General features: G+C 68.8%; 44 protein-coding genes (1 of these 44 running past the window's edge). 20 read left to right on the plus strand and 24 right to left on the minus strand.

The genetic code is table 11. The features are described 5' to 3' along the window. Nucleotides 1–207: 207 nt before the first annotated feature. A complete protein-coding gene (gene ispG, locus CXY82_RS07175) occupies nucleotides 208–1,368 on the minus strand; it encodes a flavodoxin-dependent (E)-4-hydroxy-3-methylbut-2-enyl-diphosphate synthase (RefSeq protein WP_199180900.1) in 1,161 nt (386 codons plus the stop codon). Nucleotides 1,369–1,509: 141 nt separating this feature from the next. Here ispG and CXY82_RS07180 point away from each other — a divergent pair, with 141 nt between their 5' ends. Next, nucleotides 1,510–2,709 (plus strand): acetyl-CoA C-acetyltransferase, encoded by a 1,200-nt coding sequence (locus tag CXY82_RS07180; RefSeq protein WP_104170314.1) that lies wholly within the window; start codon nucleotides 1,510–1,512, stop codon nucleotides 2,707–2,709. 149 nt (nucleotides 2,710–2,858) lie between these two features. Here the strand turns inward: CXY82_RS07180 and CXY82_RS07185 are convergent, their stop codons facing one another. Then, nucleotides 2,859–4,238, minus strand: coding sequence for an RIP metalloprotease (locus tag CXY82_RS07185; protein ID WP_199180901.1), 1,380 nt, complete (start codon nucleotides 4,236–4,238; stop codon nucleotides 2,859–2,861). Between the two features lie 153 nt (nucleotides 4,239–4,391). On the opposite strand from CXY82_RS07185, the gene CXY82_RS07190 reads away from it, so the two are divergent. From CXY82_RS07190 to CXY82_RS07200, 3 genes are read left to right on the plus strand one after another with little or no spacing between them, the layout of a single operon-like run. After that, nucleotides 4,392–5,693: a serine/threonine-protein kinase gene (locus CXY82_RS07190; protein WP_369828312.1), complete on the plus strand. Its 1,302-nt coding sequence runs from the start codon at nucleotides 4,392–4,394 to the stop codon at nucleotides 5,691–5,693. Further along, entirely contained in the window at nucleotides 5,690–6,121 is a 432-nt protein-coding gene (locus tag CXY82_RS07195) for a hypothetical protein (protein ID WP_104170316.1), read from the plus strand. Before CXY82_RS07190 ends, CXY82_RS07195 begins: the two co-directional genes overlap by 4 nt. Nucleotides 6,122–6,146: 25 nt before the next feature. Then, nucleotides 6,147–7,076: an NAD(P)H-binding protein gene (locus CXY82_RS07200; RefSeq protein ID WP_104170317.1), complete on the plus strand. Its 930-nt coding sequence runs from the start codon at nucleotides 6,147–6,149 to the stop codon at nucleotides 7,074–7,076. An 18-nt stretch (nucleotides 7,077–7,094) separates the two neighbouring features. Here the strand turns inward: CXY82_RS07200 and dxr are convergent, their stop codons facing one another. Further along, nucleotides 7,095–8,177 carry a 1-deoxy-D-xylulose-5-phosphate reductoisomerase gene (dxr, locus tag CXY82_RS07205; protein WP_104170318.1) on the minus strand — a complete coding sequence of 361 codons (1,083 nt, stop codon included), beginning with the start codon at nucleotides 8,175–8,177 and terminating at the stop codon, nucleotides 7,095–7,097. A 65-nt stretch (nucleotides 8,178–8,242) separates the two neighbouring features. Here dxr and CXY82_RS07210 point away from each other — a divergent pair, with 65 nt between their 5' ends. Together CXY82_RS07210 and CXY82_RS07215 are read left to right on the plus strand one after the other, a co-directional pair. Then, nucleotides 8,243–9,037 carry a 1-acyl-sn-glycerol-3-phosphate acyltransferase gene (locus CXY82_RS07210; RefSeq protein WP_104170319.1) on the plus strand — a complete coding sequence of 265 codons (795 nt, stop codon included), beginning with the start codon at nucleotides 8,243–8,245 and terminating at the stop codon, nucleotides 9,035–9,037. A 76-nt stretch (nucleotides 9,038–9,113) separates the two neighbouring features. Next, on the plus strand, nucleotides 9,114–10,451 hold the full coding sequence (locus tag CXY82_RS07215; RefSeq protein ID WP_104170320.1) for an aminotransferase class III-fold pyridoxal phosphate-dependent enzyme: 1,338 nt from the start codon (nucleotides 9,114–9,116) through the stop codon (nucleotides 10,449–10,451). 111 nt (nucleotides 10,452–10,562) lie between these two features. On the opposite strand, the gene CXY82_RS07220 is transcribed toward CXY82_RS07215, so the two are convergent. Then, complete coding sequence (locus tag CXY82_RS07220; RefSeq protein ID WP_104170369.1) at nucleotides 10,563–11,048, minus strand: OsmC family protein; 486 nt, start codon at nucleotides 11,046–11,048, stop codon at nucleotides 10,563–10,565. A 136-nt stretch (nucleotides 11,049–11,184) separates the two neighbouring features. Here CXY82_RS07220 and gabT point away from each other — a divergent pair, with 136 nt between their 5' ends. Together gabT and CXY82_RS07230 are read left to right on the plus strand one after the other, a co-directional pair. Next, nucleotides 11,185–12,567 carry a 4-aminobutyrate--2-oxoglutarate transaminase gene (gene gabT, locus CXY82_RS07225; protein WP_104170321.1) on the plus strand — a complete coding sequence of 461 codons (1,383 nt, stop codon included), beginning with the start codon at nucleotides 11,185–11,187 and terminating at the stop codon, nucleotides 12,565–12,567. 16 nt (nucleotides 12,568–12,583) lie between these two features. Next, complete coding sequence (locus tag CXY82_RS07230) at nucleotides 12,584–13,606, plus strand: asparaginase (protein ID WP_233193910.1); 1,023 nt, start codon at nucleotides 12,584–12,586, stop codon at nucleotides 13,604–13,606. A gap of 15 nt (nucleotides 13,607–13,621) precedes the next feature. Here CXY82_RS07230 and CXY82_RS07235 read toward each other — a convergent pair whose 3' ends face one another. Genes CXY82_RS07235 through CXY82_RS07250 form a run of 4 tightly spaced genes read right to left on the minus strand, consistent with a single transcriptional unit; the run spans nucleotide 13,622 to nucleotide 17,754 of the window. After that, on the minus strand, nucleotides 13,622–14,428 hold the full coding sequence (locus CXY82_RS07235) for an ABC transporter permease (protein WP_174720187.1): 807 nt from the start codon (nucleotides 14,426–14,428) through the stop codon (nucleotides 13,622–13,624). After that, nucleotides 14,425–15,339, minus strand: coding sequence for an ABC transporter permease (locus CXY82_RS07240; protein ID WP_104100278.1), 915 nt, complete (start codon nucleotides 15,337–15,339; stop codon nucleotides 14,425–14,427). Before CXY82_RS07240 ends, CXY82_RS07235 begins: the two co-directional genes overlap by 4 nt. A gap of 1 nt (nucleotide 15,340) precedes the next feature. Beyond that, on the minus strand, nucleotides 15,341–16,540 hold the full coding sequence (locus CXY82_RS07245; RefSeq protein WP_104170323.1) for an ABC transporter ATP-binding protein: 1,200 nt from the start codon (nucleotides 16,538–16,540) through the stop codon (nucleotides 15,341–15,343). A 2-nt stretch (nucleotides 16,541–16,542) separates the two neighbouring features. Further along, entirely contained in the window at nucleotides 16,543–17,754 is a 1,212-nt protein-coding gene (locus CXY82_RS07250) for a spermidine/putrescine ABC transporter substrate-binding protein (RefSeq protein ID WP_104170324.1), read from the minus strand. A 345-nt stretch (nucleotides 17,755–18,099) separates the two neighbouring features. Between CXY82_RS07250 and ald the strand changes: the two genes are divergently transcribed. Then, nucleotides 18,100–19,215, plus strand: coding sequence for an alanine dehydrogenase (gene ald / locus CXY82_RS07255; protein WP_104170325.1), 1,116 nt, complete (start codon nucleotides 18,100–18,102; stop codon nucleotides 19,213–19,215). Nucleotides 19,216–19,293: 78 nt separating this feature from the next. Here the strand turns inward: ald and CXY82_RS07260 are convergent, their stop codons facing one another. The 9 genes from CXY82_RS07260 to CXY82_RS07300 all read right to left on the minus strand — a co-directional run bounded on the left by CXY82_RS07260 (nucleotide 19,294) and on the right by CXY82_RS07300 (nucleotide 37,541). Continuing rightward, entirely contained in the window at nucleotides 19,294–22,299 is a 3,006-nt protein-coding gene (locus CXY82_RS07260) for an FtsK/SpoIIIE domain-containing protein (RefSeq protein WP_104170326.1), read from the minus strand. Nucleotides 22,300–22,711: 412 nt separating this feature from the next. After that, nucleotides 22,712–23,359 (minus strand): FHA domain-containing protein, encoded by a 648-nt coding sequence (locus tag CXY82_RS07265; protein WP_104170327.1) that lies wholly within the window; start codon nucleotides 23,357–23,359, stop codon nucleotides 22,712–22,714. Continuing rightward, nucleotides 23,356–25,725 carry a transglutaminase-like domain-containing protein gene (locus tag CXY82_RS18365; protein WP_104170328.1) on the minus strand — a complete coding sequence of 790 codons (2,370 nt, stop codon included), beginning with the start codon at nucleotides 25,723–25,725 and terminating at the stop codon, nucleotides 23,356–23,358. The genes CXY82_RS07265 and CXY82_RS18365 overlap by 4 nt, the downstream gene beginning before the upstream one ends. A gap of 41 nt (nucleotides 25,726–25,766) precedes the next feature. Next, nucleotides 25,767–27,140, minus strand: coding sequence for a DUF58 domain-containing protein (locus tag CXY82_RS07275; protein WP_233199241.1), 1,374 nt, complete (start codon nucleotides 27,138–27,140; stop codon nucleotides 25,767–25,769). After that, the gene (locus tag CXY82_RS07280; RefSeq protein ID WP_104170329.1) at nucleotides 27,137–28,108 is read right to left on the minus strand and encodes a MoxR family ATPase; all 972 of its coding nucleotides are present in this window, start codon (nucleotides 28,106–28,108) and stop codon (nucleotides 27,137–27,139) included. Before CXY82_RS07280 ends, CXY82_RS07275 begins: the two co-directional genes overlap by 4 nt. A 21-nt stretch (nucleotides 28,109–28,129) precedes the next feature. Then, nucleotides 28,130–34,063 carry an Ig-like domain-containing protein gene (locus tag CXY82_RS07285; protein WP_146069064.1) on the minus strand — a complete coding sequence of 1,978 codons (5,934 nt, stop codon included), beginning with the start codon at nucleotides 34,061–34,063 and terminating at the stop codon, nucleotides 28,130–28,132. Continuing rightward, complete coding sequence (locus CXY82_RS07290) at nucleotides 34,060–35,514, minus strand: serine/threonine-protein kinase (protein WP_104170331.1); 1,455 nt, start codon at nucleotides 35,512–35,514, stop codon at nucleotides 34,060–34,062. The genes CXY82_RS07285 and CXY82_RS07290 overlap by 4 nt, the downstream gene beginning before the upstream one ends. Before the next feature lie 118 nt (nucleotides 35,515–35,632). After that, nucleotides 35,633–36,439 carry a PP2C family serine/threonine-protein phosphatase gene (locus CXY82_RS07295; RefSeq protein WP_104170332.1) on the minus strand — a complete coding sequence of 269 codons (807 nt, stop codon included), beginning with the start codon at nucleotides 36,437–36,439 and terminating at the stop codon, nucleotides 35,633–35,635. Between the two features lie 28 nt (nucleotides 36,440–36,467). Further along, nucleotides 36,468–37,541, minus strand: coding sequence for an FHA domain-containing protein (locus CXY82_RS07300; RefSeq protein WP_104170333.1), 1,074 nt, complete (start codon nucleotides 37,539–37,541; stop codon nucleotides 36,468–36,470). Nucleotides 37,542–38,136: 595 nt separating this feature from the next. Here CXY82_RS07300 and CXY82_RS07305 point away from each other — a divergent pair. Further along, nucleotides 38,137–38,616, plus strand: coding sequence for an Lrp/AsnC family transcriptional regulator (locus tag CXY82_RS07305; RefSeq protein WP_104170334.1), 480 nt, complete (start codon nucleotides 38,137–38,139; stop codon nucleotides 38,614–38,616). Nucleotides 38,617–38,622: 6 nt separating this feature from the next. Next, nucleotides 38,623–40,128 carry an aspartate aminotransferase family protein gene (locus tag CXY82_RS07310; RefSeq protein WP_104170335.1) on the plus strand — a complete coding sequence of 502 codons (1,506 nt, stop codon included), beginning with the start codon at nucleotides 38,623–38,625 and terminating at the stop codon, nucleotides 40,126–40,128. A gap of 67 nt (nucleotides 40,129–40,195) precedes the next feature. Here CXY82_RS07310 and CXY82_RS07315 read toward each other — a convergent pair whose 3' ends face one another. Beyond that, a complete protein-coding gene (locus CXY82_RS07315) occupies nucleotides 40,196–41,392 on the minus strand; it encodes a DUF4192 domain-containing protein (RefSeq protein WP_104170336.1) in 1,197 nt (398 codons plus the stop codon). A gap of 162 nt (nucleotides 41,393–41,554) precedes the next feature. On the opposite strand from CXY82_RS07315, the gene CXY82_RS07320 reads away from it, so the two are divergent. Together CXY82_RS07320 and CXY82_RS18550 are read left to right on the plus strand one after the other, a co-directional pair. Further along, on the plus strand, nucleotides 41,555–42,736 hold the full coding sequence (locus CXY82_RS07320) for a MarP family serine protease (RefSeq protein WP_104170337.1): 1,182 nt from the start codon (nucleotides 41,555–41,557) through the stop codon (nucleotides 42,734–42,736). 327 nt (nucleotides 42,737–43,063) lie between these two features. Beyond that, nucleotides 43,064–43,774: an RNase H family protein gene (locus CXY82_RS18550; protein ID WP_104170338.1), complete on the plus strand. Its 711-nt coding sequence runs from the start codon at nucleotides 43,064–43,066 to the stop codon at nucleotides 43,772–43,774. Here CXY82_RS18550 and CXY82_RS07330 read toward each other — a convergent pair. Further along, nucleotides 43,767–45,239 (minus strand): sugar porter family MFS transporter, encoded by a 1,473-nt coding sequence (locus CXY82_RS07330; RefSeq protein WP_104170339.1) that lies wholly within the window; start codon nucleotides 45,237–45,239, stop codon nucleotides 43,767–43,769. The genes CXY82_RS18550 and CXY82_RS07330 overlap by 8 nt on opposite strands. A gap of 107 nt (nucleotides 45,240–45,346) precedes the next feature. Here CXY82_RS07330 and CXY82_RS07335 point away from each other — a divergent pair, with 107 nt between their 5' ends. Continuing rightward, on the plus strand, nucleotides 45,347–46,210 hold the full coding sequence (locus CXY82_RS07335) for a DUF429 domain-containing protein (protein ID WP_104170340.1): 864 nt from the start codon (nucleotides 45,347–45,349) through the stop codon (nucleotides 46,208–46,210). On the opposite strand, the gene CXY82_RS07340 is transcribed toward CXY82_RS07335, so the two are convergent. Beyond that, nucleotides 46,182–46,472, minus strand: coding sequence for a hypothetical protein (locus CXY82_RS07340; protein WP_134544339.1), 291 nt, complete (start codon nucleotides 46,470–46,472; stop codon nucleotides 46,182–46,184). The two genes, CXY82_RS07335 and CXY82_RS07340, sit on opposite strands and share 29 nt — an antisense overlap. A 194-nt stretch (nucleotides 46,473–46,666) precedes the next feature. Next, nucleotides 46,667–47,716 (minus strand): Pvc16 family protein, encoded by a 1,050-nt coding sequence (locus CXY82_RS17015; protein WP_146069065.1) that lies wholly within the window; start codon nucleotides 47,714–47,716, stop codon nucleotides 46,667–46,669. Nucleotides 47,717–47,852: 136 nt separating this feature from the next. Between CXY82_RS17015 and CXY82_RS07355 the strand changes: the two genes are divergently transcribed. Continuing rightward, complete coding sequence (locus tag CXY82_RS07355) at nucleotides 47,853–48,143, plus strand: hypothetical protein (protein ID WP_104170344.1); 291 nt, start codon at nucleotides 47,853–47,855, stop codon at nucleotides 48,141–48,143. Between the two features lie 412 nt (nucleotides 48,144–48,555). Here CXY82_RS07355 and CXY82_RS07360 read toward each other — a convergent pair whose 3' ends face one another. Next, a complete protein-coding gene (locus CXY82_RS07360; protein WP_104170345.1) occupies nucleotides 48,556–50,019 on the minus strand; it encodes a cryptochrome/photolyase family protein in 1,464 nt (487 codons plus the stop codon). Nucleotides 50,020–50,094: 75 nt separating this feature from the next. On the opposite strand from CXY82_RS07360, the gene CXY82_RS07365 reads away from it, so the two are divergent. From CXY82_RS07365 to CXY82_RS07375, 3 genes are all read left to right on the plus strand, one after another. Continuing rightward, nucleotides 50,095–50,997, plus strand: a complete 903-nt coding sequence (locus CXY82_RS07365) for an oxygenase MpaB family protein (RefSeq protein ID WP_104170346.1) — start codon at nucleotides 50,095–50,097, stop codon at nucleotides 50,995–50,997. A 9-nt stretch (nucleotides 50,998–51,006) separates the two neighbouring features. Next, nucleotides 51,007–51,738 (plus strand): SGNH/GDSL hydrolase family protein, encoded by a 732-nt coding sequence (locus CXY82_RS07370; RefSeq protein WP_104170347.1) that lies wholly within the window; start codon nucleotides 51,007–51,009, stop codon nucleotides 51,736–51,738. Between the two features lie 71 nt (nucleotides 51,739–51,809). Then, the gene (locus tag CXY82_RS07375) at nucleotides 51,810–52,013 is read left to right on the plus strand and encodes a hypothetical protein (RefSeq protein WP_104099648.1); all 204 of its coding nucleotides are present in this window, start codon (nucleotides 51,810–51,812) and stop codon (nucleotides 52,011–52,013) included. Between the two features lie 55 nt (nucleotides 52,014–52,068). On the opposite strand, the gene CXY82_RS07380 is transcribed toward CXY82_RS07375, so the two are convergent. Continuing rightward, nucleotides 52,069–53,343, minus strand: coding sequence for a M18 family aminopeptidase (locus tag CXY82_RS07380; RefSeq protein WP_104170348.1), 1,275 nt, complete (start codon nucleotides 53,341–53,343; stop codon nucleotides 52,069–52,071). A gap of 86 nt (nucleotides 53,344–53,429) precedes the next feature. Here CXY82_RS07380 and CXY82_RS07385 point away from each other — a divergent pair, with 86 nt between their 5' ends. Beyond that, nucleotides 53,430–56,609, plus strand: a complete 3,180-nt coding sequence (locus tag CXY82_RS07385; protein WP_104170349.1) for a beta-phosphoglucomutase family hydrolase — start codon at nucleotides 53,430–53,432, stop codon at nucleotides 56,607–56,609. A gap of 28 nt (nucleotides 56,610–56,637) precedes the next feature. On the opposite strand, the gene CXY82_RS07390 is transcribed toward CXY82_RS07385, so the two are convergent. After that, nucleotides 56,638–56,946 carry a winged helix-turn-helix domain-containing protein gene (locus tag CXY82_RS07390; protein ID WP_104170350.1) on the minus strand — a complete coding sequence of 103 codons (309 nt, stop codon included), beginning with the start codon at nucleotides 56,944–56,946 and terminating at the stop codon, nucleotides 56,638–56,640. 106 nt (nucleotides 56,947–57,052) lie between these two features. On the opposite strand from CXY82_RS07390, the gene CXY82_RS07395 reads away from it, so the two are divergent. Continuing rightward, nucleotides 57,053–57,671, plus strand: partial view of a proton-conducting transporter membrane subunit gene (locus CXY82_RS07395; protein WP_146069066.1) — the beginning only. 908 nt of this gene lie beyond the right edge of the window; only the first 619 of its 1,527 coding nucleotides appear in the window; it begins with the start codon at nucleotides 57,053–57,055; its stop codon lies off the right edge, out of view.

The raw sequence follows: 57,671 nt of genomic DNA on the forward strand, positions 1-57,671 counted from the left end.
AGACAGGAAGCGGCGTGCGGCCGTTAAGGCGCTCCGCAACACCCACGGATGAAGCAGGAGAGCCAAAATCTCCGTCGAATTGGTTCAACGCTGGAACGGTGCTCCACCTGTGATGAACGTCATGCACGCGGCGCCTGAGATCTGATCTTCCGGACGCGACGCGACGCGACCCAGCGAATGGGACTCGCTGGACTCGTTGGATCTCGACTAGTTGGAGCCGACCGTCACGACGGGGGCGCCGAGGGAGTCTTCGCTCGGCGGCATCTCGGCGGCCATCCGGTTGGCCTCCTCGATCAGGGTCGCGACAATCTCCGACTCCGGCACGGTCTTGATGACCTCGCCGCGCACGAAGATCTGGCCCTTGCCGTTACCCGACGCCACGCCGAGGTCGGCGTCGCGGGCCTCGCCCGGTCCGTTAACCACACAACCCATCACGGCAACCCGGAGCGGCACGGTCATGCCCTCGAGGCCGTCGGTGACGTCGTTGGCGAGCTTGTACACGTCGACCTGGGCGCGACCGCAACTCGGGCAGGACACGATCTCGAGCTTGCGCTCGCGCAGGTTCAGCGACTGCAGGATCTGCAGGCCCACCTTGATCTCCTCGGCCGGGGGCGCGCTCAGCGACACCCGGATGGTGTCACCGATGCCTTCGCCGAGCAGGATACCGAACGCCGTGGCGCTCTTGATGGTGCCCTGGAACGACGGTCCGGCCTCGGTGACGCCGAGGTGCAGGGGCCAATCGCCGCGTTCGGCGAGCAGCCGGTAGGCCTTGACCATGATCACCGGGTCGTTGTGCTTGACGGAGATCTTGAAGTCGTGGAAGTCGTGTTCCTCGAACAGGCTGGCTTCCCAGACGGCGCTCTCGACGAGCGCCTCCGGGGTGGCCTTGCCGTACTTCTGCATGAGGCTCGGCTCGAGCGAGCCGGCGTTGACGCCGATGCGGAGCGAGACGCCGGCTGCTTTGGCCGCGGCGGCGATCTTGCCGACCTGGTCGTCGAACTTGCGGATGTTTCCCGGGTTGACGCGCACGGCGGCACAGCCGGCGTCGATCGCGGCGAACACGTAGCTCGGCTGGAAGTGGATGTCGGCGATGACCGGGATCTGGCTCTTCATCGCGATGATCGGCAGCACCTCGGCGTCGTCGCGGCTGGGCACGGCGACGCGCACGATGTCGCAGCCGGATGCCGTCAGCTCGGCAATCTGCTGCAGGGTCGCGTTGATGTTCGTGGTCGGCGTCGTCGTCATCGACTGCACGCTCACGCGCGCGTCACCGCCGACGAGTACCTTGCCGACCTTGATCTGACGCGTCTTGCGACGCGGAGCGAGTACTTCAGGTACTTTGGGCATTCCCAGGTTGATTGCAGCCACGGCGACAGCATACGCGGCGAGACCGGGCGAAATCTGAACGGATGCAGGATGACTCCCGACGGTCGGGGCCACCGCCGGAACGCATCGCCACACCTACCCGATCGGCCCTCGGCCCGATCGGTCTTCTGAAGGAGATCCGCTATGAACCACAGTGCCGTGAACAGCAGCGACGTCGTCATCCTCGCGGGCTCGCGCACACCGCAGGGTCGGGTGAACGGGCAGCTCTCAGGCCTCACCGCCGTGCAGCTGGGAACCGCTGCCATCACCGGGGCGCTCGCCCGCGCCGGCGTGACACCCGACCAGGTGCAGTTCGTGCTGATGGGCCAGGTCCTGCAGGCCGGCTCCGGCCAGAACCCGGCCCGGCAGAGCGCGATCGGCGCCGGCATCCCGTGGAACGTTCCGGCGATGACTCTGAACAAGGTGTGCCTCTCGGGGTTGGCCGCCGTGATCGACGCGGCCCGGATCATCCGTCTCGGTGAAGCGGATGTCGTCGTGGCCGGCGGCCAGGAATCGATGTCGAACGCCCCGCACCTGCTGCCCGGCTCGCGCACGGGCTGGGCCTACGGCAGCGTCACCATGCTTGACCACGCCGCCAGCGACGGGCTGACGGATGCTTTCGACGGCCTCTCTATGGGCCTTTCCACCGAGCATGTCAACGGGCGGCTCGGCCTGCTTCGGGCGGACCAGGATGCCATCGCGGCCGCCTCGCACCAGCGCGCCGCCGCCGCCGTCGAGAACGGCGTCTTCGACGACGAGATCACCCCGATCAGCGTTCCGCAGCGGAAGGGCGAGCCGCTCCTGGTCGCCACGGACGAGGGTGTGCGCGGCGACAGCACCACGCAGACGCTGGGCCGGCTGCGCCCGGCCTTCACCGAGGACGGCACCGTCACGGCCGGCAACTCGTCGCCGCTGAGCGACGGTGCCAGCGCCCTCGTGCTGTGCAGCCGCCGATTCGCCGACGACAATGAGCTCAGCTGGCTGGCGGTGGTGGAGTCCTCCGGCCAGGTCGCCGGACCCGACAACTCGCTGCACTCACAGCCGGCGAACGCGATCCACCGCGCGTTGGAGCGCCAGGGGTGGGCGGCCGACGAGCTCGACCTGGTCGAGATCAATGAGGCCTTCGCCGCGGTGTCGCTCGAATCGACCCGGGAGCTCGGCCTCTCCCCCGAGCAGGTCAACATCCACGGCGGCGCGATCGCCCTCGGGCATCCGATCGGGGCCTCGGGCGGCCGCCTCGCGCTGCACGCGGCGCTTGAGCTGGCCCGGCGCGGCACCGGTAAGGCCGCCGTCGCCCTCTGCGGCGGCGGCGGCCAGGGTGAGGCGCTGCTGCTCTCGCGCTAACGCCCGTACCGGACGCCGCTCGCAGACGCCGAGAGTCGCCGTTTTTGCCCAGTTGACCTGGCGGAACGGCGACTCTCGGCATTTTCGGCGAATCTCGGCGAATCTCGCCGGGCAGAGCCGCGGGGAGCTGCGCCGGGACGCGCCGCGGGTCAGCCGAAGATGTTGATCGGTTTGACGATGTCCGCGTAGATCAGTAGCAGGCTCATGGCGCCGAGCACCACCACGACGGCGAAGGTGAGCGGCATCAGTTTCGCCGTGTCGACGGGGCCCGGGTCGGGGCGTCTGAACAGCTTGGCGATCTGACGCCGCAACCCTTCCCAGAGCGCGCCGGCGACGTGTCCGCCGTCGAGCGGCATCAGCGGCACCAGGTTGAACACGAACAGGGCCACGTTGAGCGAGGCCAGGAGCCCCAGCATGCTCGCGATCTTGCTGTTCACCGGGATGGCGTCGATGCTGGCGATCTCGCCGGCGACGCGGCCGACCCCGACCACACTGATCGGGCCGTTGGCGTCGCGCTCCCCCGGTCCGAAGGCCGCGTTGGCGATATCGATCATGCGCTGCGGCAGGTTCGCGATCATGTGCACGACCGCGCCGATGTTCTCGCCCACCGCGGGCAGCACGGCGGTCGCCGGCTGCGGCACGAGCTCGCCAGCCGGGCCGATTCCGACGAAGCCGACCTCCTGGGTCCTCGGCTCGCCGGCGGCATCCTCTTCGATCTCGCCGTCGGCATCGCTCACGTAGCGTTCGGTGAGTTTCGGGGTGATGGTCAGGGTCTGCTGGGTGCCGTTGCGTTCGACGACGGTGGCAAGCGGGATGCCCGGCGACTCGCGAATGATCTCGGTGGACTGGTCCCAGCTGTCGATCGGGGTGCCGTTCATGCTGACCAGGCGGTCGCCCGGCTGCAGGCCGGCCGCGGCACCGGGCGCCTTCTCGTCGGTCGGTTCGCAGGTCTGCCGGGTGCTCGTGGCCGGCAGCACGCACTCGGACACGCTGCCGACGCTGGTGCTGGCCTGGGCCGTTCCGAAGCCCATCAGGAGCACGGCGAAGAGCACGACCGCGATGAGGAGATTCATCGTGGGCCCGCCGAGCATGATGATGACACGCTTGAAGACGGGCAGGCGGTAGAACGCGCGGTGCTCCTCGCCCTCACCGATGGTGTCGGCGCTGGACTGGCGGGCGTCGTCGACCATGGTGGCCATGGCGCTGGGCTTCTTCTCCGGTTCGCCCTCCTGCACCAGCTGGTTGAAGAAGCCAGTGCTGGATGCCTGCACTCTGCCGCCCTTTTTGGCGGGCGGGAACATTCCGATCATGGCGATGTAGCCGCCGAGCGGGATGGCCTTCACGCCGTACTCGGTCTCGCCCTTGCGACGGGACCATACGGTGGGCCCGAAACCGATCATGTACTGGGTGACCTTGACGCCGAAGAGCTTGGCGGGAAGCAGGTGCCCGATCTCGTGCAGGCCGATGGACAGGGCAAGGCCGACCACGACGATCAGAACGCCCAGAATATACAGCAGCACGGTTTCCACAGTCGTAGATTACCCACTCCACCCTGCGAGGGCGCTGGCTGTTCCCCCTGCAAGGTGTGGTTTGCTTGACTTTACGGATCCACGAGGAGGTTCCCTCTGTCCAAGCCACACGCCGTCGGTCCCATCGGCATCAGCCTGGCCGACCGTTTTCGTATCGACGCTCTGCTAGGAACGGGCGGGATGGCATCCGTTTACCGGGCCACCGACCTCTTTCTGGGGCGTACGGTCGCCGTGAAGCTGTTCCGTCTCGACACGGCCGACGACGCCGGGCCCGAGCGCCAGAGCGGCGAGGTCACGGTGCTCGCGAGCCTCAACCACTTCGCCCTGGTCACCCTGTTCGACGCCGGCACGGCCGTGATCGACGGAGTCTCGCGCACTTACATCGTGATGGAGCTCGTGGACGGCACGGACCTGCGCAGCAAGATCGCCGACGGGACCCTGCACCCCGACGAGGTGGCAGCCATGGGCGCCGACCTGGCGGAGGCGCTGCACTACGTGCACGCGCAGGGCATCATCCACCGCGACATCAAGCCCGCGAACGTGCTGCTCGCACCGTCGGGCTTCCCCGGCCGCGCCATGCATGCCAAACTCGCCGACTTCGGCATTGCCCGTCTCTTCGACGCGACCCGCCTCACGGCGACCGGGTCTCTGCTCGGCACGGCCGGCTACCTCAGCCCCGAACAGGCACTCGGCAGCACCATCGGCCCGCCCAGCGACGTCTACTCGCTCGGACTCGTGCTGCTCGAATGCCTCACCGGCGAGCGCGCCTTCACCGGAACGGCGATCGAATCGGCAATGGCCAGGCTGCAGCGGCAGCCGCACATCCCGGCCCATCTCGGCCAGCGATGGGCCGCTGTTCTGGGCGGCATGACCATCCGCGAGCCGGCCGACCGACTCAGCGCGGGCGACGCAGCCGTGCAGCTGCGACGCCTGGTCAGCCGGGAGAACGTCGCCGATGTCACCGCAGTCACCGTGGCAATGGGGGCTCCGGGGGCCACCGAGCTTCTGGAACCCACCGCCGATCTGGGCGCTAACGAGCTGTTGGAGCCCACTGCCGTCCTGGGCGCCACCGAAACCCTCGAGCCCACCGCGGTTCTTAGGGCCGCGACCCTCGAGCCGACTGCGGTTCTGGCCGTCACGAAGGTCATCGCTGCCCCGAAACCCGGCGCGGATGCCCCCACCGAGTTTCTGACGCCGGCCGGCGCTCCGGCCCGCTCACCGGGCCGCGCGGCGGAACGGTCCCCGGGTAGCGCCCGTGGCACCACCATCGCTCCCGCGTGGCGCCGGCCCCGAGTGCTCGCCTCGCTCGGAGTCCTGGCCGCGCTCATTGTTCTCGCCGTGGTGGTCTTCACCCCGCGGGTGGCTGAACCGGCCACGCCCGCCGCTACCTACCCGGCCGTCGACGGCTCCCTCGGCACCAATCTGAAGCGACTCCAGGAAAGCGTGACGCCATGATGCCTCGGGCCCGCCTAACACTCGCGCTGGCCGCGGTCACGCTCGTCGCGTCCACCCTGACCGGGTGCGGGAGCACGCCTCCCGACCTGCAGCAGAGCACCGCCACCGAGTTGCAGGCCGGTGTGCGGAACGTCACAGCGGCCGCCGCGGCCGGCGACTTGGAGGCCGCCCAGGCCTCGCTCGAGGCCGTCCAGGCCGACCTGCTGACCGCGGCCGCGGCGGACGGGGTGAGCGCCGCCCGTGCTGCCGACATCCAGTCAGCCCTCAACCTGGTGTCCGCGGACCTGACCGCCGCGATCGAGGCGAGCAAGCCGGAGCCGACCGTGGCCCCGGTTCCAGCCCCGAGCCCGACGTCCGTTGACAACGGCAACGACAAGGACGACGGTAAATGCAAGAAGAACGACGACGGCTGCGACGACGAGGACTAGCGTCGGCCTCACCTCAGGAGGATACATGCCCCAGCAACTGATCGTCGGCGCCGGCATGGTCGGGCGACCGCTCGCCGAGCGTCTGATGATTCGAGGAGACCAGGTGACCGTCGGAACACGCTCCGGCGCGGCGGCACCCGGGGTAGAATCTGTCGTGCTGAACGCGAGCGACGCCCAGACCTTCGCCCGGGCGGCAACCGGCATGTCGACGATCTTTCTGTGCATCAACCCGCGGTACACCGACTGGCCCACCCAGTGGCCGCCGGTCATCGACGCGGCGCTGACGGCGGCATCCGTCAGCGGCGCCCGCCTGGTGATGATGGGCAATCTCTACCCGTACGGGTCTCCGACCGGGCCGATGACCGAGCATTCGCCGGAAACGACCACCGAGACGAAGGGGCTCGTGCGCAAGGAGCTCTGGCACCGGGCGAGGGACGCGCACGACCGCGGCGAGATTCGGGCCGTCGAGGTGCGGGCGAGCGATTATTTCGGGCCGGGCGTCGTCGGCACTGCGCATCTCGACGACCGGTTCTTCAGAGCCATCCTGGAATCGAAGACCGCCCGGGTCGTGGGCCGGCCCGGGCGCGTGCACAGCTGGAGCTACCTGCCCGACATCGTGACAACTCTCGTGGCCGCCGCCGACTACCGGGGCGACTGGGGCCGGCTCTGGCATGTGCCGAGCACGGCCATCACCCGTGACGACATCGCCGCCCAGCTTAACCGCCGCTACGGCACGCACGGCACGGTGGCGGGCTACCCGCAGTGGCTGCTCAAATCGCTCGGCGCGCTGAACCCGATGATGCACGAGATCTGGGCCTCGAGCTATCAGCTCAGGGTGCCGTACATCATCGATTCCGCCGAAACCGAGCGCGAGCTCGGCGTCGGCAAGACCCCGTGGCCGGATGCCCTCGCCGCCACCGCGGACAGTTACCGCAGCTCAGGCGACACGGCCTGAGCCGCATGGCCGGCTTTCTCAGCGGGCGAGGAGCTTGTCCGCCGCGGCGCGGGCCCACGCCTCGGCGCCGGCGAGCGACTCGCGTGTGAGCGGGCCGTCCTGCTCGTGCCGTTCGACGACACGCTGGATGGTGTCGACGATGTCCAGAAACCCGATGGTGCCGGCGTGGAAAGCCGCCACGGCCTGCTCGTTCGCCGCGTTGAACACCGCGGGGTAGGTGCCGCCCGCGCGCCCGACCTGCTTGGCCAGGTCGACGGCCGGGAAAGCCGTCGTGTCGAGGGGCTCGAAGGTCCAGTTCTGCGGGATGGTCCAGTCGATCGGGGTGCCGACCGCCGCGACGCGGTTCGGCCAGTCCAGCCCGAGCGAGATCGGCAGACGCATATCCGGCGGGGACGCCTGGGCGATCGTCGATCCGTCGATGAATTCCACCATGGAGTGCACGACGGACTGCGGGTGCACGACCACATCGATGCGCTCGTATTCCACGTCGAAGAGCAGGTGCGCTTCGATCACCTCGAGGCCCTTGTTGACGAGGGTGGACGAGTTGGTCGTGACGACGAGCCCCATCTCCCAGGTAGGGTGCGCGAGCGCCTCGGCCGGCGTGACGTCGGCGAGCTGCCCGCGTCGTCGGCCACGGAACGGGCCCCCGGATGCCGTCAGCACCAGGCGTCGCACCTCGCCGGCCGTTCCCGAGCGGAGCGCCTGCGCGATGGCGGAGTGCTCGGAGTCGACGGGCACGATCTGTCCCGGCGCCGCCAGCGACTTCACCAGGTCGCCGCCGACGATGAGCGATTCCTTGTTGGCCAGGGCCAGCGTGCGACCGGCTCGCAGGGCGGCGAGAGTCGGCCCGAGGCCCACCGAGCCCGTGATGCCGTTGAGCACCACGTCGGCCTCGACGTCGCGCACGAGCTCTTCGGCCTCGTCCGCGCCGAGCGCCGTGTGCTCGACCTCGAACTCGGCGGCCTGCGCCTCGAGCATCGTCCTGTTGTTGCCGGCGGAGAGCCCGACCACCTCGAACCGGGTGGGGTTGGCCTTGATCACATCGAGGGCCTGGGTTCCGATCGAGCCGGTCGACCCGAGAATTACAACTCGTCTGCGCATCCTGCAATTTTAGGTGGCGCCGCCGCCTTTCGTGGCGGGGCGGGCCGTGGCGGTAGGGTCCAAGGATGACCGGTTCCAAAGAAGATTCCCAGGATGCAACTCCCGTCGACCTGTCGGCGGAGGAATCGGAGCGCACGAAGCGCCCCGGATTCGTCTACTTTCTCGGTTACGGCATCATGGCGCCGATCGCCCGGCTGGTCTTCCGCCCCACCATCACCGGCCGGGATAACATCCCGCGCAGCGGCCGCGTCATCCTGGCCAGCAACCACCTGTCGTTCATCGACAGCATCGTGATTCCGCTGGTCGCACCTCGGCGCGTGCAGTTCCTGGCCAAGTCCACCTACTTCACCGGCACCGGGTTCACGGGTTTCGTCTCGCGCACCTTCTTCACCTCGATCGGAGCGGTCGGGGTCGAACGCGGCGCGGGGCAGTCCGCCCAGGACGCTCTCGACGCGGGCCGCAACATCCTCGAATCCGACAGCGCGTTCGCGATCTACCCGGAGGGAACCCGTTCCCTCGACGGCCGCCTGTACAAGGGCCGCACGGGCGTGGCATGGCTCGCCCTCACCACGGGGGCTGTCGTGGTTCCGGTGGGGCTGATCGGCACACAGGAGATCCAGCCGGTGGGAGCGAAATTCCCGCGCATCCGCAAGGTCACGGTCACCTTCGGCGAGCCCCTCGACCTGAGCCGCCACGGTTCCGCTGAGTCCGGCAAGGCACGGCGCGGCGCGACCGACGAGATCATGGCCGCGATCCACGCCCTGTCCCGTCAGGAATTGGCCGGCCGGTACAACGAGTCGCCGCCCTCGGGCACCCTGCAAAAGATCGCCGACCGGGTCTTCCCGCGCGAACGCGTCTAGCCGTTTTCGGGCCGGCCGAGCCGAGCATCCGCCGCCCGGAAACACCGCGGAAACGGGCGCGACCTAAGCTGGAGTCATGTCTGACACGTATTCGGTACCCCAGGAGCGCAAGCTCGTCACCGCCCTTCCCGGCCCCAAGTCGGTCGAATTGCAGGAACGCCGCCTGCGCGCGGTTTCCCGCGGTGCGGGCACGCTGGCGAACATTTATATGGATCACGGAGCGGGAGCGATCCTCGTCGACGTCGACGGCAACCAGATCATCGACCTTGGCTGCGGCATCGGCGTGACCACCATCGGTCACGCGAACGACGAGGTGGCCGCGGCCGCCGCGGCGCAGGCCGCCAAGCTCACCCACACCCTGTTCACCGTCACCCCGTACGAGAACTACGTGGCCGTCGCGGAGAAGCTCGCCGAGATCACCCCCGGCGACTTCGAGAAGCGCTCCATCCTGGTGAACACCGGCGCGGAAGCCGTCGAGAACGCCGTGAAGATCGCCCGCAAGTTCACCGGCCGGCGCGCCATCGTTGCGCTCGACCACGCGTTCCACGGTCGCACCAACCTGACCATGGCGATGACTTACCGCCCCTGGCCCGAGCGTGCCGGAATGGGACCGTTCCCCGGCGAGATCTACAGCGTGCCGACCAGCTACCCCTACCGTGACGGCCTGACCGGCGAAGAAGCCGCCGAGAAGACCATCGACTACATCAACACCCACATCGGCGCCACCGAGATCGCGGCCTTCTTCATCGAGCCGATCCAGGGCGACGGCGGCATCGTCATCCCCGCCCCCGGATTCTTCAAGCGCCTGAGCGAATTCTGCACCGAGCACGGCATCGTCTTCGTCTCCGACGAGATCCAGGCCGGCATCGCCCGCACCGGCGCCTGGTACGGCATCGAGCACCACAACGTGGTGCCGGACCTCGTCACCACCGCCAAGGGCATCGCCGGCGGATTCCCGCTCGCCGCCGTCACCGGCCGCGCCGAAATCATGGACTCTGTGCAGCCCGGCGGCATCGGCGGAACCTTCGGCGGCAATCCGGTCTCGACCGCGGCCGCCCTCGCCGTCTTCGACCTGATCGAGCGGGACGACCTCCTCGGCGAGGCGCGGCGCGTCGAGAAGGCCCTTTGGGCGCGCATCGGCGACTGGCCGAAGCGGTTTTCGGTCGTGGGCGACGTGCGCGGCAAGGGTGCGATGTTCGGGGTGGAGCTCGTTCACCCGGGCACGACCACACCGTACCCCGAGGCTCTCACCGCGATCATCAAGCACGCGACCACCAACGGCGTCATCGTGCTGGATGCCGGCAGCTGGGACTCGGTGCTGCGCATCATGCCGTCGGTCGTCATCTCCGAGGCGCTGATCGACGATGCCGCCTCCGTGATCGAGGAAACCCTCGCCGCCTTGTCCGGCCTGTAGCACCGATAGAACCCCGGGTAGGTGGCGGTGAGCGTGCGGCGGAAGCCGTCTGATCGCCGCCGCCGCAGGGAGCACGGCCACCGACCGCACGTTGCGGTGACCGGGTCGGCGTCACACCTCAGTGTCGGCGAGCGCCACCGTCTGCGGCTGGTGAACGACGGGGAAGTTCACGGATGCGCCGATGAAACAGAGGCCGGCGGCCTCCGCGTGCAGGGACTGCGCGAGTTCGACCTGGCCGGGGTCGGCAACCGTGACGCGCGGTCGCAGGGTCACCTCGGTGAAGTGGCCGCCACCATCCGTCGTCTGGGCCATCGACCCGGTCGCGTCGTCGGTGTAGTCGACGACCTGCACGCCGTGCTTCACGGCGACGTGCAGGTAGCTCATCAGGTGGCATTCGCTGAGGGCGGCCAGCAGCAGTTCCTCCGGGTTCCAACGGTCGGCGTCCCCGTGGAAGGTCGGATCGGCCGATGCGCTGATCGGCTCCTTGCCGGGCGCGGTGATCAGGTGATCCCGGCCGTAGTCCCGGTAGCTGCTCGTGCCGGTGCCTCGGTTGCCTGTCCAGGCGATGTTCACGGCGTAGTGGTGGTGTGCACCGATCACGGCGCCTCCTTCGATTTGCGCGGCTCTGCGGGCCGATTCGCGGCCGACAACGGGCCGTAATGCGGCCAGGGAACCGATTGTCGCAGCAATTCGCCGCGCCTCCCGTCGCATCGATCGGTAAACTGGTCAGATCATGACTGACACGCTGACGCCTTTGACCTCCCCGTCCACCCCCGCCGCACCGGTTTACACCGTGCCGCAGGAACGCAAGATCGTGACCGCGATCCCGGGTCCGCGCTCGAAAGAACTCCAGCAGCGCAGGCTCGCCGTCGTCTCCGGCGGCGTCGCATCCGCTTTGCCCGTCTACATCGCCAAGGCGAACGGCGCCATCCTCGTCGACGTCGACGGCAACCAGTTCATCGACCTGGGCGCCGGCATCGGCGTTACCACGATCGGCCACACCGAGACCAGCGTGGTCGCGGCCGCCGTCGAACAGACCCAGGACTTCATCCACACCCTCTTCACCATCACGCCCTACGAGGAGTATGTGCGCGTCTGCGAGCTTCTCGCCGAGCACACCCCCGGCTCCTGGCCGAAGAAGTCGGTGCTGATCAACTCGGGCGCCGAGGCCGTCGAGAACGGTGTCAAGATCGCCCGCAAGCACACCGGCCGCCGCGCCGTCGCCGTGCTCGACCACGCCTACCACGGTCGCACGGTGCTGACCATGGCCATGAACTACAAGGCCATGCCCTACGCCACCGGCTACGGCCCCCTCGCCAGCGATGTCTACCACGCCCCCAGCTCCTACCCGTATCACGACGGTCTGAGCGGCGCGGATGCCGCGGCGCGCACGATCGCGTACCTCGAGAAGGTCGTCGGACCCACCGACCTGGCTTGCCTGGTCGTCGAGCCCATCCAGGGTGAGGGTGGCTTCATGGTTCCGGCCGAGGGCTACTTCAACGCCCTGCAGACCTGGTGCACCGCGAACGGCGTCGTCATGATCGCAGACGAGATCCAGAGCGGCATGGCCCGCACCGGCAAGTACTACGCCAGCGAGCACTTCGGCTGGACCCCCGACCTCGTGCTCACCGCCAAGGGCATCGCCGGCGGCATGCCGCTGGCCGCCGTCACCGGCCGCGCCGAGATCATGGATTCCTCGCAGCCCGGCGGCCTCGGCGGAACCTTCGGCGGTAACCCGGTCTCCTGCGCCGCGGCCATCGCGGTCTTCGAGTCGATTGAGCGAGGCGATCTGCTCGCCGAGGGTGTGCGTATCGAGAACACCCTGCGCGCCGGCCTCGGTTCTCTCAAGGAGAAGTACGACATCATCGGCGAGATCCGCGGTCGCGGCGCCATGATCGCCATCGAACTCGTGCAGCCGGGCACCGGTGACACGGAGAAGGCGCCGAACGCCGCCGCCGTGTCCTCCATCGCCGCCTACGCCGCCCAGCACGGCGTGTTGCTGCTCACCGCCGGAACCTACGGCAACGTGCTGCGCTTCCTCCCGAGCCTGGCCGTGAGTGATGCCCTCCTGAACGATGCCCTCTCGGTCATCGACGACGCCATCGCCGCGCTTTAGGCGCGAAGCACACACCGTGACAACGACATTCGAGGTGCCAATCCACGCCGGGCAGACGTTCTTCGTCCCCGATGCGGTCGAACTGGCCGTGGTCGAGCGCAGCGGCTTCATCGAATCGAGGCATGCCGGCAGCGCGGTCGTGCTCACCAGCGAGGGCGCGGTTTTGCGCGCCCTCGGCGATGTGACCACCCCGATCTTCCCGCGGTCGTCGATGAAGCCCTTCCAGGCCATCGCCGTGATGGCCAGTGGGGTCACCCTGCGCGGGGAAGACGCCGCCATCGCGACCGCCAGCCACACCGGAACGCAGCGCCACGCCGACCTCGTGCGCGGGCTCCTCGCCCGCGCCGGCATCCCCGAGACGGCGCTCGCCTGCCCGGCGGCCTGGCCGGACGACTCTCCCACCCGCGACGCCCTGGTGCGACTGGGGGCCGCCAAGGCCCCGATCTACATGAACTGCTCGGGCAAGCACGCCGCGATGCTCGTGGCCTGCCAGCAGAACGGCTGGGCGCTGTCTGGATACTTGGAGCCGGCGCATCCGTTGCAGAAGCGCATTCTCGACGTGGTGGAGCGCTTCACCGGCGAGCGGCCGTCGGCGTCGGGCATCGACGGATGCGGCGCGCCGGTTCACGCGCTGTCCCTCACCGCTCTGGCACGCGGCATCGCCCGCATCGCCACGTCCAAGTCAAACTCGCCGTTCGCGATCTACCGCGAGGCCGGCTTCCTCGGCGAGGCAATACGGCAGAACGGCTGGGTCATCGCCGGACCCGGCATGCCCGACACGGTCGTGATCGACCGCCTCGGACTGTTCGTGAAGACCGGCGCGGAGGGCATCTGCGTCGCCTCCGCCGCCAACGGCACGACGGTCGCCCTCAAGATTCTCGACGGCAGCCTGCGGGCAACCGCCATCGTGGCCCTGCGTCTGCTCGCGGACTCCGGTGCGATCGCACACAGCGACGTCGAGGCCATTCTGCCCGAGCTGCACCTGATGGTGCTGGGCGGCGGGCTCCCGGTCGGGGAGATCCGCGCCAGCTACGTGTAGGGCGCGGGCCGGGAGTCAGCCCAGTTTTGCCAGCCGCTTCTCCTTGGCCGCCCGGGATACCTGGGCGGTGACCACGATCACCAAGGCGAAAATGAACACCGCCGACGCGATCACGTTCGCCTCGGCCGGGATCCCCCGGGCGGCGGACACGTAGATGTACTTGGGGAACGTGGTGACGGCGCCGGAGTTGAAGTTGGTGATGATGAAGTCATCGAAGCTCAGCGCGAAGGAGAGCAGCGCGGCCGCCAGGATGCCGGGCAGCAGGAGCGGAAAGGTGATCCGCGCGAACACCTGGGTTGCCGAGCCGTAGAGGTCCCGGCCGGCCTCCTCGAGCGCGGGGTCGAGGCTCGCGACACGCGCCTTGACCGTCACCACCACGAAGCTGATGCAGAACATAGTGTGAGCCAGGATGATCGTGGACATGTCCTTCGGCACGCCGAGCGACAGGAACTGCGCGGCCAGGCCGGCGCCGAGCACGACTTCCGGCGTGGCCATCGGCAGGAACAGGAGCAGGCTCGTCTGCGACCGGAACCGGAACCGGTACCGCACGAGGGCGATCGCGATCATGGTGCCGAGCGTGGTCGCGGCCACCGTGGCCACTACGCCGATCAGGATGCTGTTGCCGAACGCCTCGCAGACGGCGCCGTTCTGAACTTGGCACACGTTCAGCCACTTGTCGAAGGTGAACCCGCGCCAGGTGATGTTGGACTTGAGCGAGTCGTTGAACGAGAACACGAACGTGTAGACGATCGGCACCATCAGGAAGATCAGCGCCAGCACCGTGTAAAGCGGCAGCAACCACTTGCCCAGGGAGATTTTCACAGCAGCTCCTCCGTGCCCGACCGTTTGACGTAGACGCTCACGATCACCAGGATCACCGACATCAGGATGATCGACAGCGCGGCCGCCGCCGGATAATTCTGCAGCACCAGGAAGTTGGCCTCGATCACGTTACCGATCATCTGGGTGTCCGGTCCGCCGAGGAAGTCCCGGCTCGCGTTGATGTAGTCGCCGGCCGCCGGGATGAAGGTCAGCAGGGTTCCGGCCACGATGCCGGGCATCGACAGCGGGATCGTGATCTTGCGGAACACGTCGAACGGATGCGCGTAGAGGTCGCTGCCGGCCTCGAGGTAACGCAGGTCGAGCCGTTCGAGCGTCGTGTAGAGCGGCAGGGTCATGAACGGGATGAAGTTGTAGGTGAGCCCGAAGATGACGGCGAAAGCAGTGCCCGTGAAATGGGCATCCGGTGCCAGCAACGACAGAGCCTTGAGCGAGGTGATCACGAACGACTCGTCGGACAGGAGCTGCTTCCAGGCCAGGGTGCGCAGCAGGAAGCTGATGAAGAACGGGGCGATCACCAGCACCAGCATGAGGCTCTGCAGCAACGGCCAGGGCCGCGCCTTCACGCCGATGAAGTACGCCAGCGGGTAGCTGAACACCAGGGCGAGCAGCGTGGCGATCAGCGCGTAGCCGAAGGAGCGCATGATGTGCGGCCAGTAGGCCGTGATCACGTCGACGTAGTTCTCCCAGCGGAAGGCGTAGGAGTACTGGCCGACGTCGCCGAATTCCGAGGGAGCCTGGAACGACGTCAGCAGCAGCGAGACGAGGGGGGCCAGAAAGAACAGCACCAGGTAGAGGATGCCCGGCAACAGCAGGAGCAGCGCGATCGGGCTCTTCCGGCGCGGCGCCGGTTCGGGCGCGGTGGTGCTGGTGGAGAATGCCGCGAACGCCACCCTAGGCTCCCTCAAGCTCCGTGAGCAGGGAGGAGCGTTTCTGGGTCGCGATGCTCCGGGTGCTGTCGTCCGCCTCGAAACGGGGCTCCGCCGAGGCGTCGTCCTCGAGCCCGAAGCCGTGTTCGATGTTCCAGTCCAGCCAGACCTCGGACCCCTCATGGGCGACGGGGCCGAACGCCATGTTCTGCGCGAAGACGATGAGGGTGCCGACGCCGGCGACCTCGACCAGGTACTGGGTGCTGACCCCACTGAACGAGACGTCGATCACCCGGCCGGGACCCATCAGGTTGCGGGCGACGTCGGCGACGGGTTCGGTCACGTGCAGGGTCAGCTTCTCCGGGCGGACGCCGATGGTGACCTCGCCGGTGTGCCGGTGCGCGCGCGCCGCCGGAACCACGACTTTCTGGCCGGCCACGGCCACGGAGATGGCCTCGCTCGTGCTACCGACCACGGGGCCGGTGAACAGGTTCGACTGGCCGAGGAAGTTAGCGACGAACGCCGTGCGCGGCAGCTCGTAGAGTTCCTCGGGGGCGCCCATCTGCTCGATCCGGCCCTTGTTCATGACCGCGACGGTATCGGCCATGGTCATGGCCTCCTCCTGGTCGTGGGTGACGTGCAGAAACGTGAGGCCGACCTCCTCCTGGATGGTCTTCAGCTCGAGCTGCATCTGGCGCCGCAGCTTCAGGTCGAGCGCGCCGAGGGGCTCGTCGAGCAGCAGCAGGGCCGGCCGGTTGACGATCGCGCGGGCGAGGGCCACGCGCTGCTGCTGTCCGCCGGAGAGCTGTTGCGGGCGGCGGGCGGCGAGGTGGTCCAGTTCCACCAGGCGGAGCGCCTCGTGAGCCTTGGCGACCGGGTCGTCGATCCGCCGGCGGCGCAGCCCGAAGGCGACGTTCTCCAACACCGTCATGTGCGGGAAGAGGGCATAACTCTGGAACACCGTGTTGACCGGACGCTGGAAGGATTTCTGGTTCGTCACATCCGTGCCCCCGATCAGGATGCGCCCGGCCGTCGGTTCCTCGAGGCCGGCCACCAAGCGCAGGGTCGTGGTCTTGCCGCAGCCGGACGGGCCGAGCAGCGCGAAGAACGACCCCGCGGGGATCTTCAGGTCGAGATGCTCAATAGCGGTGAAGCCCGGGAACCTCTTCTGGATGCCCACCAGCTCCAGGTCGGCCCCCGCGCTGGCGAACTCTCCGTTGGCCATCCCTACGAGCCCAGCAGGATGCCCTGGAAGGCGGCGTCGTACTTTTGCTCCTCCGCGCCGGTCAGGGTGCGGAAGACGCGAGCCTTGGCCAGGGTCGTGTCGTCCGGGAAGATCAGCTGGTTGTTCGCGAGCTCGGGGTCGATTGCCATCGCGGCTTCCTTGGCGCCGGCAACGGGGGTGATGTAGTTCACGTAGGCGGCGACCTCGGCGGCGACGGCCGGGTCGTAGTAGTAGTCGATGAGTTTCTCGACATTCTTCTTGTGCGTGGAGCCGATCGGCACCAGAAAGTTGTCGTTCCAGAGGGTGCCGCCCTTGTCGGGGACCACAAACTCCCATTTGTCCCCGTTCTCGGCGTTGAGCTGCACGATGTCGCCGGACCAGACGATGGCGGCGAGGGTGTCCTCGTTGATGAGGTCTTCCTTGTACGCATTGCCCTTGATGTTGCGAACCTGGCCGTCGCCGACCTGTTTCTCCAGCACGTCGATCGCGGCGAAGAACTCGTCGTCGCCCCAGTCGCCCGCGATGTCGACACCCATGTCGAGCATGATCAGTCCCATGGTGTCGCGCATCTCGGACAGAACGCCGACCCGGCCCTTGAGGTCGGAGCTCCACAGGTCCTCGACCGAGGCGATGCCGTTCGGAAGTTTCTCCTTGTTCCAGCAGATGCCGGCGAACCCGCCCTGCCACGGCAGGCTCATCTTGCGGCCGGGGTCGAACCCGACGTCTTTCAGGGACGGGAGCAAGTTTTTCAGGTTGGGGATGTTGGCCTGGTCGAGTTCCTGGGTGTAGCCGAACCGGATCCAGCGGCCGACCATCCAGTCGGTCAGGCAAACGGTGTCGGCGCCGATGTCCTGACCGAGGGCGAGCTGGTCCTTGACCTTGCCGTAGTAGGTGTTGTTGTCGTCGACGGCCTCGGTGTACTCGACCTTGATACCGGTTTCGGCCGTGAACGCATCCAGTGTGGGGTAGTCGCCGGCGTCATCGACGTCGATGTAGAGCGCCCAGTTGTCCCAGCGCACGAGCTTGCTGCTGTCGGACTCGTCGGGGGCGGCGGTGGGCTTCGTGGCCCCTCCGGTCGAGCATGCGGCGAGCGCCAGGGCTGCGGCCCCGCCACCGGCTCCGGCGAGCAGAGCGCGGCGCCCCATCGTGGTCGCCCGGGCCTGTCGGACCAGCTGAGCGATCATGGGATCTGCGGGCAACGGCCTGGGCTTCATGGTCGGGTCTCCTTGCACTTCTCAGCGGATGAGCTCTCACAGCTTTCATTGCGAGTTGCTAGATACTTGCACAGGAGCGCCTCCTGCGCACCCAAGAGTGACCGAATCGTTAATTTTTGGTCAGATCACGCACGAAATCAGCACTCTATGGCGACACTCTCAATCGAAATGAGCTGTTCGGCGGCGGTAGGATTTCGCTCAGGCCAGAGTGGTCCACCGCCCGGAGGTCCACCGCTGAGGGTTTGAACCAATTCGACGGAGATTTTCACCATGAGGGCCGTTTTTGGCCCCAAAAACGGTTTTTGAATCAAAATCTCCGTCGAATTCGTTAGACAAGGGAGCGCCATGAAGGTCGCAGTTCCGGCAGAAATCAAGAACAACGAGTTCCGGGTGGCGATCACCCCGGCCGGCGTACACGACCTCGTGGCGCACGGGCACGAGGTGTTGATCGAAACGGGGGCCGGGCTCGGCTCCGGGCTCAGCGACGAGAACTATGCGGCGGCGGGCGCGACGATCATGCCGGATGCCGCGTCAACCTGGGCCGCCGCCGACCTGCTGCTCAAGGTGAAGGAGCCCGTGGCGAGCGAGTACGGTTATTTTCGCCCCGATCTGCTGCTGTTCACCTACCTGCACCTGGCCGCGGAACCCGCCCTGACCCGTGCGCTGCTGGAGGGCGGTGTCACCTCGATCGCCTACGAGACCGTGCAGCTGCCGACGCGGGCGCTGCCGCTGCTCGCGCCGATGAGCGAGGTTGCGGGCCGCCTGGCACCCATCGTCGGCGCCAATGCGATGCTCAAGCCCAACGGCGGACCGGGCCTGCTCGTGCCCGGGGTGCCCGGAACGCATCCGGCTCGGGTCACCGTGCTCGGCGGGGGCGTGGCCGGCACGGCAGCCATGCAGGTCGCCCTCGGGCTCGGCGCCCAGGTGACCGTGCTCGACACCAACCTGTTCCGCCTGCGCGAAATCGACGCGCTGTACTACGGGCGGGTGCAGACCATCGCCTCGAACAGCTACGAGATCGACCGGGCGCTGGTGTTGTCCGACCTGGTGATCGGATCGGTCCTGATCCCCGGGGCCAGGGCCCCCAAGCTAGTCAGCAACGAGCTCGTGGCCCGGATGAAGCCGGGCAGCGTGCTCGTGGACATCGCTGTGGATCAGGGCGGCTGCTTCGCCGACTCCCACCCGACGACGCACGCCGATCCGACGTTCACTGTGCATCAGTCCCTGTTCTACTGCGTGGCGAACATGCCCGGGGCCGTGCCGAGCACCTCCACCTATGCGCTCACCAACGCCACGCTTCCCTATGTTCGGCTGATCGCGAACCGAGGCTGGAAGGACGCGCTCCGAACGGATGCCGCGCTCGCTTTCGGCCTGTCCACGGTCGGCGGCCTCATCACCAGCGGCCCGGTCGCGAGTGCGCACTCGCTGCCGCTCCGCGGTCTGGTGGACGCGCTGGCCTGATCCACGGCGGGACGGCGGCGGGGCCGGCACCGCTGAACTGTGCTGTGGGACTGTGCTGCGGGACTTCGCGGCCGGCGGCTACACGACCTGGGCCCGCAGCGTGGCCCGGTGCACGGCGCCGTCCGGGCGCAGTACCCACACCCGACCTCGGTTGGGTGCCAACGGCGGAGGCAGGTCCCGGCGTCGGCTGATGGCCCGGTAGTCGGCCAGGCTGCAGCCGTCGAAGACCAGGTCCGCGTGCGGGCGCAGGGCACCCAGCAGGGACCACTGCGCCTGCCACGCGTCCACGTCTCCGACGAAGGCGGTGCCTGATTGTGACTCACTCAGCCGGAGCGACGCGCCTGCTCGCGCGGCCTCCGCCAGCTCGCCGTGGGACACCGCGGCGAGGTCGACGACCCGCGCACCGGGAACCGTTCCCAGCACTGCGGCCGAGCAGGACGGCGAGTCCGACACGACGAGAAGGGTCTGCCCGGGCCGCCCCAGGAGTGCGGCGGCATCCGTGAGTGGCTCGATGTCCCGCTGCGCCGCGACATCCGGGATTGCACCGCTCTGCTCCGGCGCGAGGAGCTGGATGCGATGGTCCTGCCAGCTCCCGCCGCCGGGCGGAAGGCGGTCGTCGAACAGGGCAGCCACTCCTCCGGCCGCGACGTGCTCGGCGACATCGGGCAGGCGCAGCACCAGCCGTCTCTGGCACAGGGCAGGCAGGGACTGCAGCGATCCGGTGAGCCTTTGCGCGGCGATGACGATCCGCAGGCCGCCCTCCGCGCCGTCGCGGAGCAGCCCGACGAGCAGTTCGAGGGCCGCCGGACGGTGCTCCTGGTCCCAGCGGGCGTGCACGCTATCGAAGTCGTCGAGAAGCAGCAGCCGGGCAGCCGGACTCTCGCCGGCGTCGAGGCATTGGCGCGCCTTGACGAGGCAGTCCCACACCGCCTCGACGTCCGCTCCGAGCAACACGGCATCTCCAACGGGCGCGAACCCCGCCGCGACCGACGCCAGCGCCGTTGACTTGCCCGAGCGGGGACCGCCGATCACGAGCAGGCTGCCCTCGGCGATCGGCTCGTAGCGGGCCACCCGGTAGCGCTGCAGTTCCGGCTCGTCGAGCAAGCCCAGCAGACCGCCGGGCGCGGCACGAGCGTCGGGAACGGCACGGTCGTGCCCGGCCGCCACCGCGGCGCCGCCGAACGCACTCTCGTCGGCCGCCGTTCCGCCCGCGACGAGGGCGAGGAGGTCCTCGCGTCTTACCGTCTGAGGTAGCAGGTCGAGCCAGGGGCGCCGAGGGTTCGGCGCATCGGCGTCCGCGGCTGCGAGGGAGCGGATCTCGCGCGGCGAGGTCGTCGCCACCTGGCAGAGCACGGGCCCCGAGGAGTCCGCGCCGATCAGGCAGCGGCCGGCTTGGTCCGCGCCGAGGGCCGCGGCCGCATCCGTGCCCAGCACCGCCACGCTGTCGGCGCGGTTGTTCACCCGCAGCGACACCCGCAGCGTGCAGTTGGCGAGCAGGGCGTCACGCACCACACCGGTGGGCCGCTGGGTGCAGAGGATCAGGTGCACGCCCAGCGACCGGCCCCGCGCGGCTATGTCGACGAACAGAGCGTGCAGGTCGGGGAATGCGGTGAGCATGGTCGCGAATTCGTCGACCACGATCACGAGCCGCGGAAGCGCCCCGCCGGCATCCTGCCTCCGCAGGTCCACGATGTCACGCGCGCCGGCACGCCCGAGTACGCGTTCGCGGTACCGCAGCTCGGCGGCCAGGCTGTCCAGCGCCCGGGCGGCCTGGTGCACGTCCAGGTCGGTGATCAGACCCACGCAGTGTGGAAGGGCGCAGAGCGGGGCGAACGCGGCCCCACCCTTGAAATCGACCAGCAGGAACGTCACCTCGTCGGGGCCGGCCGCCGCCGCCATCGCCGCCACCCAGGTCACCAGCAGTTCGCTTTTGCCGCTGCCGGTCGTGCCGCCGACGACCGCGTGCGGCCCTGCCCCGACCAGGTCGAGCGACACCTCCCCCGCTTCTCCCACCCCGATGACGCAACGCAGGTTCGGCGATTGGGGCTGCCCATGCGGTGCCCGATTCCCGGGCTGGAAGCCGGAGAGCTCACCAAGGGCAACGGATGCGGGGACCCGCCGCGCATTCTGGACCAATCCAGCCGCCGCGGCCCGGGCGCTTAGCACGCGGGCGACCACGATCGCCTGTTCGACGGTAATCAGCTCGGGCCGGAAGCCACTTCCCCAGGCGTGCACGCTGGAGCGCAGCACCTCAGCCCGGCCGGGACCCTGCACCCGCACGATGGTGGCGCAGCCCCACGGCAATTCGGCGAGAGTCCCGGCCAGGGCGACGACCAACCCCGACCCCGGGGGTGCCCCGCCCAGGGGTGCCCCGCCCGACGGCGCCTGGCAGATCACGAGGCGGCGGGCGCAGGACTGCCCGGTGTCGTGCGGGAGGGCGACCGCCCATTCCCAACCGCGATCAGGCACGGTGAGTCCGACCTGGTCTGGAGCCAGGGAGCAGGCCAGCTGCACCAGCAGCCCGCGGGCCAGCGCCTGCCCGAGCGACAGCGGTCCGACGATGCCGATACCACCGCCGGCATCGGCGTCGATCGGTGCCTCGGTGAGCGCGGCAGCCCAGTCGCGCACGTCGCGATGCTCGTCGGGAGCGGCGCCGCCGTCGAGGCGTAGCCCGCTGGGCACCGCACCGGAGCCCAGGCTCACGTCTGCTCCCGAACCGGTCCAACGGATGGCGGCGTGCGGGGCGGCGACGATGCTGTTGGCCGAGGGCGTGCGCCGCCAGTGCGCGCGAAGCAGCTCCTCATGGCGCAGGGCCACCTCGGCCCGCAGTGTCGCCAGTGCCTGCTCCTGGTCGAGGGCGTTGGTGCGCCGGGCGCGGCGGCCCGTGCGCCGCGCGTCGAGCATGCCGGCCACGGCGATGACCGGGCCGAGCACCGCGAAGATCAGCACGAAGGCTGAGCCCGTGATCAGCCAGATCGCCCCGGCCGCGGCCAGCGGCGCCACGCTTGCGATGAGCGGGAAGCCAAGCGGCGGCAGGGCGGCAGGGCGGGTGGGGAGGGTCAGCGGGACATCGGCTCGGATCACCGCATCAGTCCATCACTCCGGAGGCAGGCGCGACCGCGCGCGCCGGCATCCGTCCCGGGATGACGGCCGGCCGGGTTGGGGAGGGGCCGGCTGAGTGAGTCCGGATCGATCGGTTGCATCGCTCACAGCGTCGAACGAATTCGACGGAGAATCTCGTTTGTAACTGCTTTTGCAAAGTATTTCGGGCTGTTTTAAGCAAAATCTCCGTCGAATTCGTTCGGGTCGACTGCGTCCGCGTTGGCGTCGGCTCGGCGGCGGCAGCGGCGTCGGCTCGGCGGCGGCAGCGGCGCGGCACCGGCACCGGCACCGGCACCGGGCATAACCGCCGCGGAACACTCCAATCCGCGGACCTTCAGCGCCCACGGTCATTGGGCACACTCATCTGGCCGGGGAGGGGTCAGTTGGTGAGGGACTATTTGAGGATGAAGAACTGGTCCGCGATCTCGACCCGGGAACCACGCGGCACCAGATAGCGCCGGCCGGGTTCGCAGCGCACCGCCACCGCATCCGGGCGACGGATGATGGTGCCATTGCCCGAGTACCGGTCACTGACCCAGAACTCGCCGTCGTGCTGGCCGAACTCGAGGTGGCTCTTCGACACCGAACGGCCGAGGTCGTTGATCTGCACCAGGATGTCGACGCGTTCGGTCGGCTGGGGCAGCGGCCGGCGACCGATCAGGCCGGTGCCGAGGGCCGAGATCGTCTCCCCCGTGCTGAACTGGAGCACGAACAGGGACGCGGTAGGGGCGGGGGCGGGTTCCGGAGCCTGGAGCGGCACTGGGGCGGGAGCCTCGACCGGGGCGGACACGACCGGCACCTCGACCNGAGCCTCGACCGGGGCGGACACGACCGGCACCTCGACCGGGGCGGACACGACCGGCACCGACACGACCGGCACCGAGATCACGGAGCGCCGACGGAGCGGCAGGATGACCGTTGTGTCGCTGGGCCGCGGGTCCGGTCGCTTCCGGGTTAGCGGGGTGGCCGTGCTCGAGCTGCCGCATTCGCCGCAGAACATGGCGCCGACGGGAAGCTGCGCACCGCAGATCAGACAGTTCATGGGCGGGCTCCTCCCGGTGCAGGGCCGCTCCCGCTCGGGGCAGTTCGGCGAACGGATTCCCCTCCAGCGTACCGACCCAGCGAACGCAACGACACGAGGGCCCGAAGCCGATCGGTGCGCCTGCTCCCCGCGTTGAGCGAGCGACGTAGGTCGGTGACCGCGGTCCACACGTCCTCGGCGGCGGCATTGCCCGGCCGTTCCGGGGAGAACACGGCACGGTCAACGGCGACCGCCAGTGTCAGAGGTTCCGCTCCCGGCACCAGCGCGGCCAGTTCCGTGCGGGTGGCCCCCACCGGAACATCGATGCCATGGTCCACGGCGGCGTCGGTGAATTCTCGCCAGCCGCCCCGAATCCGGTCGAGCGGTGTGGACCGGGTGCGGCGCAGCTGCCGCCTGCGTGCTTTGGCCAGGGCGATCAGCAGGAGGGGCGAGATCAGCACGCCGAGACCGAGGAGCGTCCAGGCGGCGATGGTCGCCGCGGCGAGCAGGAAGACCAGCAGCGGGTTGAGCGGTTCCGGCGGGTCGTCGCTGGTGCTCTCCGGCGGGGCTGGCTCGCGCAGTTCCACCGGGTCGGGGAGGGCCGGGGGCACAACCGACTGCGGCCGGGAAACCACCGACGGGTCATCGGGGGCCCGAGCCGGGATGTCCCGCACGGCCGGGTTCGGATCGATCGTGGCCCAGCCCTCGGTGGAGGAAACCTCAATCCACGCCGAGATGTCGGAACCGACGATGGGGACCGCCTCGGCCCCGGAGGCGGCCTCGGCGCCGGCGGCCGCCTGCGGCACGAAGCCGATGACGACCCGGGCCGGGAAGCCGAGCCGGCGCGCCATCAGGGCCGCGGCCACGGCGTATTGCTCGGCGTCACCGAGCATGGGCTGGTCGGTGAACAGCTCGCTGATGCGGTCGGCGCCGTGCCCGGACCGGCTCGCCGGTTCGTCCGGGAGGATGCCGTGGCTGATGTAACCATCCGTTTTCAGGCCGTCGAGCATGGCCTGCAGCTGCACACCGGGCGGGTCGCCGGCTTGCACGTAGCGGGCGAGCGCCTGTTCGACCTCGTCCGGCAGAACAGCGGGCGCAGGCAGCACGGCGCTGCCGGGGCGCAGGTCGGCCAGGCTGTCCGGTGACCGCGGGATGACGCCCACGCTCTGGTAACCATCGCCCCGGACCAGCCCGGTGAGCACCGCGGCCGTGCCGCTGTTGTCGTTGTAATAGAAGGAGTCGGAGCGCAGGATCCGGGTGGGGCCGTTGAACGTGATGCGTTCGAGCTGGCCGGCGCCGGGCACCCAGACGCCGGTGTAGCCCTCGACGGTCACCGTGAGGGTGGCCGGGTCGCCGTCGACCAGGGACTGGTCGAGACGGTCCGGCAGCCGGGTGAAGGAGCCGGACGCGCTGCTGACCTGGTCGCTGCCGACCGAGTAGACGATCCCGTCGTAGCTGTCCAGGGTGGCCAAGCGGAGGCGGCCGCCGCTCGGGAGGCCGGTCACCTCGAGGAGCACCGCATCCGCCCGTCCGGCCTGCAGGTAACCGCGGAATTCGCTCAGCGGGCTCGGGTAGGCCCGAGGGTCGAACGGCTGCTGCACCCGAGCGCGCAGCACGTCGCGCGGCACGTCGGCCGGCAGCACGACCGCGGCCCCGGTTCCGGCGGCGATCGCCACCGCCACGATCACGGCTGCGCTGACCAGCCCGCGGGCCGCCGCGAGCCGCCGGTCGGACGACGACGCCGTGCTGCGGCGGGATTGCTGCAGGGCGAGCCGCACGCCGGAACGGCGGCGCATCCAGCGAAACCAGAGCAGCCAGAACAGGAGCACGACGAAGAGGCCGAGACCGGTTCCGATCGGCATGGTCGCGACCGTCGGGCCCAGCACGATGCCGCTGACGAACAGGATGGCGGGGGCCAGTGTGCCGAGCTCGCCGACCGGGGCGCGGAGGGCGACCGACAGCCCGATCACGGTGCTGAGCAGCACCAGGATGAAGGCGGGCACGAGCAGCGCCTGATAGGAACCGACCGGAAGCACGATGGTGACGAGCTGTTTCCAGCTCAGCGCGGTCGCGGCCAGCAGGTCGAGCAGGCCGTCCGGGGTGGGCAGGATGCCGCGCACCGCCCGACCGGGAACGGCCAGTGGCACCCCGGCGAGTAGGTAGAGCCCCACGGTGGAAAGCGCCACCAGCCAGGTGCCCCAGCGAAACAGCGCCCCCAGTATGGCGACGACGGTACCCAGCCCGAAGGTGACGCCGACCAGCACGATGAACTCGCGGCTCTGATAGGCCGGCCAGAGCGAGGCGCTCGCGATCAGGGTCGCCAGGAGCAGCCCGACGGTGTTGCCGACGATGAAGCGCCAGTCCAGACGGATGCCGCGGACCGCCATCCCGCCTCGGCGCGCGCCGCCCCTCCTCATCCCCCGCGCGCTCATGCCGCCTTCGTTCGGGCGAGACTGTGCTGCAGGTCGTCGAGGTAGCCGATGGTGAGCACGCTCAGGTCGGCCACGCGGCGGAGGCTGGGGACGGTCTCCGGGGCGCAGATCACGGCGACCACGTCGACGCCGGCCGGGAAACGGCTGGCGGCCGTGCGCACCTGGGTGAGGGTGGTGGCCGACCCGCACACCAGGAAGGCCACCGAGATGCCGGCCACGGTGTCCGCTGCGGCCCTGGCCAGCTCGCTGACCGGCAGGGCGGCCAGGGAGCGTTTCACGCCGCTGAGATCGTCGAGCAGCCGGGTGCGGGTGAGGGTGCTCAGCGGACGGAGTCCCGGCATCCGTCGTCGGCTGGAGTCCGGCGGCACCGCACTGGCGACAACGGAGACCGTGCGCGCGTCGCGGATGGCCCGCACCCCCAGGCTGCCGGCGACGCTGACGGCCATCTCGAATTCGTCCTCGCCGGCATAGTCGGACTGCGCCAGGCTGAGAGCGACCATGAGGTGGCTGCGGCGGGATTCCTCGAACTGGCGCACCATGTAGCGGCCGGTCTTCGCGGTGCTCTTCCAGTGGATGGTGCGCCGCTCATCCCCGGGCACGTATTCGCGCAGCGCGTGGAACGAGACGTCGCTGTTGGTCAGGTCACGGGTGGGATTGCCCTCAAGGTCGCGGATGAAGCCCGTGCTCATGCTCGGGATCGAGACCGTGCGCGGGTGCACGAACAGCGAGACCTGTTCGGCCCAGACGATCTCCCGGCGCAGTAGCCCGATCGGGTCGGCGCGCGCCGTCCGCACCGGACCGATCGGGATCACGCCGCGTCTGCGGGTCGGCACGATGAAGACGTCCGAGAAGTCCTCGCCGCGGGCGAGGCTCGGCATCGAGAATTCGGCCAGCCCGGAGCCGACCGGCACCTCGACGCCCACGCCCGGCACCCTCCGGCGGGTCGGGTTCCGCACGCTCACCTGGCCGGGCACCCGCTCCCCCACGACCACCCGATCCACGGGCAGGTGCAGGTGGATCTCGAACGCGTTCCGACCGATCAGGAAACAGGATGCCGCCACCAGGAGCACGAGCCCGGCCCAGCCGATCACGATCAGCTCGGTCCAGCCCAGCGCATAGCCGAACAGGAACGAGACCCCCACGACCGCCAGGACGGCCCAGCCGAGCGGGGTGACCACGGACAAGACCGCACGCAGGGCGCCGGCGACACGAGCACCGCATTCCAACCCGAACCGGACTCCCGCCGCGACGAAGTCGGCCAGCCGGCCGTCACCGGAGACTGCGACCGGCGAAGTAGCGGGCGGCGCGGGCGCGAGCAGCGCAGGCGCGGTAGCTGTGCCTGCGCCCGGACCCGGCACGATCTGCGTCACGCAGCCTGCCTGTCGCTGGGCGGCGGAGTCTCGATCAGCACCCGGGCGATCACACTGGAGGCGGTGACGCCGTCGAATTCGGCTTCGGGGTCGAGCACGAGCCGGTGCGCGAGCACGGCGTCAGCCAGCTCCTTGATGTCGTCGGGCACCACGTAGTGGCGGCCGTTCGCGGCGGCGAGGGTCTTCGCGGTGCGGATCAGCGCGAGCGCCCCGCGCACGCTGACGCCCAGACGTACCTCGGAGCTCGTGCGGGTGCCGTCGATCAGTCGCGCCACGTAGTCGTTGATGGTGGCGTCGACGTAGACGGTGCGGGCCAGGGCGGCGAGTTCGACGACGGTCGCCGCGGACACCACCGGAGGCACGGTCACCTCGTGCGCGCGCTGCCCGGCACCTTCGAGGATGCGAATGGTCGAGGCGTGGTCCGGGTAGCCGATGGAGGCCTTCATGATGAATCGGTCCAACTGCGCCTCGGGTAGCCGGTATGTGCCGGCCTGCTCGATCGGGTTCTGGGTGGCGATCACCATGAACGGGGCCGCCACCGGGTGGGTGACGCCGTCGGCGGTGATCTGACCCTCCTCCATCACCTCGAGCAGCGCGGCCTGGGTCTTCGGGCTGGCCCGGTTGATCTCGTCGGCCAGCACGATGTTGGCGAAGACCGGCCCGCGGTGGAATTCGAACGCCCCGCTGCGCTGGTCGTAGATGCTCACTCCGGTGATGTCGCCCGGCAGCAGGTCGGGGGTGAACTGCACCCGGTTGCTGGTACCACGCACGCTCTGTGCGATGGCGCGCGCGAGCGAGGTCTTGCCGGTGCCGGGCACATCCTCGAGCAGCAGGTGTCCGCCGCTGAGAAGCGCGGTGAACGACATCCGGATGACGTGGTGCTTGCCCAGCAGCACCTGCTCGACCCCGGTCACCAGTCGGTCGAAAACGTCGGCGAACTGGGCCGCCTGCTCCGCGGTCATCGTCATGGGGTGATCACTTTCGTTGGTTCACGGCGCATAGGTATAGGTCTGATTATTCACGGTCAGCGCCAGAAGCACGGCGCCGGCCGGCGGGGGCGGCGCGTCGGTGCCGAACCTGCAGGTGTTCGGGGAGTCGGCATCCCGCGGGGTCACCGTGGCGTCGCCGGGCACCGAGCAGCTGTAGGCGGCGGGAAGGCCGTTGTTCTGAGGCCCGTTGGTCCAGCTGATGACTCCGGTGGCCGGGTCGTAGGCAAGCCCGGTCACGGTGAAGCTGACGGAGGCCTCGGGCGCGGTCAGCGTGCCCGACCACGGCCCGCACGAGCCCCAGTCGGTACAGGCCGAAACCTGATAACGCACAATCTCACCGAACGGGAGACTCAGAAGTTCGCGCGGCCAGCCGGCCCCGCTGAAGACGACCTCGGATCTCGGAACGAACCCGCCGGAGCCGTCGACCGCGCGCAGCCGGTAGTCCCGGATGCCCGCACTCGGGTTGATCCCGTCGACGCGCAGATCCCAGGCATCGCCCCGCGCCGCCATGGTGCTCTGCACATCGGTGACCGGTCCGGGCGCCGGGCGCACGAGAACGCTCGCCACCGCCGTCGGGGCGCAGCCGGCCTTGTTGTACCCCCAGACGGCGAAGTAGTAGCGGCCGTTGTCCGCGAGGAGGCTGTCGAACACGGTGCTGTTCGCGTCGCCGCCGAGCGCCTTCTGCTGGGCGACGATGCCGCCCTCTGTCGGTGGCTGAAGCTCCCCCGACGCGGACACCGTGCACGCCTGCGCACCCGTCGGAACCTGATCTTCGCGCAGCCGCTGCACGAAGTAGCCGCCGATGAGGGCGCCGCGGCCGTCGAACCCGTCCCACGTCACGGTCACCGCTCCGGCGGCGTCGGCCGCGCTGGCCGTGATCGCGCCGGCGCGGGCCGGGCCGAACGGCGTCGCACTCCCGGCCGCGCTGTTCCAACCGGCCAGGGCCGGGTAGGCGTCGTTGCGGGCGCTGACCGTGAAGGGGGTGTTCACGCCGTTAACGAGGCCCATCACGTCGACGGAGCAGGTTCCCGCCGCGCAACTCGATCCGGAAGCGCTGACCTCCTCCTGGACGGCGCCGTTCCGGGTCACCAAATAGCCGCGAATCGCCGTCCCGCCGCCCACCGGGGCAACCGTGTTCCAGCGCAGGCGCAGCCCGCCGTCGAGCGGCTCCGCAACCAGGCCGGTCGGCGCGGTCGGCACCGAGTCGGACCACACCCGATCGGACAGCATGGTCGCCTCGGACAGCCCGATCCCGTTCTGCGCGGCAACCGACACACGCAGAGCATTGCCCTGGCCGTTGCCGGGCGTCGCGACCTGGCAGGAGGTCGCTGAGCAGAGCGAGGTGGACAGCACGGCCCCCGACGCGGCGTCGAGGAGGGAAATCTGATACCCGGTGATCGCCGAGTTGTTGAAGGCCCCGGCGTTGAACGAGAAGGACAGGCCCCGATCGAAGAAGCCGGTGACGCGCAGGCTGGACACCGGGTCGGGTTTGTCCTGCACCGAGATGCGCACGGTGCCCCAGGCGTAGCGGGCAGGGTCGTTCGTCGCGTCGGCCACCTGGTACTGCAGGGTCAGGTCGGTCGGCGCGGCGTCCGAGGACACCCGGACCGACAGCCGGCTTCGGTCCGTGCTGGGCGTGATACTCACCCCGGCCGGAACGGCGCCGCCGTCCAGGCCGCGCACCGCGAGCACGCGCAGCGGCACGGACGGGAATGGGTTGGTGGCGCCGTCGTTCGCGAGCACGTCGACGACGGTCGTGCGACCGCGGGGAGCGACCGCGGCATCCGTCACGGGGATGGCGACGGGTCGCATTGACGCGACCACGCGCAGGTCGATCCGGCCGGCTCGGCCCTCCTGAACGCCGTCGCGCACGCCGATCGTGATCGTGCTCCGCGCGCCCTTCGGGGTGGATTCCGTGGCGCGCAGGGTGAGCGTCTGCCCGTCGAGCGCGTAGCTGAAACCGGTCGGAAGCGGGTCGAGCACGGTGTACGCCAGCTCAGGTTGGTCGTTCGGATACGGGTAACTGGTGAGTCGGGTCAGGTCGATGACCTTCTCCTGGTCGGGCTCGAACTCGAGCACCGCTCCATTGAAACCGGGCGGCTGATTCTCGCGGGGCGTGACCTCGATGGGCAGCACGATGGTCGCCGTGCGCCCATCCGGGTCTTCAGGCCCCGAACCGTCGGTGACCTCGAACGAAATGGACGCCGGCCCGAAGTATTTGTCGGTGCTCGTGAACGCGAGGCCGGTGTCGTTCCGGGCCAGGTCGGCCCCGTCCGAATGCGTCGCCCGCACGAGGCTGCGGTCGGTGAGGCGCACCTTTTTTCCGCCGACCGCGACGACGTAGTCGTTGATGTCGATGGAGAGCAGCGCCTCGCTCTGCACGGTCAGCGGCGGGGCACCGCGGCGCACCTGGGGTAGGGCGTCGTCGGTCCCGGGAACCCAGATGAACGCGTAGGACACGATGCTCGCGTCCTCCGGGTGCGTCACCGCGAACGGGATGATCTGGCTGGTCGAGCCCACCGTGACCCGGATGCGCCGGGCCGGCGTCACCTCGGCGATTCCCGAGAAACGCTCGGGCACCGTCAGAGCCAATGCGGTTGCCGGCCCCTCCGCGAAGAAGACGTTGGCCAGCACGTCGACGTCGACGGTCCGGGCCTCGAGCACGTCGGACAGCGGCACGTGGGTGTCGCGTGCATCCGGACGCGAGCGCGGGGCGTCCTCGCGGACCACGACCGTGAGGAAGGTGGAACTCGTTCCGCCCCGCACGTTCTGGATTTCATAGATGAAGCCGTAGCGGCCCGGTGTCACGGGTGAGGTCACGGCCACGGTGTCGCCGTCGACGACGGCGGTGCCCGAGTCGGCCTCGCCGCTCGCCTGGCCGCTCGCCTCCACGCCGGTGATGCTCAGGGTGCCGCCGTCGGGGTCGGAGTCGTTGCCGAGCACCCGCACGGCAATCGTACTGCCGGGGCGCACCACGACTTCGTCCGGAGTGGCGACCGGGTTGCGGGCGCCGTCGAGGCGCGGGCTGATCCCCACCCGCACGGTGCCGACGGCCCGGGCCCCGAGCGCGTCGACCACCGAGTAACTGAACGTGTCCGTGCCGGCCGAGTACTCCCCGGCCGTGTAGTCGAGCGAGTCCACGCCTGTGACCGTGACCGACCCCTTCTCCGGACTGGTCTCCTGGCCGACCAGTTGCACGGAGTCGCCGTCGGGGTCGATGCCGGAGAGCGGGATCGGGATGCTCACCGTGTCCCCGGCGAGCACGCGGGCCGTCACGGTTTTCGGCACGGGGGCGCTGTTCGAGGTGGGATCGGCTTCCCGCACCGCGATGCTGACCTCGGCGTTCGCGAACTGGCCGTCCGGGGCGTTCACTCGGTAGACGGCGGTGACGTTGCCGGCCGTGTCCGGCGCCAGGAACCGCAGCACCCGACCCGAGACGAAGAGCAGACCGCCGCCGGCGGGCAGTTCGGTCGCGAGCTCCGGCGCCAGGGTGAGGGTGTCGCCCTCGGGATGCTCGTCATTCGCGAGCACGGGGATGTCGATGGCGTCGCCGACGCGCACGGAGATCGAGTCCGGCACGGCGATCGGGGCCTGCTTCTGGGCCGGCGGCGGGATCTCGATCACGGTCACCGTGCCCGCGGCGTCGGCGAGGCCGTTGCTGACCCGGTAGCCGAACACGGCCGTGCCGCCCTCGAGGGGTTTGGTCAGGGTCACGCGCAGGATGCGCTGGTCGAGGATCTCGATTCGAAGTCCGCTGTCGGCGGGGACATCCGTGATACCCGTCACCAAAAGTACCCCACCGGCCGGATCGGAGTCCGTGGCGAGCACGTCCACGAGGGTGGCCTGCTGGCCGCGGATGAAGGCGGTGTGCGGCACGGTGACGGGGGCGCTGCTGGCGTCGGGCGCGGCCGTCACGTTGACGCGGATGCGTCCGGTGGCGGTGAGTTCGCCATCCGTCACCGCGTACTCGATCTCGTGCACCCCCACCACGCTGCTCTGCAACCGGAAGGTGCCGGCGTCGAAGTCCGCGGTGATGTTCACCTCGGGTTTGGCCGGCACGCTGCTCAGGCGCAGCGGCGCCGATCCGCCGCGCACATGCTCCAGCGGCGACACGGCCACCTCGCTGCCGGCGGTCGCAAGCACCACGAACGCCTCGGCGACGATGGGCACCGAGCCGCTCGGCCGCACCATCACCGAGAGCGCGCCGGCCCCGCCGGCACGGCCGTCGGAGACGGTGAGGCCCACCGTTTTCGCGCCCCCGCCCGCGCCGGCATCCGTGTAGACGACGGACCCGGCCGGCGTGAAGCTGATCTGGTCCGGTGCGGGCGCGGTCGCCGCCGCCAGATAGAACGGGTCGCCGTCCGGGTCGACCCAGTCGCCCAGCACCGCCGTGGTCACCCGTCCATTGGCGCGCACCGTGGTGTTCGTCGTGCGGGCCTGCACGGGTGCGGCGTTCTCCTCGGGGGAGCGCACCGCGACCGTGACCGTGGCCGAGGCGCTCCCGCCGCGCCCGTCGTCGATGATGTAGTCGAAGCTCAGTGATCCGGATGCCTCCGGCGTGAGGGTCAGCTGCACCTGCTGAGTGTCCGCCACGAGCTCGAGCCGCCCGGCCGACTCGGGCACGGGGGTGAGCGCCGAGATCACCAGCACGTCGCCGTTGGGGTCGAAGTCGTTGAGCAGCACGGGCAGGGTGACGGTGCGTCCCGGCCGGCCGCCGAAAGCGTCGTCGACAGCGACGGGTGGCACCTGGGACTTCTCGAACTCCGGCGGGGTGTCGTCAGCCGCCTGCTCGACCTGCTGCTGATCGGGGTCGGTGTCGATCAGTTCGGCCCAGTTGTCGATCAGTTCGTTGCCCTGCTGCACTGCCCAGGTCGTGCCGTTGCGGGCGTCGTTCAGCACGAGTCCGGTTCCGTTCCGGCGGAAGGCCAGCCGGGCGTCCCCGGCGACGCCGGACAGGGTGGCGGTGGCGCCGTCGCTTCCGGCGCCGCCCTCCGCGCCGGCCGCCGCGCAGTCGCGCCAGACGGTGCCGTCCGACCAGGCGGCATGGGCGCAGTAGGCGTCCTGTACGGGCGCGGCGGCGTCCCCGCTCCGGCCGGTGACGAGCGGAGTCAGGCGTCCGCCGGCACGGGGCACCGCAATGAGCCCCTCACGGTGGGCGATGAGAACGCGGTCGCCCGTCACGCTCGGCTCCGACAGGACGGGCTCATCCCCGGAACGGATGCTCCCGGACAGGTCTTCAACCCCCTCCGCCTGGAACAGTCGCCGGCTCGACGCGTTGAGCAGCGCCCACCGGCCGTCGACGCTGGTCAGCTGGTAGCGGTCATCCTTTTCGCCGGCCGTGAGCGTGACCGTGCTGGTAATGGTGTCCGCGGTGAGCAGGTCGACCTGGGAGAGTTCCCCCGTCGCCGGCGTGAAGGCGAACAGCACGCCGGCCTCGTCGAGGCTGACCACGGAGCCGGCACCGAAGGCCAGCGTCGGCTCGGTGGTGCTGTCGAACTCGGACAGCTGGCTCGCGGCCACGCTCCAGACGTCGCCGTTCGCGGTGACCACCGCCCGGTCGCCGGCCAAGAAGACCGAGGCAGCGTCCGGCGGCAGGGCCACGCTGTCGGCCACCTCCGCAGTCGCGGGGTCGAGGATGTCGAGGGCGCTGTTGCCACGGTCCAGCACCAGCACGGTGGCGCCCCGTTGCACCACGTCGAGGCTGGTGCTTCCGGCGCTGACCACCGTGTTCAGTTCGAAGACGGCCGTATTGGCTCGCCCGACGACCTGGCGGGCCTCGTTACTCACCCAGACGGCCGCGTCTCCGAGGTCGAGGCGCTGCGCGGTGTATCCACCGGAGGCGATGGCCACGGTGGCAATGACGGCCACGACCACGGTGCCGCTGAGCGCGGTGGCGAAGAGCGAGCGGTGGCGGGCGAGCCAGCGACGGATCACCCGGCGCCGCCGGACGCGCCCGGAAGGCGGGTGTCGACGCATTTTTCCCCGCTCGGAGCGCCGAGCTTGCCGTCCCGGTTGACCGTGACGGTCGCACAGACCCGAGATTGTCCCTGCGGGTCGACCCGGAATTCCGTTCCCCGCTGGATGCTGCTCTGACCGCTGCGCAGGGTCACCACGAAGGTGTCGCCGTCCCGGACCCCGGGGTCGGACCAGCTGAACACGATGGTTCCAGAGCGGAGCGCGCCATCCACATCACTGACCAGAGGGATGCCGGTGCCGGCCTGGGTCACCAGCACGGTCGCCGCCGTGGTCGCGAGTCCCACGATGATCACCGCCGCAGACACGAGTCCCCATACCGTGAGCGTGCGCCTCCGCTTCTTGGGCCGGGTGGTCACAGTGTCCCCCTGCGGGCCGGTGGTCAGCTGCCCGGTACTCAGCAGTGCCGAGGTCGCCGAGCGCGCGCCGAGGCCGGTTGGCGACGCCTTCCGGCGGCGGCGGCCGGCGTAGGCGTCGACTGAGTTGATGCCCGTGATCCGGGTCCGGTCCTCCTGGTCGGCGAGGGCAGCGACGGCCCAGCCGTCCTGCTCCACCTCGAGGGGCGTCTGCGCGAGACCGAGTTCGGCCTCCACCGATTGAAGCTCTCGGATGAGTTCCAGCACGCTCGGCTGCCGCAGTTCCGGCCGCCGCGACATCGAGCGATTCAGGATGGCGCCGAGCCGGGCCGGCACGTCGGCGCGGTCGAGCGGCGGCACGCGGGCCTTGTTGATGCGGGCCATCATCTGGGCCGAACCGTTCTCGGTACCGGCCACTTCGAACGGGGACATACCGACCAAGAGCGAGTAGAGGGTGGCGCCGAGCGACCACACCTCCGAGGCGACCGACCCGGAGATCTCGCCGAGCAGCACCTCAGGGGCCGACCACGGAATGGAGAGCCCGATGGCGTCGCTCCTCTCGGCCTCGCCGAGGGTGGCGGCGATCCCGAAGTCCGACAGCACCGGGTGCCCATACGCGGTGACCAGGATGTTGGACGGCTTCAGGTCCCGGTGGAGCACCCCGGACCGGTGCGCGGTCTCGACGGCGCTCGCTATCTTCACACCGATCCGCAGGGTATCCGGCACCGAGAGCGGTTCAAAGCGGTAGCGCTGGCTGAGGGTCGAGGAGCAGTACTCCATGACGAGATACGGTCGTCCGTCCGCGGAGACGCTCGCCTGGAAAACCGTGAGAATCGACGGATGCGAGCTCAGCTGGGCCATCAGGTTGGCCTCGGCCTGGAACAGCTGGCGCACGTGGTCGTTGACGATCTCGGACAGGAGTACCTTGACCGCGACCTGGCGCCTGGGCATGTTCTGCTCGTAGAGGAACACGTCGGCGAAACCGCCGGATCCGAGCGGACGGAGATAGGAGAATCCCGGCAGGTTCGGCGGCGTGGAGGGTAAGCGCCGTGCCATGTCGCCTCCCGGTGTCATCATCAGTGCGGGTCGTGCGTGAATAGGCGCATATCGACCGGGTGACTCGACAGGCGCTCCCTAATTTTAGGTGTCTCGCTGCCGGACGGGCGGTAGAAAGCTACCCCAACTCTGGGGGTACGACATCGCTGACGGTGATCACGTCGAGCACGATCACCGTGACATTGTCGCGGCCGCCGTTGTCGAGCGCGGCTTCCAAGAGAGCCCTGGCCGCGTCATCCGCCCGAGGGTTGGAGATCAAGAAATGACGGATGCCGTATGCCGTCAGCTCCTTGGTCAGGCCGTCGGAGCAGATCAGGAGCCGCATCCCGGCCTGGAGGGGGCGGATGCGATAGTCGGGCACGGGTGGTTCGTGGAAGCCCACGGCGCGGGTGACGATGTTGCCGTGCGGGTGCACATCCGCTTCGTCCCTGGTGATCCGGCCCGCGTCCACGAGTTCCTGGACCACGGAGTGGTCGGTGGTGACCTGCTCCAGCACGCCGGAGGTGAGCTGGTACACCCGGGAGTCGCCGATGTTGAACACGATCCACTGCGGCTCGCCGGAGACGACGGCCAGCGCGGCGCCCGTCACGGTCGTTCCGGTGCCAAGGTCGGTCACACCCTCGCCCGAGGCCATGTCGACGACGGAACGGCTGAGCGCGTCGTTGATCGCCTCCGCTTCGACGTGGTCCGTTCCGGCGAGCTCGGCCAGCCGGGTCACGACGGCGGCGCTGGCGACGTCGCCAGCGGAGTGACCGCCCATGCCGTCGGCGACCGCGAAGACGGGAATTTCGGCGACGAGGCTGTCTTCGTTGATCTGGCGGCGGTGCCCGGTGTCGGTGATCGCCGCCCAGGCCAGCGTCACGGTTTTCTGCACCGACGGAAGTACGACGATGGAACCGGTTGAGCCTTGACCAATCTGGGTCACGGTTGTGCCTTCCGAAATTGCCGCGCGATTACTGACCGGGCGTGTTGCCGGCTGCGGGGAGGATCTCGATGATATTACCGTCCCCTAAGTGCACCGTCGTACCGGGCAGCACTGCGAGCGATTGGCCGGAATGAAGCCGTTGCCTGCGCCCGCGTGGCGGAGCCACCACGGTGCCGTTCGTGGAACCGAGGTCGGTGACGACGATAGAGCCGCCCTCCTGTCGTATTTCCACGTGGGTGCCGGAGACGGCGGAGGTGGGCGAGGCAACCTCGATCAGCCGCACCGGCGCGGCGGCACTGATGCGCGGCGCTCGCGGTCGGCGACCGAGCCGGCAGGGAAGGTCCAGCGGGATCTCCTCCCCGTTCGGCAGCCGGAACGCGAAGCGAGCCTCGGCGGCCCGGGCCCGTGCGCCGGCCGCAGGCCCGGGCTGCCCGGGCGCCCGGACGTCGGAGATCAGGGTGTCGGCCCCGGCCGGGCGGGCGAGAACGGTGTCGGCATCCGCCGCGCGGCCCGCGGCGCCGGAGCGCACGATCGTGGCATCGTCGGCAGGTGAGTCGTCAGTCAGCGCAGCGTCGGCCTGCGCTGCGTCGGCCTGCGCTGACTCGGCCTGGCTGTGCTCCGCGAACGACCAGAACAGGGTGTTCGCGAGCACGGATCCGAGCCCGAATGGCCGGCCGGAGTCGAGGGCGCGCGAGGAGGCCACGGGTCGCCCGGTGGAACCCACCGTGAACCCGGTCACGGCCAGGAAGTCGGCCAACAGCCAGGGGCGAATGCTGACGTCCGAGAACCGGCGCGACCCACCGACCGAGTACACGTCGACCGCAACCTCGCCGCGAACGATCACGGAGACGGGGACGCCGTCCTCGTCCGTGGGAGCGCGCTGAACGATCACCGCGAAGTGCTCGACGGCGTGCTCGCCACCGAGCGGCAACAGGGCGACGAGCTCTTCGGCTTCGACGTGGGGTGCCGTAACGAGCGCGGCCAGGGTCAGGGTGATGCCCGCCGGGGTGCCGGCGGGCAGGGCGGCGATGAAGCCGCGCCCCACGACGAAGGTCCAGGCGGCTTCGGTGCCGGGACCGGTTTCGTATCCGACGCGCCCCACGGGAATGGTGCCTTTCCGTTACGTTGACGATCATTATTCGGACGCCGATTCAGTGGCCGATCAGGTCGGTGGCCGATCTACGACATGGCGTGCGTGATTCGCGTGTAGTCCTCGAGCACATACATCGACAGGTCTTTACCGTACCGGAGTGCGTGAATCCGCCGTACGGCATCTCCGCGACGAGGCGATTGCTCTCGCCGCAGACGCAAGCGAGCAGTGGACCGCGGCGCGGGATGAACGTCCGTTCCGGCCACCACGTCGATCCGAGCCGAGGCCGAGGATCAACTCTGTCCCGAACCAATTCGACGGAGATTTTGGCTGGATCGGCCCTAAACCCGCCGAAGCAGCTGTTTCAAACAAAATCTCCGTCGAATTGGTTATCCACGATGGCCGCCGTCGACGAAATTGGGAAGGTCGCGAGCTCTCACGGAGCTCCCGAGTGGTTCGATGAGCCGGCGGAACCTCGCCAGCAGCGATCATCCCAGCGGCGGGAACCGAGCCTGAACCAGACAATCTTCCAAGGATTCCGTTGTGTTTGACGTGAATTGCTGCGGAATCGCTTGCCTGAGGTCCCTCCCGCTGGCATACTCGCTGGATGAGCGTAAACGGGCGCAATGCGGGCAGGCCGGCACCACTGGATGAGGTCTCGAAGAAGATCATCGAGCAGCTCCAGGCCGACGGCCGACGCTCGTATGCCGAAATCGGCAAGGCGGTGGGCCTGAGCGAGGCCGCAGTGCGACAGCGCGTGCAGAAATTGACGGATGCCGGCGTCATGCAGGTCGTCGCCGTCACCGACCCGATGCAGCTGGGCTTCTACCGCCAGGCCATGATCGGCATCCGCGCGACCGGGGACACTCGACTGCTCGCGGACCGGCTGTCCGCCATTCCAGCCGTCGACTACGTCGTCCTGACGGCCGGCTCCTTCGACCTGCTGGTCGAAGTTGTCTGCGAGGACGACGACGAACTGATCGACCTCCTCAATTCACAGATCCGCGGTCTCGAGGGCGTCAGCTCCACCGAGACCTTCGTTTATCTCAAACTCCATAAGCAGTTCTACAACTGGGGAACACGGTAAAAAAAAATGACAATCACATCAGCCACCACCGACTCCGCCGCGCCCGTCACCGCAGTCGCCGCCGAAGTTGCCACCGTCAGCACCGGCGACACCACAGCCGGGGTGTCGGCCACACCCCGCGTTTACACGGATGCAGAGAACGCCACCCTGCAGCAGAAGGCGAAAGACCACCTCTGGATGCACTTCTCGCGCCAGTCCGTGCTCGAAAGCGGCCACGGCGTGCCGATTATCACCAAGGGTGTCGGCCACCACATCTGGGACTCGAACGGCAAGAGGTACATCGATGGCCTGAGCGGGCTGTTCACCGTCAACGCCGGCCACGGCCGCAAGCGGCTTGCCCAGGTGGCGGCGAAGCAGGCCGAGGAACTCGCGTTCTTCCCAATCTGGTCCTACGCCCACCCGAGCGCCATCGAGCTAGCCGATCGTCTGGCCGCAAACGCGCCCGGCGACCTCAACCGGGTCTTCTACTCGACCGGAGGCGGCGAGGCCGTGGAGACCGCCTTCAAGCTGGCCAAGTACTACTGGAAGCTGCAGGGCCGCCCCACCAAGCACAAGGTCATCTCCCGCAACGTGGCCTACCACGGCACCCCGCAGGGCGCCTTGGCCATTACGGGCATCCCGGCCATGAAGGAAATGTTCGAACCCGTCACCCCCGGCGGATTCCGCGTCCCGAACACCAACTTCTACCGCGCCGACGAGCTGGGTTCCGGGCTCGGCGACGACGTGGAGAAGTTTGGCCTGTGGGCCGCCAACCGCATCGAAGAGATGATTCAGTTCGAGGGCCCGGAGACCGTGGCCGCGGTGTTCCTGGAACCCGTGCAGAACTCTGGTGGCTGCTTCCCGCCGCCCCCCGGCTACTTCAAGCGGGTGCGCGAGATCTGCGACCAGTACGACGTGCTGCTGGTGGCCGACGAGGTCATCACCGCTTTCGGACGCATCGGCAACATGTTCGCGTCCACGACCTTCGGGATCGAGCCGGACATGATCACCTGCGCGAAGGGCATGACCAGCGGCTACTCCCCGATCGGCGCCACCATTATCAGCGACCGCATCTACGAGCCCTTCAAGCACGGTGACACGACCTTTTATCACGGTTACACTTTCGGTGGCCACCCGGTTTCCGCGGCCGTGGCCATGGCCAACCTCGACATCTTCGAGGAGGAAAAGCTCAACGAGAATGTGCGTGAGAACTCGCCGCTTTTCCGGGCCGAGCTCGAGAAGCTGCTCGCCCTGCCGATCGTGGGCGACGTGCGCGGCGAGGGCTACTTCTTCGGAATCGAGCTGGTGAAGGACAAGGTCACCAAGGAGACCTTCAACGACGCCGAGTCTGAGCGCCTGCTGCGCGGCTACCTCTCCAAGGCGTTGTTCGAGGCCGGGCTGTACTGCCGTGCCGACGACCGCGGAGACCCCGTCGTGCAGCTCGCTCCCCCGCTGACCATCGGCCCGGCCGAATTCAGCGAGATCGGCGACATCCTGTACGGCGTGCTGTCGGAGGCGCCCAAGTACCTGTAGCCGCTACGGCCAACCGGATGCCTGAAGCTGGTTACCTGCCGCCGGAAGTCCGATAGCGGCATTCCGCTCAGGCGTTTTCGGGTTCGTCCGGAGGGACCGCAAACGCCCAGTCTGGTAGGTGCCCCGAACCGAAAACGGTGTGGAGCAACTCAGCCATGCCGTAGTGCCGGTCAATGGCGAGTGCCTGGTCGACGAAGATTCCGGCGACCGACCCGCGCCCCATCGCCCACGACAGCCAGGCCAGCATGCACAGCGGCGCCGGTCTGGCCGTGCGCGGCGCCAGAGCGACCAGCACCTTCAGCAGTCGGATCGCCGGCTCGATGCGTTCGGGGTCGGGGCGCTCCCGGCCGAGCCCGAGCATAAGGTCGCTCGTGACCCGGGAGTGCGGGCTGTCGAGTCCGTCGGACTGCTCCTCAGCGATGATGTCGTCCAGGCTCCGTCCCGTGGCTCGCTGCAGGATGGCATACCGCAGGTTGAGGCAGTGCGTGTTGCGGCCGACCGTCTCTCCGAAGGCGAATTGCAGCATCATCTGGTCCCGGCAGGCCGGCCCCTGCATCAGGAACAGCAACGCGGCCGCGTCGTCAAGCCCCAGGTTCTGCGGGTCAAAACCGAGCGCCGCCTCCGCGGCCACCACCGGGTCGAGGATGTCACCGGCCAGCTCAAGCAGTTCCGGCATCGTGCCGGCTTGGCCGCCGAGGCGTTGATAGCGCGCCAGCCGGCGGCCGAGCCGCTCTCTCATCGACGGGTCGACCGCCGGCAGGTCCGCGCGACTCTGCAGCGTCGCGAGGTCGCGGCGAACCTCTTCGGGGATGGCCCGGTGCACCTCGGAGGCGGCGATCGCGCGGAGCGGATGCCCGCCGGCCGGGCAGTCCGGGTCGAAGTACGAGCCCCACCCGTCGGCGGCCACGCACAGGGCGTCGCGAAGCAGGAAACCGGAGAGCCGGGCGCGAGCGCACAGCACCTCGACGAAGCGTTCCTGCGGCAGGCCGGCCACAGCCACGATGTTCTCGTCGCTGTAGACGACGGGCACCAGCGCGTCGACGTCCGGGATCTTGCAGAGCGTTCCCACGAGCGTGGTGGCGATGCGCTTGAGCACCTTCTCCGGTGCCGCAGGGTCGGGCAGGTTGAACCGCATCGCCCCGCAGGTGCGGTTGCCGCGGAAGGCGACGAGCACCAGGCTCTTCTCGGGCAAGAACCCGGCGAGCTGCGGCACGAGCGCGAGGAAGTCATGTGCTTCCCTGGTCTTGACGATTGTCCTGTTCATGGGTCCACCCTCTCCGGAACCGCCTCCACCTCCCGATCCGGGCCGGGTCGGTGCACGACTCGGCGGATTCACATTCTGGGGAGGACTGGCCACGTACTCTGGAGCAGACGGATGCGGCCGGTGGGCAAGCGCACGACACCGACAACAGGACGAGGTTCACGGATGGCATTCTCAATTTTTCTGGATGTGTTGCTGCTGGTCGTGCTGTTCGGCTACCTGATTTCCGGATACCGCAACGGCCTCATCGGCAGCATCGCCGGAATCACCGGACTCGCGGCGGGTGCCGTCGCCGCCTACTTTCTGGTGCCGCTCGTGGGCACCTGGGTTCCCGCCGCGGAGTGGCGCACGGCCGCGACCCTCGCGGCCGCAGCTGTTTTGCTGATCGGCGGCCTCTCGCTCGGACGCTCCATCGGCAGGATCCTGACTCCCCAGGGCACTCGCAACAAGCTCCGGGTCGTCGACCGCGTGCTCGGCGCCGGTGCAGCCGTCGCGGTGTCGGCCCTCGTGGTCTCGATGATCGCCTTCAGCGTCGGTGCCCTCGGGGTCCCCGTGGTGTCGTCGGCGGTGAGCTCGTCGAGCGTGATCCGCTCGATCGACTCCCTGACCCCGGACCAGGTGAAGAGCTTCCTGGCCCAACTGCGCTCCATCGTGGTGACCGAGGGCATCCCGCGTGTCGTGGAGGCCTTCAACGGCGAGGCCCCGGTCGTGCCGAGCGTGGGCACCGACAGCGACGCCCTGCTCGCGGCGAGCGCGTCGGTGATGAAGATCAGCGGAACCGCCTATGCGTGCGGGCAGAACCAGTCCGGCAGCGGTTTCGTGGTCGCTCCGGAACGGGTACTCACCAACGCTCACGTCGTCGCCGGGGTGGAGGAGCCCGTCGTCGTCACGCCCGACGGCAGGTCCCGTTCGGGTCAGATCGTCTACTTCGACCCGATCGTGGACCTCGCCGTGATCGCAGTGTCGGGGCTCGAGGCTCCCCCGCTCTCCCTTGGCGAGAATCTTCCGCCGGGCAGCCTTGCGGTGAGCAGCGGCTATCCCTTCGGCGGGCCATTCGAATCGGCGCCGGCCGAGGTCGTCGCCGTGGCCCCAGCCCTGGTCGCCGACATCTACGGGCAGGACCCGTCCTCCCGGCAGATCTACACGCTGGCTGCCGACGTCGACCATGGCGAATCGGGCGGCCCCCTGCTCAGCGAGGCCGGTATCGTGACGGGCGTCATCTTCGCGAAGTCGACCACCACCGAGAACCTCGGCTACGCCCTCGCCATGGAGGAAGTCGACCCGGTCGTAGAGCAGGCCGCCACGCTCGGCTCCCCGATCTCGTCCGGCACCTGCATCAGCGGCTAACTGAGTGAGTCCTCGTCGACTGGCTGTGTCGCTGCCTGCGGTCAAAACTGACTGCGCCCGGTGGACCCTGGTCCTCCAGGGCCGGACGCCGCACCCGGTACCGAACCAATTCGACGGAGATTCTCGCGTAAAACTGCTCTTTCGGAGGGTTTGGGGCCGTTTCCGCCAGAATCTCCGTCGAATTCGTTCGGGGTGGGCGGAAGAGCCAGTCGGAAACCCCCGTCCGCGAACTCTCAGTGCCCGCGGCCATGAGGACTCGCCCATCTGGTCCGCGATGGCAGACTAGACAGGTCCTGAACCAGCGGGACCACAGGAAAGGCCCACTGAATGACGATCATCGCCGCTGCCGACGGTTCGGCCCTGGGCAATCCCGGCCCCGCCGGATGGGCCTGGTTCGTCAACGATTCCTGCTGGGCCGCCGGCGGCTGGAAGCACGCCACGAACAATCAGGGCGAACTGAAGGCCGTGCTCGAACTGTTCCGGGCAACCGCCCACCTCGACGACGACCTGCTCGTGCTGTGCGACAGCCAGTATGTGATCAACTCCATCACCAAGTGGATGCGCGGTTGGAAGGCCAAGGGCTGGCGCAAGGCGGATGGCAAGCCCGTGATGAACCTGGACCTGCTCCAGGAGCTCGACGAAGCTCTGGCCGGACGCCGCTACCGGTTCGAATGGGTCAAGGGCCACGCTAACCACCCGCTCAACGAGGCCGCTGACAGCCGGGCCCGAGCCGTGTCAGAGGCGTACCAGCGGAACGCGCCGATCAAAGCCGGCCCCGGCTGGGTGCGGGAGGGCGATGCCGCACCGGTTCGGCGCCCCGCGCTGACCTCGGCCACGAAAGCACGGGCCGTCGCTTCGCCTGCCGCCACCCCGAAGCTCCCGGCCGGCCCGTCGCATCCGGAGCTGTTCGCGTTTGACGAGCCGGCTGCCTCCCACACCGTGTCTCTGGAACTCTCCGCCGACGAGCACGCCCGTCTGACCGAGCGTGCCGCCAGGCTCGGCGTCAGCGTCGGAGAACTTCTTCACGGGCTTATCTGACCTCGGTCTGCTTCGCCGCGTTCTTCGACGCCGTCTTCGCCGCGTTCTTCGGCGGCAGAAGGGTGTTCGCCTCGTCGAGGGACATGCCGTTGGTCTCCGGAATCTTGGTCAGCACGAACACGAATGACAGCGCCGCGAACAGCGCATACAGGCCGTAGGTCAACGGCAGCGAGACTGCCGCCAGTGTCGGGAATGTGACGGCGATCAGGAAGTTCGCGATCCATTGGGCCGCTGCGGCGATGCCGAGCGCCTTCACCCGGATGGTGTTCGGGAACATCTCGCCGAGCAGCACCCAGACCACCGGGCCCCAGGACGCGCCAAAGAAGACCACGAACACATTGGCCGCGACCAGGGCGATCCCACCCCACGCACCGGGCAGGCTGATCTCGCCGCCCACGGTGACCGCCTGGCTGAAGGCGATCGCCATCGTGGCCAGCGACAGCGTCATGCCGATGGAACCGGTCATCAGGATCGGCCGACGTCCGATCCGGTCGATCAGGGCGATGGCGATGAAGGTAACCGCGATGTTGGTCAGGCCGGTGAACACCGAGATGGTGAGCGAGCTCGACTCCTCGAAGCCGACCGCCTTCCACAGGGTGGTCGAGTAGAAGAAGATCACGTTGATGCCGACGAACTGCTGGAACATCGACAAGAGGATGCCGATCCAGACGATCGGGCGCAGGCCGAACGCCTTGCCACGCAGTGACCCGGTACGCTGACCCAGCGTGTCGGCCTTGATCGAGGCACGGATGTCGCGGATCTCGCGGTCCACATCGCCGTTGGGCCACACCTTCTGAAAGACCGCGCGGGCCTCCGTCTCACGGTCTTTCAGCACCAGGAACCGTGGGGACTCCGGGAGGATCTTCGCGATCACGAAGTACACGGCGGCGGGCAGCGCGCAGGCCAGGAACATCCAGCGCCAGGCGTCGATCCCGAACAGGGAGGGCTCACTCGCGCCTCCCGCGGTGTTGGCGAACAGGGCGTCAGACAGCAGAGCGGAGAAAATACCGATCGTGATGGCGAGTTGCTGGAGCGATCCGAGGCGTCCCCGAATCGCTCGCGGTGAGATCTCGGCGATGTACGCCGGGGCCACCACGGATGCGAGCCCGATGCCGAGACCGCCGACGATGCGCCAGAGCACGAGGTCGTAGATGCTGAAGGCGAAGGCGGAACCGACCGAACTGACGAAGAACATGATCGAGCCCAGAAGCATCACCGGAATTCGACCGTATCGATCGCCGACCCGGCCGCCCAGGTAGGCCCCGGCGGCGGCGCCCAGTAGCGCGCTCGCGACCGCGAAGCCGGTGAGAGTCGCCGTGAGCGCATACTCGTCTTGAATGGCATTCACCGCGCCGTTGATCACGGACGCGTCGAACCCGAAAAGAAACCCGCCGAAGGCTCCCGCCACCGCCAGCGCAATGACCTTTCCGTTCGTGGATGGTTCCTCAGTCTGGGTCATCGTCAAGACCTCTGTCTCATTGTGGAACAATCCGAACAGCCTACGCCCCAACGAAGGGGCGCCGAACCTCGGCGGAACCTGCGCCCGTCATCTCCCTGTGCTATCCATGACCCATGACGCGATTCCTCGGAGTTGACCTGGCCTGGGCCGAAGGCAGCACGTCGAAACCGGCCAATGAATCCGGCCTGGCGTGCATCGACGAGACCGGCCGGGTGCTCGACGCCGGCTGGGCCCGCGGCACGGATGCCGTGATGCGCTGGATCGACTCCCTGTGGGAACCCGGCGCCGTGCTGGCGGTCGACGCGCCCCTGGTGGTGAACAACCCCACCGGCATGCGCCTGTGCGAGCGGGAAACCGGCAGTCGCTACGGCCGCTGGCATGTCTCCGCGAACGCCTCGAACCTCGGCCGCCCCTGGGCCGGCGGGGTGACGATCCGACGCCGATTGGAAGCCTCCGGCTGGACCTACACCGACGGCCTCGCGCCGATGGATAGGGCCACCCCCAGCTTCTTTGAGTGCTACCCCTACACGACGCTCGTGGGCGCGGCGGAGTTCGGTTACCTCGACAAGCGACCCCGCTACAAGCGCATGGGCACCTCCCTTCCGCCGGACGAACGCCGGACGAAGCGGGCCATGGTCTGCGATGACCTCATCCAGCGGATCTGGGGGCTCACCCGAGCGTCGCCGCCGCTCGACCTGGGCTCCCATTCCGTCTCGGACGCCCTGGTGACGGAGCATTCACCGTTGGTCGACCGAGCCTACAAACACCGGGAAGACCTGATCGACGCCCTGCTCTGCGCCTGGACGGCCTCGCTCTGGTGGCACCGGGGCACGGAGCGCTGCCAGGTTCTCGGCGCCCGGGACACAGTGTCGGAGCTCGGTCACCGACCGACCATCATCGCGCCGGCCCGGCCGGAGCAGCGCCGCGGCGACGAAGGGGCGCGGCTCGTCACCGCACCGGGTACCAGCGCGTCCTGACCCGCTCGGTCACCTGCCACGACACCGGCTCCACGCGGGTGCGGGCCGCGGCGAGCACTCGGTCGCCGACCCGGAGGGCCATCGCGGCATCATCCGCCGTGAACCGCACGATCGCGCGCGGAGAACCGGCGACCACGGCGAGATCGGATGCCTCCACGGTCGTCAGCTCCGCGGCGGCAGCCGTCAGGTGCGGCAGGACGGAGTCCGGGGCGATGCCCGAATGGAGAGCACCGATGATCAGGGTGATACGGAAAGACGGCATCCAGTCAGCGTAGGCGGGTGCGCACGAACAGGTGTCCACTGGTCGCAGGTATCCTCTGGTCGCAGGTATTCCCGACGTCCCGACAGAATCGAGGCCCACCATGATCTGGCGCGTCCCGCTTCTGGCACTGCCAGCGTTCCTGACACTCACCTCCTGGTCGGGAGGTCTAACCCGGGAGTTCGGCCTCGACGTGCTCAGTCACCGGTGGCCGACGCGGAATCCGGCTCCGGCTCCTGCCCAGGCTCCGGCTCCGGCTCCTGCCCCGGCCCCGGCCCCGGAAAGCGCACCTCGACCCGGGTCCGGTCCGCCAGATCGTCCCCGGCCGGATGAGTCAACTCAATGATCACGACGCTCGGTGACTGGCCGAGCAGGTCGAGGATGGATCCGATCTCCAACCCGGAGTAGGGGTCGTCGACATCGAGCACCTCCGGCCGCATCCCGAACAGGGGGTCGGACGCGGCGATCATCAGCACGGCGCCGCGGTGTTCGGCCTGTTCGAAGATGCGGCCGAGGTTGTCCTCGGTGGCGGCAGCGCTGGCTCCCACGACCTCGTTCAGGGGCACCGTCACGAGAGGCTTGCCCAGTTCGTTCGCGACGGATGCCGCGGCCTCGGCCTTCGCCACGGCATCCGCTCCCGTGAACACGGCGAGCGCACCTGCCCCGGCCAACTTCACGACATCACGGACGGTTCCGACCACTGCCGTGCGCTCGGCTGCGTCCAGGGTGAACGAGGCCATCACGCCGAAGGACAGTCGCAGCGGCGCATTTGATGCCAGCCAGAGGGAGGTCAGCACCTCGTTAGTCAGCGGCGAGGGTGAGAGCCAGACCTGCAGGTTGTCTGCCGAGCCGATCGGGACGTTCAGCACGGGATGGCGTTCGATGGCGGCCCGCGCTGCACCGAAGGCACGGTGGCTGCCGGCATCCGTGTCGACGTCGTCGCCGGGAAAAGCACTCACCAGGTAGTGCAGCTCCGAAATCACTCGGCTGGGTCCCCTCTGGGTCTCCTCCCGATAACTGATCAGGCTGTCGTAGTAGAGGAACAGGTTGATGGAGGGGCCGGCGACACCGGTGCGGGGTGCGCCGAGCACGTAGGCCGTGACCTGCAGCCCGATCGGCGGGGAGGACAGCAGTCGTTGGAGCGCGACGGTCGTCGAGGCGATGGCCTGGCCGTAGTTGGTGAGCGACGACATGGGGACCCCGGCTTCTGAGAGCTTCTGGATGCGAAAGTGAGCAGACAGTGCCACGGTACTCCGGCTCACCAACCAGGTCGAGGAGTTCGGCTGCGCCACGGCGGAACCGGCCCGGTGCCCATCCCGCGGATGCCGTAGCCTGCTTCGATAGATGTGTTCCTCGCGATGTCCGCCTCAGTGAAGGAGTTCCATGGACTACTCGGCAACGATCGTGGCCCAGACCCACGTCACCAAGCCCGACGCACTGCGGCTGATCGCGGAGGCGGCCGGGTCGACCGTGCGGGATGCCGGGACGGCGCATCCGTTCGTGCCGCTCGTCGGCGGCGGTCGCGTCGAAGTGGAGATCCCCAAGTTCGGCGAGGGCCCGCCGCTCGCGATCGATGTCTTCAACCCCCACGGGGCCGAGCAGGCCCGGGCTTCGGCACTGTCATTGCAGGCTGCCCTCGCCGGCGTGACCGATTGGCCGACCGAGGTCAGGTAGCCGCGTGCGCGGCAACCCGCCCAGGTAGACCCTCACCCGCCGCTGGACTCCTCCCCCTTCCCGACGCGGATCAAGCCCAGCAAACCTCGGTGCGACGACCGCGTCCCGATGACGCGCTCCCGAGGTCTCCCTCCTGCCTGCCATCCGCGGCGAGACCCCTGCACGCCTCGCGGCGCACCTTATACAGGCCGGCGCACGTTAGATCCTGCGCCGGCTTCCACGACCCGCGCCGCCCTGTGCCTGGACTCAAGCTCTGACTGACCTACAGCACCACACACTTGCTCGGCAGCTCACTCAGGGGAAGTCGAGGGCTGCTCGGGTTACAGGTCACCTTCTGAGAAGTTTCACTCTAACGGTGTCGTGGTTGACCTACGGGCCGCGACGGACTCACGAGGCGCCGCGCGGGCGACGCTCACCACTCGGTGCGTGCACGCTCCTGCTCGACGACCTCTTCCCGGTCGACCAGGCGGCGCAGTCCGGCGAGCGGTTGCGCCATACGGTGATTGCCCCGGATGCGTGGCTCCACCCGGTCGAGGAAGGCCCAGTACCCGGCGGTGAACGGGCATGCGTCCTCGCCCAGGCGTTTCTTCGGGTTGAACGTGCACGCGCCACAGAAGTCGCTCATCTTCGAGATGTAGGCGCCCCCGGAGGCATACGGCTTCGTGGCGACGATCCCGCCGTCGGCGTGCTGGGACATCCCGACCACATTGGCGGGCATCACCCACGGGGCGCCGTCGACGAAGGCGTTCGTGAACCATTCGGTGAGCTCGGCCGGTTGGTAACCGCGCTGCAGCGCCCAGTTGCCGAGCACCATCAGCCGCTGAATGTGGTGCGCATAGCCCGTGCGGCGCACCTCGTCGAGCACATGGCTGAGGCACTTCGCCCTCACGGAACTGCCGTCGAGCTCGAGGAACTCCCGCGGCAGGGCCACCTGCGCCTCGAGGTGGTTGCTGCGCCGCACGTAGTCCTCACCCAGGTGCCAGTACAGGTGCCAGACCCAGTCCCGCCAGCCCATGATTTGGCGCACCACGGCCTCCACACTCTGCAGTGGGGCTCCCCCGGTCTCGTACGCGGCGACTACGGCGTCGATCACCTCCCGCGGATGCAGCAGCCCCAAATTAAGGGGAACGCTCAGCCTGGCGTGGGCCATCGTCTCGTCCCCGAGCAGCGAGGCATCCTCGAAGGGGCCGAAGTCGCTCAAACGCGTCTCGACGAAATCGGCGAGCGCCACGAGCGCTTCCGCCCGGGTGGCGGCGAACCGGCGGGGTCCGTCCTCGCCGATCAGTCGAATGCGCCCCTCGGCCTGCCACCGGTCGAGGTCGGCGCGCACCTGCTCGTCGATGTCGTCCTCCACCGGATGGAAGGGGTCCGGCAGCCCCAGGCCCACCGCTCCCTTCGGCGGCGGCTGACGGTTGTCGTGGTCGAAGTTGAACCGGCCGCCCTCGGGATCGGGCCCGCGCATGAGCAGCCCGGTTTCCGTGCGTGCATGGCGATAGAACTGGTCCATGATCAGCCGGGACGGCGGCCTCCCCGCGGCCCAGACGGCGAAGTCGGCCTCGCTGGTCACGAAGCCGCGGCTGGGCAGCACCCGCGCGCCGAGCTCGTGAACCAGCGCGCGGGAACCCCACGAGGTGGGGTTGACCACCTCGAGGTCACGGCCGGCCAGCACATCCCGGTAGTGCTCGGCGCGCAGGTACTCGACCCGATCACCGAGCTCCCTGGCCCGGTGCCTGAGGGCGGTGAGAATGAGGTGCGCTTTGGCTCGGTGGTACGGGCGCCGACCGAGAACGCCGACGGACTCCACCATCAGGATCGGTCCGCCGTCGTCGAAATGGGGGCCGAGCTGGTCGGCGAACAGAAAGCGAGGCACTGCCATGGCTTCGAGTTTAGATGCCTTGCCGCACGCGAGGTTCGAGGCCGATGCCCAGCCGCGACGGGTTAGCCTCGATCCATGGGCAGGTTCGTGGACAGTTGGCGGTCGCATCTTCTGGTGACCTTCTCGGGGAACGGGTCAGGTCGCCCGCAGTGGGTCGAAGAAATCGAACAGGGCGACGATATCGGCTTCTTCGGTCCGGGCTCCGCCTCCTGGGCCGTGCACGGCGGGATGGCGACGATGGTCGCCGGCATCCGTGCCCTGCTCATGCAGACCCTGCACCCCGGCGCGATGGCCGGCGTACACGATTGGTCGCGCTATCGGGAAGACCCGCTCGGACGGCTCTCCGGCACCATCCAGTGGCTCGTCACCGTGACCTTCGCCGACACGACCCTGGCCGAGCACGAGTCGTCCCGCGTGGGGCGCTTCCACGACCGGGTCACCGGCACCTACCGCGACGCCCAGGGCATCGAGCGTCCCTATGCCGCCGGGGACCCCGAACTGCTCGCCTGGGTGCACATCGTTTTCACCGACGCCTTCCTGGCCTCGCACACGATCTGGGGTGACCCTATCCCAGGCGGGGCCGACGGCTACGTGCGCGAATGGGCCAAGGCCGGAGAACTCGTCGGCGTGCACAATCCGCCGCGCTCCGCGTCCGAACTGCAGGCACAGCTGGATGCGTTCAAGGATGCCGGCATCCTCAAGAGCGACGAACGCGTGGCCGAGGCGGTGCGCTTCATTCGCAATCCCCCGCTCCGGCCCGCCATGATGCCCTTCTACCGGGTCATGTTCGCCGGCGCCGTCGCCTCGATCCCCCGCGAATACCGCGAGCTGCTCGGCCTGCGGCGCTCCCTGCTCCCGGTGGTCTGGGGCACCGGAGCCGTTCTCCGCCTGGTGCGCCTGCTGCTCGGCCGGTCGTCAACCTCAGAGGATGCCGCCCGGGCCCGTATCGCGCGTCTCTCCGCCGAGAACCCCGCCTAGACTGCACGGATGCCTCCGCGCCCTGACCTCTCGCGTACGGGCGCGACTCGCACTCGCCGCTTCCCCTTCCGACTGCTGGTGATCGGGCTGGCTGCCCTCGTTCTGACCTCACTGGGAATCTTCGCAGCCGTCAACTCCGACCTCTCGGAGACCGACGGGGACGTGCAGGTGACCCGCCCCGCTGACCGCCCCCTGCGCGTGCTGTTCGTGGGCGATTCGATCAGCTACGGCCTCAACGCGGAACTGCAAGACCTGGGCTTCCGTCCGCTGATGGTCGATGCGCTCGCAGAGGGCGGCCCGGTTCAGGAATTCCACAAGAATCGGGCCGGTGCCACCACCGGCACGGTATCCAGCCTGGTCGATGTGCCGGAGAACCTCGACCTGGCCGTGGTCGAACTGGGCACCAACGACGTGCTCGACCAGACCGCGCCCGACGAGTTCGCGCTCAGCTACCGGTCACTCCTGGACCGCGTGCACACCGAATCTCCGGGCGTCCCCCTCGTCTGCGTTGGCACCTGGGGCAGCGCCGATGAGACCGACGCGTACAACGACATCATCGACCACGAGTGCGCCCGAGAAGGCGGCGCCTTCGTCAGCCTCTACGACCTCTATCTGATCGAGGCCAATCGCGGCCCCGCCGGACGGGATGTCTTCGGCGGCACGAGCGATCGTTTCCACCCCAATGACGCAGGCTACCGAGCGATTGCCGAGCACCTTCTGGGCCGCATCAGCATACGCTGAACTGTTTTGCATATCACGGGGTGAAAGTACACCCCCTTGATGATTTCCTCTCTGTGAGGAAACCTCCAAGTATGAGACAAAACGACTGGGTACTCACCGTCCACTGCCGGGAGTGCGGGATCGGCGGCACAGCCCAAGTCGGAACCGACCGGCGCATCGTCTGGCCGGTGATCGTGCACGAGGGCGACTGCGAACTCGCCGATGACAAGGACCTCGTGGAGTCCCGCTCCGGGCATCCCGTGCATGGAGTCCGCCAGTCGGCTTACGCGCTGTGACGCCCCGCAGCACCCCGAACGAGTTCGACGCCGGCCAGCCACGCGCGGCCTGCCGTTAGACCTCCGAGGCGAAGAACGCGCCGATCGCCTTCTGGAGAGCGACCGGGTCGCTCACGTGGCACAATTCGCGGGCGGAATGCATCGAGAGCAGCGGGATGCCCACGTCGACCGTGCGGATGCCGAGCCGCGTGGCGGTCAGCGGGCCGATTGTGGAGCCGCACGGCACCGTGTTGTTCGACACGAATTCCTGGTATTCCACGCCGGCCTGCGCGCAGGTTCGGGCCCAGAGGGCCGCACCCGCCGCATCCGTCGCGTAGCGCTGAGTGGCGTTGATTTTCAGCAGCGGGCCGCCCCCGGCGACGACCATGTTCGCCGGGTCGTGCTTCTCCGGGTAGTTCGGGTGCACCGAGTGACCCGCGTCGGCCGACACGCACCACGAGCCGGCGTAGGCGCGCAGGCGATCACTGACGGATGCCCCGAGTCCTGCCCCGATCCGGGTCAGGATGTCGCCCAGCAGCGGCCCGCTCGCACCCGTTCGGGTCTCGGAACCGAGTTCCTCGTGATCGAAGGCCGCGAGCACCAGGATCTGACCGGCCGGTGCCGGGGCTCCGATCAGGGCTACCAGGCCGGCGTGCACCGAGGAGAGGTTGTCCATGCGCCCCGCGGCGAAGAGCTCGCGGCCGAGGCCGAACCGGGCCGGATTGGCCGTGTCGGCCGTGAGGATGTCGTAGCCGGCGACCTCCTCTCCCGCCAGCCCGGCCAGGCCCGCCAGGTGCCCGACCAGGTCGGCCTGACTCGTTTCCCCCACCCCGAACACCGGGGTCAGGTGCCGCTGACGGTCGAGAGTGAGGCCGGTGTTGGCGTCCCGGTCCAGGTGGATGGCCAGCTGCGGGATGCGGCAGAACGGGCCCGTGCGCACGAGGTGTTCGGTGCCGTCGATGGTGGTGAGGCGGCCGGCGAGTTCGAGTTCGCGGTCGAGCCAGGAGTTGAGCAGAGGACCGCCGTAGACCTCGACCCCGGCCTGCAGCCAGCCGTGGGCGCCGATGGTCGGCTTCGGCTTCAGCTTGAAACCGGGCGAGTCGGTGTGCGCCCCCAGAATGCGAAACGGTGTCGTCGGGCCGGCCCCGTCCGGCTGCACCCAGGCGACGACCGCGCCGTCGCGCACGAGGTAGCGCCGTCCGGGCGCACCGGACCACTCCTCGGTTTCGCTCACCCGGTCGAAGCCGGCGGTGTCCAGGCGGCGGGCAACCTCCGCGGCAGCGTGGTACGACGACGGGGAGGCGGTGATGAACTCGGCGAAATCGTCGATGTAGTCCGGTGTGGATGTCATGGGTCATATCCAACCACCCTGCGTACTATGTCCACATTCAGGGCCGAGCAGTCACGGCCAGGCATTCACGGCCCAGAGGAGCACCCATGAACCAGCCGAGCCAGCCGCCGCACCCGGCCCGCGCCGCCTTCGACGCCGTGATCTTCGACCTCGACGGCGTGGTCACCGACACGGCCGCCGTGCACGCCCGGGCGTGGAAGGCCCTGTTCGACGAGGCACTGCCGGGACTGACGAAGTCGCCGGTGCCTTCGTTCGAAATCGAGAGCGACTACCGGCGGTACGTCGACGGGCGGGCGCGGGAGGACGGCATCCGTGCGTTTCTGGCCTCGCGCGGGATCGAACCGACGCATGGCCGGGCGACCATCAACGCTCTCGCCGGCCGCAAGCAGGAGCTGTTCACCCGCGAGCTCGCCGTCGGCGGCGTGCAGGCGTTCCCCGGCACGCTGGCGCTGTTGCGCCGGTTGAAAGAGCAGGGGCTGCCGGTGGCCCTCGTGACAGCGAGCCGCAACAGCGCCGCCGTGCTGACCGCGGCGCGCCTCACTGGCCTATTCGACGTCACGGTCGACGGCACCGACGCCGTGCGGATGCGCCTGGCCGGCAAACCCGACCCGGCCCTGTTCCTCGAGGCGGCCCGGCGACTGCACGTGACGCCGGACCGCACCGTGGTCGTCGAAGACTCCGAGGCCGGGGTGCAGGCCGCGGCGCGCGGCGGATTCGCCCTGGTCATCGGCATGGAGCGTACGGGCGACAGCCGGCTGCGCTCGGCCGGCGCCGATCTGGTGCTCACCGACCTCGCCGACCTGGACCTCGCCGGCCTGGACCCCGCTCTGACCGGGAAGAACCGCGGCTGGGCCGGAGGCGAGACCGGCAGCGACCCGTGGTTGCTGCGCTACATCGGCTATGACCCCGCGACCGAGGGGCTGCGGGAGGCGCTCTGCACACTCGGAAACGGCTACTGGGGCACTCGCGGCGCGGCGGCCGAGTCCACCGACGACGGCGTGCACTACCCCGGAACCTACCTCGCCGGCGTCTACAACCGGGTGCAGACGACCCTCGGCGAGCGCACCGTCGAAGACGAGCACCTGGTCAACGCCCCCAACTGGCTGCTGCTGGGATTCAGGGTGGCCGACGGGGACTGGTTCGACGTCGGCCACACCGAGCTGGTCACCTATCTGCAGGAGCTGGACCTGCGGCGCGGCGTGCTGACCCGGGTCATCCGTTTGCGCGACGAGGCGGGACGCACCACCCGGGTGACCTCCCGGCGGTTCGTGTCCCAGGCCGCCCCGCATGTGGCCGTGCTCGACACCACGTTCGAGGCGGAGGACTGGACCGGCCCGTTGACCGTGCGCTCGGCCCTCGAGGGCCGGGTCTTCAACCGCAATGTTGCCGCCGACCGGCTTCTCACCAACGCTCACCTGATTCCCCACACCGGCACGCAAATCGACGCCGAGACCGTGCTGCTCGAGATGGAGACCACGCAGTCCGGCATCCACATCGCCCTGGCGGCCCGCACCCGGGTGCGGAGGGACGAGCAGCCGGTCGAGCCCCCGCGGCACCTGCTCACCGACGACGCCGGCTGGGTGGCGCACGAGTTCACCCTGGATCTGGAGCCGGGGCATCCGGTCAGGGTGGAGAAGACGGTCGTCGTCAGCACCTCCCGCGACCGGGCCATCGCCTCGCCGGCCCGGGCGGTGGCCATCTGGTTGCGGCGCCTGCCGCACCCGGCGGACCTGTTGGAGGCGCACGAACGGGCGTGGCAGGTGCTCTGGGACGAGTTCGCGGTGGGCATGCGCGCGAGCGATCACCAGTCGCTCGCGCTCAACCTGAACACCTTCCACGTGCTGCAGACGGTGGCGGCCGTCGACGCCGACCTCGACGCGAGCATGCCGGCCCGAGGGCTGCACGGCGAGGGGTACCGCGGGCACGTCTTCTGGGACGAGCTGTTCGTCTACCCGATTCTCACCCTGCGCCGCCCCGACCTGAGCCGCGCCCTGCTCGGCTACCGGTACCGGCGCCTGGGCGAGGCCCGCGCGGCCGCACGGGGCATCGGCCGCGAGGGCGCGATGTTCCCCTGGCAGAGCGGCATCGACGGGCGTGAGGAGACCCCGACGAACCTCTTCAACCCGCTGAACCAGCAGTGGATGCCCGACAATTCCCAGAACCAGCGGCATGTGGGCCTCGCCGTGGCCTACAGCATCTGGGAGTATTACCAGTCCACCGGCAACACCGAATTCCTGATTCAGCAGGGTGCCGAAATGCTGCTCGAAGTGGCTCGTTTCTTCGCCAGCCTGGCCCGCTACGACGAGGTGGACGACCGCTACGACATTGACGGGGTGATGGGGCCGGACGAGTTCCACGACGGTTACCCTGGGGCGTCGGGCCACGGCCTCCGCAACAACGCGTACACGAACGTGATGACCGCGTGGGTACTGCGCCGCGCGGTCGACACCGTGGCTCTGTTGCAGAACCGGTACTGCGGGCCCCTCTGGAACCGGCTGCGACTGCGGCCGGACGAGGTCGACCAGTGGGCCCGGATCAGCCTGCGGCTGCGGGTGCCGTTCCACGCCGACGGCGTGATCAGCCAGTTCGAGGGCTACGAGGGCCTGCCCGAGTTCGACTGGGACGCCTACCGGGCCCGGTATCCCTCGATCGCCCGCCTCGACCTGATCCTCAACGCCGAGGGCGACAGCACAAACAACTACCGGCTCTCCAAGCAGGCCGATGTGCTCATGCTGCTCTACCTGCTCTCCGCCGAGGAGCTGCGCGAACTGCTTGAGACCATGGGCTACGAACTGCCGCCGGAGGCGATTGTGCGAACGGTCGAGTTCTACTCGGCACGCTCCACGCACGGCTCCACGCTCAGCAACGTGGTGCACTCCTGGCTGGACGCCCGGCGCGACCGGGAACGGTCGTGGGACTACCTGACTCGGGCCCTCGACAGCGACCTTGGCGACATCCTCGGCGGCTCCACCCACGAGGGCATCCACCTCGGCGCGATGGCCGGATCGATCGACATGGTCGTGCGCTGCTACACCGGGCTGGAGATCCGGGAGAACATGCTCTGGCTGCATCCCGTGCTGCCGAAGGAGCTCGCGGAGGTCACCTTTGCCATCAACTACCGGGAACAGCCGATCCGGCTGAAACTGACTCCCGGCAACGTGCGCCTGCAGCTGCAGGCAGGCGGCGCCGCTCCGATCCGGGTACGGGTCGAGGGCCGGGAGGCCGTGCTTGCGCCCGGCGAGACCCGCGATTTCCCGCTCGGTTAGCGTCGGTCGTCCCGGACTCCTGAAACCACTATCCCTGTGGGCCAACGCCGCTCGGGGCAGCCTCGGGGTTGGCGAAGGCGGCCAGCAATTCCCCGATGCGGTGACCACGATCCAGAGGGTGGCGAAGCGGCATCCCCGTGTTGAGGCGATAGATGTTGCGCCGTCCCTCCCGTTCGCGCTCGAGATAACCGGCGTCTTCGAGTTCGGTGACGATGCGTTGAGCCGCCCGCTCCGTGATGCCCACCTGGGCCGCGACGTCGCGCAATCGCACATTCGGGTTCTCCGCCACGCACAACAGCACGTGCGCGTGATTGGTTAAAAACGTCCACTGCGCCATTCTCCTATTCTCACCCAACTGACCATTGTTTCCTCACACGTGAATCCCGACACTCAACACGTGCTATGTTTTTCGTGTTTTATGAATCGTGAGAAAAGGAGCAGCTTTGAACGAGAATGTTACGGTGGCAATGGTCCTGGCGGGGCCGTGGGTTGCCGTGCTCGCCTCAGCGATCGCCGGGCGTCTCGGCCGGAGCGGTGATCTGGTTGCTCGCATTGCCGCGGCGGTCGTCGGTCTGGGGTTCGTCTTTACGGCAGCCGTCGCCGTTGCCGTGTCGACCCTGTGGACGGATTCAATCCAGGTGGGCTTCGGGGAGACAAGCCTGCAACTCGATGCCCTGGCACTGATCATGTCGATGCTCGTTCTGGGGCTGTCCTCCCTCATTCAGGGGTTCGCCGTGCGCTACCTGCGCGGGGATCCTCGTCAGGTCTGGTTCGTGGTGACCGCGAACCTGCTCACCGGGTTCACCGTGCTGATGGTGTGTGCAGGGTCCGTGGCCCTGTTCGCGTGCGCCTGGGTCGGCGCCGGCGCCGCACTTGTGTTGCTTCTGGCCACATACTGGCCGCTGGCACAGGCGCGGGAGGGTGTGTGGCGCACCGCGGTTCGCTTTGGTGCCGCCGACACCGCGTTCCTGCTCGCGGTGGCGGTGCTGCTCGTTGGTGCCGGCGGGGACGTGTCCTTCGATCAGCTCGGCGCCGGTGCGTCCGGCCTGAGCGCGCCCGCCC

Source organism: Cryobacterium sp. M23 (genome assembly GCF_002929655.1).
GTDB lineage: Bacteria > Actinomycetota > Actinomycetes > Actinomycetales > Microbacteriaceae > Cryobacterium > Cryobacterium sandaracinum.

Coding starts and splice junctions, on each gene's coding strand:
- CXY82_RS07180 (WP_104170314.1), top strand. CDS start 1,510: ATGAACCACAGTGCCGTGAACAGCAGCGACGTCGTCATCCTCGCGGGC.
- CXY82_RS07195 (WP_104170316.1), top strand. CDS start 5,690: ATGATGCCTCGGGCCCGCCTAACACTCGCGCTGGCCGCGGTCACGCTC.
- CXY82_RS07200 (WP_104170317.1), top strand. CDS start 6,147: ATGCCCCAGCAACTGATCGTCGGCGCCGGCATGGTCGGGCGACCGCTC.
- dxr (WP_104170318.1), bottom strand. CDS start 8,177: ATGCGCAGACGAGTTGTAATTCTCGGGTCGACCGGCTCGATCGGAACC.
- CXY82_RS07210 (WP_104170319.1), top strand. CDS start 8,243: ATGACCGGTTCCAAAGAAGATTCCCAGGATGCAACTCCCGTCGACCTG.
- CXY82_RS07215 (WP_104170320.1), top strand. CDS start 9,114: ATGTCTGACACGTATTCGGTACCCCAGGAGCGCAAGCTCGTCACCGCC.
- gabT (WP_104170321.1), top strand. CDS start 11,185: ATGACTGACACGCTGACGCCTTTGACCTCCCCGTCCACCCCCGCCGCA.
- CXY82_RS07245 (WP_104170323.1), bottom strand. CDS start 16,540: ATGGCCAACGGAGAGTTCGCCAGCGCGGGGGCCGACCTGGAGCTGGTG.
- CXY82_RS07250 (WP_104170324.1), bottom strand. CDS start 17,754: ATGAAGCCCAGGCCGTTGCCCGCAGATCCCATGATCGCTCAGCTGGTC.
- ald (WP_104170325.1), top strand. CDS start 18,100: ATGAAGGTCGCAGTTCCGGCAGAAATCAAGAACAACGAGTTCCGGGTG.
- CXY82_RS18365 (WP_104170328.1), bottom strand. CDS start 25,725: ATGGCGGTCCGCGGCATCCGTCTGGACTGGCGCTTCATCGTCGGCAAC.
- CXY82_RS07280 (WP_104170329.1), bottom strand. CDS start 28,108: ATGACGATGACCGCGGAGCAGGCGGCCCAGTTCGCCGACGTTTTCGAC.
- CXY82_RS07290 (WP_104170331.1), bottom strand. CDS start 35,514: ATGGCACGGCGCTTACCCTCCACGCCGCCGAACCTGCCGGGATTCTCC.
- CXY82_RS07305 (WP_104170334.1), top strand. CDS start 38,137: ATGAGCGTAAACGGGCGCAATGCGGGCAGGCCGGCACCACTGGATGAG.
- CXY82_RS07310 (WP_104170335.1), top strand. CDS start 38,623: ATGACAATCACATCAGCCACCACCGACTCCGCCGCGCCCGTCACCGCA.
- CXY82_RS07315 (WP_104170336.1), bottom strand. CDS start 41,392: ATGAACAGGACAATCGTCAAGACCAGGGAAGCACATGACTTCCTCGCG.
- CXY82_RS07320 (WP_104170337.1), top strand. CDS start 41,555: ATGGCATTCTCAATTTTTCTGGATGTGTTGCTGCTGGTCGTGCTGTTC.
- CXY82_RS18550 (WP_104170338.1), top strand. CDS start 43,064: ATGACGATCATCGCCGCTGCCGACGGTTCGGCCCTGGGCAATCCCGGC.
- CXY82_RS07335 (WP_104170340.1), top strand. CDS start 45,347: ATGACGCGATTCCTCGGAGTTGACCTGGCCTGGGCCGAAGGCAGCACG.
- CXY82_RS07340 (WP_134544339.1), bottom strand. CDS start 46,472: ATGCCGTCTTTCCGTATCACCCTGATCATCGGTGCTCTCCATTCGGGC.
- CXY82_RS07355 (WP_104170344.1), top strand. CDS start 47,853: ATGGACTACTCGGCAACGATCGTGGCCCAGACCCACGTCACCAAGCCC.
- CXY82_RS07360 (WP_104170345.1), bottom strand. CDS start 50,019: ATGGCAGTGCCTCGCTTTCTGTTCGCCGACCAGCTCGGCCCCCATTTC.
- CXY82_RS07365 (WP_104170346.1), top strand. CDS start 50,095: ATGGGCAGGTTCGTGGACAGTTGGCGGTCGCATCTTCTGGTGACCTTC.
- CXY82_RS07370 (WP_104170347.1), top strand. CDS start 51,007: ATGCCTCCGCGCCCTGACCTCTCGCGTACGGGCGCGACTCGCACTCGC.
- CXY82_RS07375 (WP_104099648.1), top strand. CDS start 51,810: ATGAGACAAAACGACTGGGTACTCACCGTCCACTGCCGGGAGTGCGGG.
- CXY82_RS07380 (WP_104170348.1), bottom strand. CDS start 53,343: ATGACATCCACACCGGACTACATCGACGATTTCGCCGAGTTCATCACC.
- CXY82_RS07385 (WP_104170349.1), top strand. CDS start 53,430: ATGAACCAGCCGAGCCAGCCGCCGCACCCGGCCCGCGCCGCCTTCGAC.
- CXY82_RS07390 (WP_104170350.1), bottom strand. CDS start 56,946: ATGGCGCAGTGGACGTTTTTAACCAATCACGCGCACGTGCTGTTGTGC.